At 58.8% G+C, this 45,955-nt stretch carries 37 protein-coding genes, 1 tRNA gene, 1 pseudogene and 1 riboswitch; of the genes and pseudogenes, 18 read left to right on the top strand and 21 right to left on the bottom strand.

Features of this window, described 5'->3' with window-relative positions; genetic code table 11:
• Positions 1 to 440: pseudogene (locus tag Q1A00_RS15800) on the top strand (hypothetical protein); the annotation flags it as partial.
• A 47-nt stretch (positions 441 to 487) separates the two neighbouring features.
• Here Q1A00_RS15800 and Q1A00_RS15795 read toward each other — a convergent pair.
• The 10 genes from Q1A00_RS15795 to Q1A00_RS15750 form a co-directional block, all read right to left on the bottom strand.
• Positions 488 to 1,351: a YitT family protein gene (locus tag Q1A00_RS15795; protein ID WP_298408132.1), complete on the bottom strand. Its 864-nt coding sequence runs from the start codon at positions 1,349 to 1,351 to the stop codon at positions 488 to 490.
• 176 nt (positions 1,352 to 1,527) lie between these two features.
• On the bottom strand, positions 1,528 to 2,739 hold the full coding sequence (gene metK / locus Q1A00_RS15790) for a methionine adenosyltransferase (RefSeq protein WP_298408135.1): 1,212 nt from the start codon (positions 2,737 to 2,739) through the stop codon (positions 1,528 to 1,530).
• A gap of 122 nt (positions 2,740 to 2,861) precedes the next feature.
• Positions 2,862 to 4,124, bottom strand: a complete 1,263-nt coding sequence (gene ahcY, locus Q1A00_RS15785; RefSeq protein WP_298408138.1) for an adenosylhomocysteinase — start codon at positions 4,122 to 4,124, stop codon at positions 2,862 to 2,864.
• Between the two features lie 20 nt (positions 4,125 to 4,144).
• Positions 4,145 to 5,185: a Gfo/Idh/MocA family oxidoreductase gene (locus Q1A00_RS15780; RefSeq protein WP_299757739.1), complete on the bottom strand. Its 1,041-nt coding sequence runs from the start codon at positions 5,183 to 5,185 to the stop codon at positions 4,145 to 4,147.
• Entirely contained in the window at positions 5,182 to 6,156 is a 975-nt protein-coding gene (locus tag Q1A00_RS15775; RefSeq protein WP_298408144.1) for a carbohydrate kinase family protein, read from the bottom strand. The genes Q1A00_RS15780 and Q1A00_RS15775 overlap by 4 nt, the downstream gene beginning before the upstream one ends.
• Positions 6,157 to 6,201: 45 nt before the next feature.
• Positions 6,202 to 7,263 (bottom strand): hypothetical protein, encoded by a 1,062-nt coding sequence (locus Q1A00_RS15770; RefSeq protein ID WP_298408147.1) that lies wholly within the window; start codon positions 7,261 to 7,263, stop codon positions 6,202 to 6,204.
• Complete coding sequence (gene mtnA / locus Q1A00_RS15765; protein ID WP_298408156.1) at positions 7,260 to 8,303, bottom strand: S-methyl-5-thioribose-1-phosphate isomerase; 1,044 nt, start codon at positions 8,301 to 8,303, stop codon at positions 7,260 to 7,262. The genes Q1A00_RS15770 and mtnA overlap by 4 nt, the downstream gene beginning before the upstream one ends.
• Before the next feature lie 60 nt (positions 8,304 to 8,363).
• A riboswitch (SAM riboswitch) is annotated at positions 8,364 to 8,470 on the bottom strand.
• Positions 8,471 to 8,638: 168 nt separating this feature from the next.
• Complete coding sequence (gene hemW / locus Q1A00_RS15760) at positions 8,639 to 9,820, bottom strand: radical SAM family heme chaperone HemW (protein WP_298408159.1); 1,182 nt, start codon at positions 9,818 to 9,820, stop codon at positions 8,639 to 8,641.
• A gap of 24 nt (positions 9,821 to 9,844) precedes the next feature.
• Complete coding sequence (locus Q1A00_RS15755) at positions 9,845 to 11,221, bottom strand: TrkH family potassium uptake protein (RefSeq protein WP_298408161.1); 1,377 nt, start codon at positions 11,219 to 11,221, stop codon at positions 9,845 to 9,847.
• Positions 11,218 to 11,892: a TrkA family potassium uptake protein gene (locus Q1A00_RS15750; protein ID WP_298408165.1), complete on the bottom strand. Its 675-nt coding sequence runs from the start codon at positions 11,890 to 11,892 to the stop codon at positions 11,218 to 11,220. Before Q1A00_RS15750 ends, Q1A00_RS15755 begins: the two co-directional genes overlap by 4 nt.
• Positions 11,893 to 12,329: 437 nt before the next feature.
• On the opposite strand from Q1A00_RS15750, the gene Q1A00_RS15745 reads away from it, so the two are divergent.
• From Q1A00_RS15745 to Q1A00_RS15730, 4 genes are all read left to right on the top strand, one after another.
• Positions 12,330 to 13,259 (top strand): zinc ABC transporter substrate-binding protein, encoded by a 930-nt coding sequence (locus Q1A00_RS15745; protein WP_299643889.1) that lies wholly within the window; start codon positions 12,330 to 12,332, stop codon positions 13,257 to 13,259.
• Between the two features lie 24 nt (positions 13,260 to 13,283).
• Positions 13,284 to 14,060: a metal ABC transporter ATP-binding protein gene (locus tag Q1A00_RS15740; RefSeq protein WP_298408170.1), complete on the top strand. Its 777-nt coding sequence runs from the start codon at positions 13,284 to 13,286 to the stop codon at positions 14,058 to 14,060.
• 86 nt (positions 14,061 to 14,146) lie between these two features.
• Positions 14,147 to 15,031, top strand: a complete 885-nt coding sequence (locus Q1A00_RS15735) for an iron chelate uptake ABC transporter family permease subunit (RefSeq protein ID WP_298408172.1) — start codon at positions 14,147 to 14,149, stop codon at positions 15,029 to 15,031.
• Positions 15,032 to 15,082: 51 nt separating this feature from the next.
• A complete protein-coding gene (locus Q1A00_RS15730; RefSeq protein ID WP_298408174.1) occupies positions 15,083 to 16,186 on the top strand; it encodes a metal ABC transporter permease in 1,104 nt (367 codons plus the stop codon).
• Between the two features lie 183 nt (positions 16,187 to 16,369).
• Here the strand turns inward: Q1A00_RS15730 and Q1A00_RS15725 are convergent, their stop codons facing one another.
• Positions 16,370 to 17,212 carry a GNAT family N-acetyltransferase gene (locus Q1A00_RS15725; RefSeq protein ID WP_298408176.1) on the bottom strand — a complete coding sequence of 281 codons (843 nt, stop codon included), beginning with the start codon at positions 17,210 to 17,212 and terminating at the stop codon, positions 16,370 to 16,372.
• Positions 17,213 to 17,480: 268 nt separating this feature from the next.
• Here Q1A00_RS15725 and Q1A00_RS15720 point away from each other — a divergent pair, with 268 nt between their 5' ends.
• Genes Q1A00_RS15720 through Q1A00_RS15710 form a run of 3 tightly spaced genes read left to right on the top strand, consistent with a single transcriptional unit; the run spans position 17,481 to position 22,123 of the window.
• Positions 17,481 to 21,482, top strand: a complete 4,002-nt coding sequence (locus tag Q1A00_RS15720) for a CHAT domain-containing protein (RefSeq protein WP_299757731.1) — start codon at positions 17,481 to 17,483, stop codon at positions 21,480 to 21,482.
• The gene (locus tag Q1A00_RS15715; RefSeq protein ID WP_298405010.1) at positions 21,479 to 21,685 is read left to right on the top strand and encodes a hypothetical protein; all 207 of its coding nucleotides are present in this window, start codon (positions 21,479 to 21,481) and stop codon (positions 21,683 to 21,685) included. The genes Q1A00_RS15720 and Q1A00_RS15715 overlap by 4 nt, the downstream gene beginning before the upstream one ends.
• Positions 21,686 to 21,694: 9 nt before the next feature.
• Positions 21,695 to 22,123 carry a hypothetical protein gene (locus tag Q1A00_RS15710; protein ID WP_299757728.1) on the top strand — a complete coding sequence of 143 codons (429 nt, stop codon included), beginning with the start codon at positions 21,695 to 21,697 and terminating at the stop codon, positions 22,121 to 22,123.
• Between the two features lie 48 nt (positions 22,124 to 22,171).
• Here the strand turns inward: Q1A00_RS15710 and uxaC are convergent, their stop codons facing one another.
• Entirely contained in the window at positions 22,172 to 23,599 is a 1,428-nt protein-coding gene (gene uxaC, locus Q1A00_RS15705; RefSeq protein ID WP_298405014.1) for a glucuronate isomerase, read from the bottom strand.
• Between the two features lie 345 nt (positions 23,600 to 23,944).
• Between uxaC and Q1A00_RS15700 the strand changes: the two genes are divergently transcribed.
• The 3 genes from Q1A00_RS15700 to Q1A00_RS15690 all read left to right on the top strand — a co-directional run bounded on the left by Q1A00_RS15700 (position 23,945) and on the right by Q1A00_RS15690 (position 26,243).
• A complete protein-coding gene (locus Q1A00_RS15700; RefSeq protein ID WP_298405016.1) occupies positions 23,945 to 24,466 on the top strand; it encodes an aminoacyl-tRNA deacylase in 522 nt (173 codons plus the stop codon).
• A gap of 178 nt (positions 24,467 to 24,644) precedes the next feature.
• Positions 24,645 to 25,130, top strand: coding sequence for an adenosine-specific kinase (locus Q1A00_RS15695; RefSeq protein ID WP_298405018.1), 486 nt, complete (start codon positions 24,645 to 24,647; stop codon positions 25,128 to 25,130).
• Positions 25,131 to 25,355: 225 nt separating this feature from the next.
• Complete coding sequence (locus Q1A00_RS15690) at positions 25,356 to 26,243, top strand: hypothetical protein (protein WP_299757723.1); 888 nt, start codon at positions 25,356 to 25,358, stop codon at positions 26,241 to 26,243.
• 536 nt (positions 26,244 to 26,779) lie between these two features.
• Here the strand turns inward: Q1A00_RS15690 and Q1A00_RS15685 are convergent.
• The 7 genes from Q1A00_RS15685 to Q1A00_RS15655 form a co-directional block, all read right to left on the bottom strand.
• A tRNA-Sec gene (locus Q1A00_RS15685) sits at positions 26,780 to 26,874 on the bottom strand.
• A gap of 248 nt (positions 26,875 to 27,122) precedes the next feature.
• On the bottom strand, positions 27,123 to 28,037 hold the full coding sequence (locus Q1A00_RS15680) for a diacylglycerol kinase family protein (RefSeq protein WP_298404673.1): 915 nt from the start codon (positions 28,035 to 28,037) through the stop codon (positions 27,123 to 27,125).
• Positions 28,038 to 28,249: 212 nt separating this feature from the next.
• Positions 28,250 to 29,440: a tryptophan synthase subunit beta gene (gene trpB / locus Q1A00_RS15675; protein WP_298404676.1), complete on the bottom strand. Its 1,191-nt coding sequence runs from the start codon at positions 29,438 to 29,440 to the stop codon at positions 28,250 to 28,252.
• Positions 29,441 to 29,796: 356 nt separating this feature from the next.
• Positions 29,797 to 31,725 (bottom strand): metallophosphoesterase, encoded by a 1,929-nt coding sequence (locus Q1A00_RS15670; RefSeq protein WP_299757719.1) that lies wholly within the window; start codon positions 31,723 to 31,725, stop codon positions 29,797 to 29,799.
• 261 nt (positions 31,726 to 31,986) lie between these two features.
• Positions 31,987 to 32,661 carry a phosphoribosylanthranilate isomerase gene (locus Q1A00_RS15665; RefSeq protein WP_298404682.1) on the bottom strand — a complete coding sequence of 225 codons (675 nt, stop codon included), beginning with the start codon at positions 32,659 to 32,661 and terminating at the stop codon, positions 31,987 to 31,989.
• Positions 32,654 to 34,570 carry an NYN domain-containing protein gene (locus tag Q1A00_RS15660; RefSeq protein ID WP_299757716.1) on the bottom strand — a complete coding sequence of 639 codons (1,917 nt, stop codon included), beginning with the start codon at positions 34,568 to 34,570 and terminating at the stop codon, positions 32,654 to 32,656. The genes Q1A00_RS15665 and Q1A00_RS15660 overlap by 8 nt, the downstream gene beginning before the upstream one ends.
• A gap of 312 nt (positions 34,571 to 34,882) precedes the next feature.
• A complete protein-coding gene (locus tag Q1A00_RS15655) occupies positions 34,883 to 35,860 on the bottom strand; it encodes a glycosyltransferase family 2 protein (protein ID WP_298405696.1) in 978 nt (325 codons plus the stop codon).
• Between the two features lie 224 nt (positions 35,861 to 36,084).
• On the opposite strand from Q1A00_RS15655, the gene Q1A00_RS15650 reads away from it, so the two are divergent.
• Both Q1A00_RS15650 and Q1A00_RS15645 read left to right on the top strand, forming a co-directional pair.
• Positions 36,085 to 36,873, top strand: coding sequence for an inositol monophosphatase family protein (locus tag Q1A00_RS15650; RefSeq protein ID WP_366917432.1), 789 nt, complete (start codon positions 36,085 to 36,087; stop codon positions 36,871 to 36,873).
• Between the two features lie 9 nt (positions 36,874 to 36,882).
• Positions 36,883 to 37,947 carry a radical SAM protein gene (locus tag Q1A00_RS15645; RefSeq protein WP_298405700.1) on the top strand — a complete coding sequence of 355 codons (1,065 nt, stop codon included), beginning with the start codon at positions 36,883 to 36,885 and terminating at the stop codon, positions 37,945 to 37,947.
• Here the strand turns inward: Q1A00_RS15645 and rimI are convergent.
• Together rimI and Q1A00_RS15635 are read right to left on the bottom strand one after the other, a co-directional pair.
• Positions 37,902 to 38,543, bottom strand: a complete 642-nt coding sequence (gene rimI, locus Q1A00_RS15640; RefSeq protein ID WP_298405749.1) for a ribosomal protein S18-alanine N-acetyltransferase — start codon at positions 38,541 to 38,543, stop codon at positions 37,902 to 37,904. The genes Q1A00_RS15645 and rimI overlap by 46 nt on opposite strands.
• 51 nt (positions 38,544 to 38,594) lie before the next feature.
• Positions 38,595 to 39,419 carry a hypothetical protein gene (locus Q1A00_RS15635; protein WP_298405703.1) on the bottom strand — a complete coding sequence of 275 codons (825 nt, stop codon included), beginning with the start codon at positions 39,417 to 39,419 and terminating at the stop codon, positions 38,595 to 38,597.
• 274 nt (positions 39,420 to 39,693) lie between these two features.
• Between Q1A00_RS15635 and rny the strand changes: the two genes are divergently transcribed.
• From rny to Q1A00_RS15610, 5 genes are all read left to right on the top strand, one after another.
• A complete protein-coding gene (gene rny / locus Q1A00_RS15630) occupies positions 39,694 to 41,226 on the top strand; it encodes a ribonuclease Y (RefSeq protein WP_066790078.1) in 1,533 nt (510 codons plus the stop codon).
• Between the two features lie 192 nt (positions 41,227 to 41,418).
• Positions 41,419 to 41,751 (top strand): stage V sporulation protein S, encoded by a 333-nt coding sequence (locus Q1A00_RS15625; RefSeq protein ID WP_366144854.1) that lies wholly within the window; start codon positions 41,419 to 41,421, stop codon positions 41,749 to 41,751.
• A gap of 81 nt (positions 41,752 to 41,832) precedes the next feature.
• A complete protein-coding gene (locus tag Q1A00_RS15620) occupies positions 41,833 to 43,674 on the top strand; it encodes a DUF294 nucleotidyltransferase-like domain-containing protein (RefSeq protein WP_298490364.1) in 1,842 nt (613 codons plus the stop codon).
• Positions 43,675 to 43,693: 19 nt separating this feature from the next.
• The gene (locus Q1A00_RS15615) at positions 43,694 to 44,395 is read left to right on the top strand and encodes a PolC-type DNA polymerase III (protein WP_298405708.1); all 702 of its coding nucleotides are present in this window, start codon (positions 43,694 to 43,696) and stop codon (positions 44,393 to 44,395) included.
• Positions 44,396 to 44,722: 327 nt separating this feature from the next.
• On the top strand, positions 44,723 to 45,754 hold the full coding sequence (locus Q1A00_RS15610; RefSeq protein ID WP_298405709.1) for a LacI family DNA-binding transcriptional regulator: 1,032 nt from the start codon (positions 44,723 to 44,725) through the stop codon (positions 45,752 to 45,754).
• Positions 45,755 to 45,955: the final 201 nt, after the last annotated feature.

The raw sequence follows: 45,955 nt of genomic DNA, 5'->3' as shown, positions 1-45,955 counted from the left end.
GGGCGATTAAGGATGAGTGGCCGCGCGCCGAGGCGCTGGAGGCGCTGGCGCCGCACCTGCCGGCGGGATTGCTGGGGGAGGCGTTGGCGGCGGCGCGGGCAATTGAGGTGGAGAGGTTGCGTGCCTTGGCGCTAAAGGCGCTGGCGCCGCACCTGCCGGAGGGATTGCTGGGGGAGGCGTTGGCGGCGGCGCGGGCGAGTGAGGATGCTGAAGAGCGCGCCGAGGCGCTGGGGGCGCTGGCGCCGCACCTCATCGAACTGCCCCGTGCCCGGCTCTATGAGATCTGGGCTGAGACGCTGCCAATCTTGGCGCAGCGTCGCCGCCACGATCTGCTCGTCGATCTGCGCGAACTGACGCCGGTCATCGCGGCGTTGGGCGGTGAGAAGGCAGTGGCAGATGTGGCCCGCGCCATTGCCGATGTGGGGCGGTGGTGGCCGTGAGCGCTGTCGAATATTAGGTTGGTGAGTGGGGTCGAAACAGGGTTTCGTTACGCCATCCCAAACCCTTCCCCAATCACCTCGTCAACCTCGCCGACAATCACGAACGCAGCCGGGTCAGCAGTGGCAATAATGTTCTTGAGCGTTCCAATTTCGGTGCGGGCGACAACACACAACAGTACGGCTCGGCTGGCACCGGTATAGCCGCCAATGCCTTCGAGTTGGGTGATACCCCGTCCTAAGCGGGTAAGGACTGCTTGTCGGATGGGGTCTGGGGTTGAGGTGATGATTAGCGCCTGTCGTGCGCCCTTGCCGGCCGCCAATACGGTGTCGATGGTGCGGCTAGCGGTAAATGCCACCAACAGTGCATAGAGTATCTTTTCAGGCCCGTAGCTAAATAAGGCAGCGGTAAAGACGAGTGTGTCGAACCCGAGCAGGCTGCGGCCCGGTTGAATGCTAAAACGCCGTTCGATTAAGCGCGCCAGAATATCGCTTCCACCGGTCGTACCGCGAGCGCGCAGGACTAACCCAATCCCTAGTCCGTCGATGAGACCGCCGTAGAGGCTATATAGCAAGGGATCGTTAGTGATGGAGCGAGCGAAGGGGGCAAGGCCGTCAATGGCGAGTGACATCACGACGACTGTGTAGAGTGTGCGCGCGCCGAACACGGCTCCGCCGAGGTAACGCCAGCCGGCAATGAGTAAGGGTACATTCAAGATGAGGACCACTATACCGACTGGTGTACCAAGAAATGTGTTGAGGAGCTGGGCAACGCCGGTGATGCCACCGGTCACAACTTGATTGGGCACAAGAAAGAAGCGGACAGCAGTCGCACTGAGCAGCGCACCGATGGTAAGGAGGGCGTAGTCGTACAACGTTCTGGCAATGCGTCGCCAGCGCAATGCAGCGGTCATTGAAACACTCCTTGTTAACGCAAAGACGCAAAGGCGCTGGGAACGTTAAACGCAAAGACGCGAAGGCGTAAGGAAGTGGAAGACAAGGGATAAGCGTGCAATCACTCCCTCTCACAATCCTTCGTGTCCTTCGCGTGCTTTGCGCCTTTGCGATAACCCCTTCGTGTCCTTCGCGTTTACAACCCCGCAGCGCGGCGTAGTTCCTCAACTCGGTTGGTACGCTCCCAAGGCAAGTCAATGTCGGTGCGGCCAAAATGACCGCCGGCGGCCGTTTTGCGATAGATCGGGCGGCGCAGGTCAAGGTCGCGGATAATCGCGCCGGGCCGCAAGTCGAACACTTCGTTGACTGCCTTGAGAATCACCTCGTCGGGCACTGCGCCGGTGCCAAACGTTTCGACGCTGAGCGAGAGCGGGCGCGCCACGCCAATGGCGTAGCTAACCTGCAATTCAACCCGGCGGGCAAGGCCGGCGGCGACGATATTCTTGGCGACCCAGCGGCAGGCGTAGGCGGCACTACGGTCAACTTTCGATGGGTCTTTGCCGCTGAACGCACCACCACCGTGGCGGGCAACACCGCCGTAAGTGTCAACGATGATTTTGCGACCGGTGAGGCCACTGTCGCCCATGGGGCCGCCGATTACGAAGCGACCGGTTGGGTTGATAAAGATTTTGGTCTGTGAGTCGAGCCACGCTTCTGGGACTTCGGTTTTGATCACGTGCTCGATCAGATCAGCTCGAATCTGCTCTTGGGTAATTTCAGGCGCGTGCTGGCTGCTGATCAGGACGGTATCGACGCGCACCGGTTTGCCGAAACTGTATTCAACCGTGACTTGCGATTTGGCGTCGGGGCGCAGGTAGGGCAGGGTGCCGTCTTTCCGCACGCGCTCGAGTCGGCGGATGAGCCGGTGCGCGAGGGCAATGCTCGCCGGCATCAGTTCAGGCGTTTCGTCGCAGGCAAAGCCGAACATCATGCCCTGATCGCCAGCGCCCACCGCTTCCACGTCGTCTTGCATGGCGCCAATCTTGGCTTCTAACGCCTTATCTACACCAAGAGCAATATCGGGCGATTGGCCATGGATAGCGACCATCACGCCGCAGGTGTCGGCATCGAAGCCGTATTCGGCATTGGTGTAACCAATCTCTTTCACCGTGCGGCGCACGATCTCTTCGATTGGGATGTAGCCGCGCTCGTAGGTCACTTCACCCAACACGACGATTAACCCAGTGGTGGTGGCCGTCTCGACCGCAACCCGTGCTTTTGGATCATGGCTGAGGAAAGCATCGAGGATGGCATCGCTGATCTGGTCGCACATCTTGTCGGGGTGCCCCTCGCTCACGCTTTCGCTGGTGAAGTAGAAGCGTGGCGAGTTCATGAAGGTGTTTGCCATAGTCAACCTCTGCTACTGTACAAATCCTCACGATTTGTGTTGGTCGGCACCGCACCGGCACGGGCCGACCGGTCGGATGCGGGCGCACGACCGTGGGTAGGGCGCACGGTCGTGTACTCCTACTAGGTTCCTTCTTGCCACGAATTCAGGTACGCCTCTTGTTCGGCGGTCAAGGTGTCAATCGTGATCCCCATTGCCGCCAATTTCAACGCTGCAATTTCGCGATCCAGCTCTTTGGGCAATGCATGTACGCCTACCGGTAGTTTGCCTTGGTTGCGCAGTAAGAACTCGCTGGCTAAGGCTTGATTGGCGAAGCTCATATCCATCACCGCACTTGGATGCCCCTCGGCGCTCGCTAGGTTGATCAAGCGGCCTTCGCCAAGCAGATTGATCGCTCGCCCGTCGCGCAAAATGTACTGATCAACAAAAGCGCGGGGCTGACGCTTCTCAACGCTCATCGCTTCGAGGGCCGGGATGTTGATTTCGACGTTAAAGTGGCCGCTGTTCGCGATCACGCAGCCGTCTTTCATCACGGCAAAGGCGTTGCTGTCGATCACGTGCTTGTTGCCGGTGGCAGTGACGATGAAATCAGCCACTGCTGCTGCCTGCTCCATTGGCATGACCCGGAAGCCGTCCATCACCGCTTCGAGCGCCTTCACCGGGTCGATTTCGGTGACGATCACGTTTGCGCCGAGGCCACGCGCACGTTCGGCAATACCACGCGAGCACCAGCCGTAGCCAGCGACCACGAACGTTTTGCCGGCAAGCAGGATGTTGGTAGCGCGGATGATGCCGTCAAGGGTGCTTTGCCCGGTGCCGTAGCGGTTGTCGAACATGTGCTTGGTATCACTGTCGTTGACCGCAATCACCGGGAAGGGCAACACGCCCTGCTTGGCCATTGCCTTGAGCCGGATGACGCCGGTAGTCGTCTCTTCGGTGCTGCCGACCATGTGCGGGATCAGGTCGGGCCGATCTTTCAGCACACCGGTCACCAAATCGGCGCCGTCGTCCATCGTCAGTTGCGGATTGTGGTCGAGCGCGGCGCGGATATGGCTGTAGTAGACCTCGTTGCTCTCACCTTTGATGGCAAAGACTGGAATCTCTTCATAGGCAACCAGCGCTGCGGCAACGTCATCTTGGGTGCTCAGCGGATTTGAAGCAACGAGCACAATATCGGCGCCGCCGGCGGCCAGTGTGCGCATCAGATTGGCGGTCTCGGTGGTGACGTGCAGACAGGCGCTAATGCGCAGGCCAGCCAATGGTCGCTCGCGGGCAAAGCGCTCGCGGATCAAGCGCAGCACCGGCATCTCTTTCTCGGCCCACTCGATGCGCTTGCGGCCCTGTTCAGCGAGGCTGAGGTCTTTTACGTCGTAACTGGCAGTCATACGGTGTAATCGCTCCTTTGCTAGGATGTCGTGAGCGTTCCTACCGGCCACTCCGGTACGAACGCTGATGCACGAATAACGGAATGGGTTGCTGTGTGGGCGCTGGTAAACAGCGCCTCCATCGCGGCGAGATTGTCGAGTGACTCGGTGAGCGGCATGGCGCCGATAGCGGGAATGGGTTCACCGGCGGCAGCGAGCCGCGCGAAGCCTTCCGCCTCCAACTGAAAGTGGTCGGCAGGCGGAATGGTGATTGTTTCGACAGTAACGTGGCGACCGCCACGGGCCACAGCGATGCTCGTCGCCTGTTCGGAGGTCGGGTTAAACGGACGTTCAAGATGGATCCAGCCAGCGTCGCCAATAATCTCAACCCGCTGGTTCCACGCGCTGCGGAAGCTGCACGTGATAGTGGCATGGCGATCACCATCAAAGCGCAGCAGACCGCTGAGACTGAAATCGATAGGCGCACCGTTGACAAAGGCGCTCGCTGTGCGTGGTTGTGAACCGAAGACCATACGGGCATAGCTCAGCGGGTAGCAGCCGATGTCGTAAAGCGCACCGCCGCCTAAGTCGGCATTGAGCCGAATATTTGTTGTATCGTCGAGCAGGAAGCCAAAACTGCCACGTACCTGCTGTACCTCGCCGATAACGCCATCAGCCAACAAGCGTTGCACGGTGATCGTCTGGGGATGGAAGCGGTACATAAACCCTTCCATCAACAGCCGTCGATTAGCCTGCGCCGCAGCCACCATCGCCAACCCATCGGCCAGCGTCGTCGCCATTGGCTTTTCGCAGAGCACGTGCTTACCGGCCTGCAACGCCGCAATTGACCATTCGGCGTGCAGGCTATTGGGCAACGCAAGATAGACTGCCTCAACTTCCGGATCGGCTAGCAGCGCGGTGTAATTGCTATACGCGCGCGGAATGCCGAAGTCGGCGGCGAACGCCGTGGCGCGCTCGCCATCGCGGGCCGCAATTGCCACCACCTGTTCAGTCGCTGAAGCAGTAAGCGCGCCGGCAAAGCGGCGGGCAATCCGGCCAGCGCTAAGAATGCCCCACTTCATGCCGCCTCCTGCAGCGAGAAGACGTCGAGCGGCAAATCGTGGCCAAACGCAGCGCGGTACCGGTTGGCAAACTGGCTCAGTGTAAAGCGATGCTCTTGGCAACCGCGCTCTTCAATCGCGTAGGCAGCGCAGAGCGCGGCAATCCGGCCGGTCATTTCCAGCGGCAAGCCGCGTGCCAACCCAAACGCAATCCCGGCCAAATACGCATCACCGGCGCCGGTCGGATCGCGTACCTCGGTAACGGGGGCGATTGGAATCTGGGCAGCGAGTTGACCATCAACATAGATCTGCGAACCATCAACTCCGCGTGTTACCACCGTAATCGGCGCTTGGCCGATCAATTCGGGTTCGCTAATCCCAAGGCACTTCGCCATCATGCCAAACTCATAGTCGTTACTAATCAACACTCGCGCCCCTTTCAAGCCAACTTCCAGCAAGTCAGGGTCAAGGCGGGGCGTCTGCTTGCCCGGATCGAAAATATAGGGCACCCCCATCTGCTGGCATTCGCGGGCGAACCGGCGCATCGCGTCGGGGTTGGTCGGTGAAATCAGCACCAAATCATCAGCCGTCAAGCCGCGGTCCAAGAGGGAATTGTGGTGATCGTGTCCCATAGCGCCAGCGTAGAACGCGACAATCTGATTATTGGCCTGATCGGTATTAATAAAGCAAGAGGAGGTAAACTCGTGCTCGATGATCGTAATCCCGCTCGTGTCTACGCCTCGATCTTCAAGCCACTCGCGATAGGCGCCGAAATCGTGGCCGGCGGCGCCGACGATGAGTGGTCGTTCGCCGAGCAGCGCCAAATTATAGGCAATATTCCCGGCGACGCCGCCGCGCAACTTGCGCATCGAGTCGACCAAAAAACTGACCGAGATAATATGCGCTTTGTCGCTCAGCATAAAATCCTTAAAGTAGCCGGGAAAATCCATAATGTAATCGAAGGCAAGCGAGCCGGTGACCACGATCTTCACGGTACGTACTCCTCTACATACCCCGCGATGAGCGGGAGACCAATGTTATATCTCGGTAAAACCAACCGCTTGTTGGACTAACTGCGCCGTCTCGGCGCAGAGCTGTAAGGCTTGTTCGGCTTGGGCCGGGTTAAGGTAGGCTAGGCTACCAGTGAACGAAATAAACGATTGGCGCTGCACCACTGCCGTATCAACGCCGGTGGTTGCGGCGATCTGCCGCATCGCCTGCAACGTCTGATCGCGCAGCTCGCTACTCTGCGCGTTGGCGAGCAGGCGCGCTTCCGCCGGCACCACGCCCCAAGCCATGCATCCGCCATCGGCAAGAAATTCGGCGAGCGGCGTCGCGGCAGCCAGCAGCGGTTGCAGGTGGTCAGCTAGATGACAGCCGATCACATCAACCGGCAGATGCAACACCTCTGCCCACTGCACCCCGCCGCTCAGAAAGAGACCGCGGCGGCTCGGCAGATCGGCCAGCAACCGGTTGAGCAGATCGAGTCCATCCTCCCACGTGAGCGGGCAGAGCGGCGTTGACAGCGCATCGAGGAACGGCTCTTCGATCATGGCCAGCCGACGCAGGGCATAACCCTGCACCTGTTCGTGCTGCCATGCGACGCGCAAGCTGCACAGATAGAGCAGTAGCTCGCGCCATTCCGGTTCGTAGGCCAGTGGCCGGTCGTGGTTATCAGTCAGCGCCAAGCTGAGACTCACCGGGCCGATCGTTTCGTATTTAAGCAACAGCGGTTGCCGTTCTTCGGTATTGAGCCGGCGCAAGACTTCTTCCAGCACTGTTACTGCCGGGCCGCTCAGTGCAGCAAACTGAGCATCGCCGCGAAGGTAGGCGAGGCCGACTTGCGCGGCATCACGTTCGAGGGTTTCGTGCTCAACCGCTAGCCGGTCGCGTTCAACATCGATCTGCACGCCGGGCAACCCCTGCGCCGCCAGCGCAAACGGTGTCTCGGCCAGCGTGCGCGGCGGCGGCAACGGCCATGCCGGCGTTTGCGGCAGATACTGGCAGATCAACTGGGCAACCATTGCCGGATTGTTATGCGGCAACCCGCCGCGCAGCAGGGGCCGGCAAGCCGGTTGAAATGCGCCAAAGCCACTCATGATCCGCTCGCAAGGTGTCGGAGAGCATCGATGAACGGTGGCTGCACCACGCCGCGTTCAGTAATAATGGCCGTTACTAGCTCGTGCGGTGTTACGTCGAACGCTGGATGGGCAGCCTGAACGCCGTGCGGTGCAATGGCGACGCCGGCAATATGGGTTACTTCGGCGGGATCGCGCTCCTCAATCGGTATCTCAGCGCCGCTGGCGGTAGCGAGGTCAATCGTGGAGGAGGGGGCGGCGACGTAAAAGGGGATGTTGTGATAACGAGCCAAGACGGCTAACCCGTAGGTGCCAATCTTGTTAGCAACATCGCCATTGGCGGCGATGCGGTCAGCGCCGACGATCACGCAATCAACGAGGCCGCGTTGCATCATGAAAGCAGCCATATTGTCGGTAATCAAGGTTTGCGAAATGCCGGCCTGCAACAGTTCCCACGCCGTCAGGCGCGCACCTTGCAAGAAGGGGCGGGTCTCATCAACAAAGACGTGGATCGGGCGGCCTTGGGCGAAGGCAGTGCGGATCGGCGCCAGCGCGGTGCCGTAGCCGGCAGTGGCGAGGCCACCGGCGTTGCAGTGGGTGAGCACGTGGCCACGAGGTGGGATCAGCGGCGCACCGTGATCACCGATGGCGTGGCACATCGCGAGGTCTTCGGCGTAAATAGCTTCAGCTTCAGCGAGTAGCGCCGCCTTGATCGCGTCTGCTCCTTCTGCCGCAACCGCCTCGGCCCGGCGCAGCATGCGCGTCGTTGCCCATGCCAAGTTCACTGCGGTCGGGCGTTGAGCGTCGAGGGTTGCCTTCGCTTGCTGCAGCTCGGTGAGCAGCGCCTCTGGAGTAGCAGCCCTGCTCTGGCGGGCAACCAATGCCATCCCGTAGGCAGCAGTGCAACCGATCGCCGGCGCGCCGCGCACTTGCATGCTGCGAATCGCATGGGCGACGTGGGCTAACTCGGTGCAATGCACCACTTCAAACGTGTGCGGCAGCTTGCGCTGGTCGATCAGGCGAACGGTATCATCTTCCCACCAGACAGTGCGGAGTTCCATAGGCGTTGCAATAAGATGGAGCCACTCGCGCGGCGAGAGGCTCCGATAATCACGTCGTTCCTCTCATCTTCCGGCCAATGTTGTCCATTGCCGCTGGATTTGGCACCTTCCCTGACGGGGGTTGCCGGGCGTCATCGGGCCAGTCCCTCAGCCCATCTCGATGAGCATCTGAAGTTCGCCGACGCACCATGGCGCAAGCGAACGTTGTGCGCGATTATAACACGATTGTGAGGCTGCGGCAAATAGCTGTGTCAAGCGAGAAATTGCTTGCCTATGACCCTCTTTTGCTGAGCAGTGGTTGGTATGCAGAGGCATTGTGCGCTAGCGCGATGCTATCACACAAAGTGAGCGAATACTTTATTCCCTACCATCCGCCCACGCTCGGTCAACCGTACCCGCTCGCTCTCGATTGTGATCAACCCCTGTGCGCTTAGGTCGGCCAGTGTCGTACCATAGATGTCGGTTAACGCTTGACCAACCCGGGCCGCGAAGTGGCTGAAGCTGACACCGATATCGAGCCGCAACCCCATGAACATCGTCTCAGCAGCGAGATCGGCCTTGGTGAGCGGGATGGTCTCGGCGATTGGGCGGCGTCCGGCCTGTACCGCAGCGAGGTAACCATCGATCGGGCGCAGATTGGCGTACCGTTGTGGGAAGACGTGACCGTGCGCGCCAGCGCCGGCGGCGAGGTAGTCGCTGTTGAGCCAGTAGGCGAGATTGTGCTGGCAGGCCAGTGTGGGTGGGGCATCAGGTCGGTCAGCGGGGTGGGAACGAACCCAATTTGAAATCTCGTAGTGACGGTAGCCCGCGTTGCCAAGCAGCTCCATCGCTAACTCGTACATCGCGCCGGTCAGATCGTCATCAGGTACGCGCAAGCGCCCCGCCGTTACTTGCGCATAGAGCGGCGTGCTCTCTTCCAGAATCAGCGAGTAGAGTGCGAAGTGATCGACATCCCACGTTATCACCTCTTGCAAGGTGGCCCGCCATTCAGCCAAGTCTTGTCCGGGCAGGCCAAAGATAAAGTCAAGGTTGATCGACTCAAATCCCACTCGCCGAGCATCTTCATAGCTAGCGCGTGCCTCAGCAGCGGTGTGGATGCGTCCGAGCATGCGCAAGGTTGGATCGTGCAGACTTTGCACGCCCATGCTCAGCCGGTTGATGCCCAGCACGCGCAGATCGCGCAGGTAATCGCGCCCCAACACCGTGCCGGGGTTGGCTTCGAGCGAGATTTCGGCCTGCTCTAAGGGCACAATTGCTGCTGCCGCCTGCAAGATGCGCTCGATCTGGGCCGGTGTGAGCATACTCGGTGTGCCGCCGCCGAAGAAGATGCTCGGTCGTAACGCCGCTGCTTCAGCAGAGATCGGCAATGGTGGGAGATACTCGCGCAGCATGGCTAGCTCGGCGCAGAGCGCATCAACATACGCCGCAATCCGATGCTCTAGGTTGGCGTAGGTGTTAAAATCGCAGTACGAGCAGCGACGATGGCAAAATGGAATATGAAGGTAAAGATGGCGCATGTGGTGATGTTCTCGGTGAGTATATTACCCGATCAGAATCTGCTCTTCTGGATAGATCACGTGTTGCGGCGACGTATTTGGTCGAGCGATGGCGCTGATGATCGTAAGAGCGCCTAATCTGCCCCAAAACATCACCGCAATGATCACCAACTGACCGATGGGATTAAGTTCGTCAGTCAATCCCAATGATAGCCCACACGTGGCAAAAGCTGACACAACTTCAAAGACGGCACGGTCGAGCGTGGTATCGTGGGTTGTCACAATGAGCCACGTGGCGAGCAGCACGACAAAGAGCGAAATCGTCAACACTGCAGCCGCACGCCGCACCATACCGGTCGCGAGACTACGTCCACTAAACTGCGCAGTGGGTAGGCCACGGGCATAGCTCCAGAGCGAAATAGAGAGCACAGCAAAGGTGCCGGTCGTAATGCCGCCGCCCATCGAGGCGGGCGCACAGCCAATGAACATCAGCGTGATCAACAGCAGTTGACTGCCCGGCGTCAGTTCCTCAAAATTGGCAATGCCAGAAAAGCCAGCCGTGCGAGCTGAAATTGATTGGAAGGTCGTGACAATGATTTGGCGAGCGAGGGGTTCGTTGTGCAGAGCACCATCGGTATCAAACCCTTCGCTGAGCCAGAGACCAACTGACCCACCAACGACGAGGATCGTGACTACGAGCAGGGTAATACGGGTATGCAATGAGAATTTGTGTCCTTGGAAATACGAAGTCAAATCGGCGACTACTGGAATACCGAGACCACCTAAAAAGATCAAAGCCCCCATCACAAAGAGGGTCACACTATCGCGGGGGAGGCCATCTGCAAAGCCGGGAGTGCCGATGAAGAGATCAAAGCCGGCGTTACAAAATGCCGAGACCGAATGAAACAGTGCATAAAACAGCGCCTGCCCTTCACTGAGGCGCGGATCGGTACGCCAGTGCAAATACAACATCGCCGCGCCAATGGCCTCGATCGTGATGACGGTAATCAGCACCCGTTTCGTAAGGCTTAAAATTGCTGCTGGCGAAAGAAGACCGAGCGAATCGCTCAGCGCCAGCCGGTCGGTAAAGCTGATCCGCCGGCCAAGGAGACGAAAAATAATCACGGCGACGACCATAAAGCCGACACCGCCGATTTGGATCAGCAGCATCAGCAGAATCTGCCCGATGAATGAAAGGTCTTGTACCGGTGTAATAATCGATAAGCCGGTGACGCTCAGCGCAGAGGTGGCCGTGAAGAGCGCCTCCATGAAGGATAATGGTCGGGTACTGCTGAGCGGTATTAAGAGCAACCCGGTGCCGATTGCTATCGACAGAGCTAAACCGCCGACGAGTCTGAGTGGCGGCGGGATGGGTCTGCGCCGTAAGCGGTTAAGGGAACGGCTAGTAGGAAGTGAGATCATGACGATAAATCGCAGAACGTACTGATATTCGCATCAGAGCCGATAATGAGCATCCGGTCGTCACGGCGAAAGACATAGTCTGGCGGTGGGGTGACGAGCATTTTGTTGTCGCTTTGCTTCACTGCCAAGACATTGATCCCGTAGCGCCGGCGCAACCCGCTTTGCATCAACGTTTGCCCCACCAGCGGCGCTGGCACTTTGACTTCTGCTACGCTGAAGCCGTGTCCAAGGTTTAGGTGTTCAAGCAGGTGCGGTTCCGAAAGTTGCCACGCCAGCCGGGCGCCGGCTTCGTGTTCAGGTAACACAACCATATCGGCACCGACTCTGGTCAAGATATACTGTTGGCGTTCATTAAGCGCCTTGCACACGACACGCTTAACCCCTAGTTGTTTCAGGGCGACGGTGGTCATCAAGTTGGCTTCAAATTGCGACCCGATCGCGACCACAACTGTGTCGAAGGACAAAATATCAACCGCCCGCAGTGCATCTTCGTTGGTCGAATCGAGCGCAACGACCTGTGTCATGCGGTCAGCTAATTGTTGGACGATGTTTGGATCGCGATCGATGCCTAACACGGTGTGGCCGCGTTCGATCAAGTTCAGGGCAACGCTGCGTCCGAATCGACCAAGACCAATCACGGCGAATTCGAGCTGGCTTGGCTTGCGCGCCATGCGACTCCCCTCCTTCGACGGCTGTTAGGTATGTTGTCTGCATTGTACCGCAGATTAAGGAGCGACTAGGTGTATGGCTCCTCTCCACCCTCCCTCTCCCTACGGGGGCGAGGGGCGGTGCGCTGCGGACTGGTACTCCCCGGTCGCGCGAAATGTATTCCGCCCACTTTCCCAGTCAAGCGACCCTGCCCCTCCCTCCCGCCCTCTCCCCACGGGGGCGAGGGGGCGGTTTGTCATTACGAGGAGTGTAACCCCTGAATCAATCTCCTCCTCAACACGCAGATGGCCCCTCACCTCAGTGGCAAGAGAGAAAGAGAACGCCCCATCCAAAGTCCCGCAGGGTCTGCTGTACCCCATATTCGGACTTGGTACTTGACAACCGCTCGCTTCTTTGTTAGTTTTAGGATAGACTAAAAATGTTTTTTGAACAGGTTCATATGCATCTTCGGCTTGGCTTAATCATAACGCTCACCATACTCTCACTCGCAAGTTGCGCCACGCCGGTCAGTGACGGGCGCATCCGAGTGGTTGCAACCACCGGCCCCATCAGCGATATCGTGCAGGCAATTGCCGGTGAGCGGGTTACGCTGCGCACGATGCTCGGCCCCGGCATCGATCCACACACCTACATTGCTACTGAGAGCGATCTATTTGCACTGCAAGAAGCTGCTCTCATTCTTTACAACGGTCTGCATCTCGAAGCCAACCTTGCCCGTGTGTTCGAGGGGATCAAACGCAGCGGGCGGATTCCCGTCATCGCCGTTGCAGAAGCGATACCGGAAGGATTGCTCTTGGCTTGGCAAGACGGTGACAAAGCCTATGACCCACACGTTTGGCACGATCCGCAACGGTGGCGCTACGCGGTGGAAGCAGTACGCGATGCACTAATTGCGGTTGATCCAGCCGGGAGTGCTCTATACTGGCAGCGCAGTGAGCAGTATCTGGCCGATCTTCAGGCGCTTGATACCGAGTTGCGCATCATGGCCGAGCGTATTCCACTCGAGCAACGCATCCTAGTAACGGCGCACGATGCGTTCCAATACTTCGGTCACGCCTACGGCTTCCGGGTCGAAGCGGTGCAAGGCATCAGTACCGCCGCTGAGGCTAGCGCCGCCGATATTCGTGCGCTTACCGAATTGGTGGTTACGCACCGAGTTCCAGCGATCTTCGTCGAAACCAGCGTCTCGTCGCGCACCATCGAGGCAGTGCAGAGTGCAGCGCGCGCTGTCGGCCACGAAGTGCGTATCGGCGGTGAACTCTATTCCGATTCACTTGGTGATCCCGATGGGCCGGCAGGCACGTACTTTGGAATGATGCTTCACAATATGCAGACGATCGTCACTGCGTTGGCTCCGGCCGACACATAGGAACTAGAGCGATGAGGTGATGCTATGCATCCAGCGGTTGAAATCGAGGACTTAACGGTCGCTTACGGTGATAAACCGGTGCTATGGGATGTCGATTTGCGCGTACCACGTGGTGTTTTGATGGGGATTATTGGCCCGAATGGAGCAGGTAAGACGACACTCCTAAAAGCAACCTTAGGACTTGTAAAGCCGGCTGCAGGTAGTGTGCGCATTCTGGGCCGGCCTTACGAACAGCAACGGCGTCTTGTGGCTTATGTGCCGCAACGGAGCAGTGTTGATTGGGATTTTCCTACTACGGTGCTTGATGTGGTGCTTATGGGTCGCTACGGCCATCTTGGCTGGATCCGCCGACCGGGACGGGCCGAGCGCGCTGTGGCACTCGCTGCCCTCGAACAGGTGCAAATGGCCGATTTTGCCCAACGCCAAATCGGTCAGCTCTCTGGCGGGCAGCAACAGCGTGTTTTTCTTGCTCGTGCTTTAGCCCAAAATGCCGAAGTCTATTTTATGGATGAGCCATTTCAGGGCGTAGACGCCGTTACCGAACGGGCGATTATTCAGATTCTGCGCGACCTGCGCGCTGCCGGTAAGACGGTGGTGGTCGTGCATCACGATCTGCAAACGGTGCCAGAGTATTTCGATCAGGTGGCGTTAATCAACGTGCGTCGTATCGCGGCTGGGCCGGTGCGCGAGGTGTTTACCGAAACCAACCTGCGCGCAACTTACGGTGGCCGGCTTGCTATCCTCGGCAGGAATGGCGCAGCCGATGCTGTTACGACGCCTACTCCGGCGCCGGGGGATTGAGCAATAAGACGCACGGCTTGCATTGTTCATCGTCGTGGAGCACAAAATCTGAGCATTGCAACGCTCGATCACAGCGAGACACGGATATGGAACTCTTCACTGACTACACGCTACGCACCGTCACCATCGGATCAATGCTGCTGGGCGCAATCAGTGGTCTGCTGGGCTGCTTTGCAGTGCTGCGCCGACAAGCACTGCTCGGCGACGCGATGTCACACGCAGCATTGCCCGGCATTGCATTGGCTTTTCTCATCACCGGTCAGCGCGATACGTTCACCCTGCTGATCGGCGCGGCGATTGCAGCATTGGCCGCCGCACTATGGCTGTTGGCAATCGTGCGTACCAGTCGGATTAAAGATGATACGGCATTGGCACTTGTTCTCGCGGTCTTTTTTGGCTTCGGCTTGGTGCTGCTCTCGTATGTGCAACGCCAACCTACTGCGGCGCAGGCTGGTCTCAAGAGTTTTCTGTTCGGGCAAGCAGCAGCGTTGGTTGAGCGTGATCTATGGGCAATGCTGGTAATCAGCGGGCCGGCGCTAGCGCTAGTGGCGCTCTTTTGGCCATCCATCAAGCTGATCAGTTTTGACCCCGATTTTGCCCGTAGCCTCGGCCTCCCTGTACGTCGCGTTGAAGTCCTGCTGACCGGTGTTATCGTCGCAGCGATTGTGATCGGGTTACAGACAGTCGGTGTCGTGTTGATGAGCGCAATGCTGATTGCGCCGGCCGTGGCTGCACGGCAGTGGACGAACCGGTTAGAGACGATGGTGCTGCTGGCTGCCGGTTTTGGCGCGTTGGCAGCATTTGCAGGGGCGTGGATCAGCGCACTGGGCGACAGGATTGCGACCGGGCCGGTGATTGTGTTGACGATGAGTGGGTTAACCGCTGTCTCGCTGTTGATCGCCCCTGAACGCGGGCTGCTCTGGCAACGATGGCGACTCACTCGTTGGCGACAGATAGGCAACAACCATTAACGAGATGATATTGCCTTCCACCATAGCGTTTCCCGATTCCGAAAACATACTATGACCCCACAACTCGAAGTTCAACTGATTGCCGTCATTATCGCTGCCGCCTGTGCTCTGCCGGGGGTATTCCTCGTATTGCGGCGCATGGCAATGCTCAGCGACGCGATCAGTCATACAGTCCTGCTCGGCATTGTACTTGCTTATTTCATTAGCGACAGTCTGTCTTCACCACTGCTGTTCGTAGGTGCAGTCGCGATGGGGGTTCTCACTGTCTGGCTTGTCGAATTGATCAGCGGCAGCCAACTAGTACGTGAAGACGCTGCCATTGGGCTTGTCTTTCCGGCACTTTTCAGCATTGCGGTACTCCTTATCTCGCGCTACGCCGGTAATATTCATCTCGATACTGATAGTGTCTTGCTCGGCGAACTGGCATTTGCGCCCTTCGACCGCATTGATCTCTTTGGCATCAGTCTGCCACGAGCGCTAATATTCGGCAGTGGTGTTCTACTGGTAAACGCCTCTTTGCTTATGCTCTTTTATAAAGAGCTGAAGTTAGTCACGTTTGATCCTGCTCTAGCAGCGACGCTCGGTTTTACTCCCACCATCATTCACTACGGCCTGATGACGAGCGTCTCGCTGACTGCTGTCACTGCCTTTGACGCAGTCGGCTCGATTTTAGTCATCGCCTTGATGATTGCGCCACCGGCGACGGCCTACCTCCTCACCGACCGGTTGCCGCGTATGGTCGGCCTGAGCGTCGCGATAGGCGTGCTCGCCGCAATCAGCGGCTACTGGCTAGCGCGTCTCTTCGATGTCTCCATTGCCGGGGCAATGGCAACGATGACTGGCATTGGCTTTGGCATTGCGTGGCTCTTCGCCCCGCAACGCGGTATCGTTGCACAGACGTGGCAGCATCGTCGTCGGCGCGAGCGATTCGCAGTGCAGATGCTTGTACTGCACCTGCTTAACCACGAGGGTACTGGCGAGGCCGGGGTCGAATGTCACTCACAACATTTGATTGAGGAACTACGCTGGCAACCGACGTTTGCCGGCGCCGTCGTTCGTCGCGCTATTCAGAGCGGGCTTGTGCAACAACTAGATGGTGTCCTGTATCTAACCGAGCAAGGGCGGGCATTGGCACGCGAGGCCAGTATTGGATGAAGTTACTGCTGATAGGGGCGGGTTTCAACCCTATCCCTACCGGCATGATGTGCCTGTACGTCGAAGAGAGGATTGCTTCGGGGGCTGCGCTTCCTCGTCACAACAAGCCTCCCCCGCTCCCTGCTTGGGGAGATGGGCCGCCACAGTGGGTACATGGCTGGAGGGTCGCATTGCTGTGTGTCCCTACGTGGGCGTCAGACCGTATACTCCATACCGCCGCTGCGGGGTAAATCCACAGGCGCAGTAGAGGTTATACGCAGGCTTGTTCGTCTCTTCCACTTCAATCCGAATATCGTGATAGCCGGCTGCCAACAGGCGGTAAAGGGTGGTGAGCAAAAACAGCCGGCCATACCCGCGACCTTGCTGATCGCGGCGCACGCCGAACGTTGTGATCGTGATGCCCTGCGCACTGCGCAGTAGCCGCATTGCCGCCACCGGAATCCCGGCGATTTCGCCGATTACAAAGCGATGCACCGGGTTGGCGATGCGGTCGGCGACAAATGCTGCGACTTGCTCGGCGGGGTCGCCGAAGGCATCGGCGATGATTGCGCTGATCGCTGCGGCATCATTGGTTTCGGCAAGGCGGGTTTGCCATGCCTCTGGCAGGGGTGGTAGTGGTGGTAACAGTGCCGCATCAAGCGCCAGTTGGATTTCGCCGTGCAAGCGCTGTAACCCTAACGCGGTGGCAAAGCCGGCCACGGCTGGCCCCGCTTCGTCGGCTAGTGCCACCCAGCTTCCCCCTCGCGCTCGTGCCCATTGCCCGATCTGCGTGATCAAACACCGCCCAATTCCGCGTCGCCGCCACGCCGGGTCTACCGCAATCACCGCTTCGATCTCGAAGTAGCCGTACATCGCTGCGCCGCCAACGACCGTCTCTCCGATCCGTGCAGCAACCAGCGTTGGCGATGGGTCGGCATCGAGTGTCACCGGTAAGACAATGCCGTCAGTGCGGTTGCAGCGGTCAAAGAGTTCGAGCACCGGCGGCCATTCGTCGGCAGAAATGATGGTGATGTCGGGTGTTGTCACAATTGATACACTCCAGAACGCGCAAAACGCGCATCAACATGATAAACCCAAAGGGTGTACAACGCAAAGACGGAAAGGGTGCAGAGGACGCGAAGGGCGTTGTGAGATGACCGCTCACCTGTGTCGCCCTCAACCATATCATCCCTGCCGCGGTCTTTGCGTGCGTTGCGTCTTTGCGTTTGCCCCGCTGCGCCTTTGCTTTCCTCGCGCCTTTTCGTTAGATCTGTGTGCTATACTGTATGGTGTGAATCGACTCGGAGGCTGCTCGATGCCCATCACCATCGCCTTCCATCGCCGTGACTCGCATCGTGTAGACGTATGCATTGCTGACCAGACAATTGCCACTGTCGAGCCGGCCGCGCTGCTGGTTGAGCAACCACTCTTCGCTCAGCGTCATGTGCCGAGCGATCCGCTCGCGTATGGTCAACGCCTCTTCGCCGCCTTGGGCGGCGACACGCTGCGCGCCGCACTGGCGGCCCTGCCGCGCGCGCCTCATCCTGACAGCCTTATCGCTATTCAGACCGATGATCCCGCATTGGCTGCTGTGCCGTGGGAGTTTCTCCACGATGGCGCTGAGTATCTGATCTTCAACTATCTCTTCGTGCGTGAAGTGCCGAATGCGCCCCTCCCTTCGCCGCCCGATCCCACCCTACCGTGGCGCCTCGTCGTGATGGGCAGCGACCCACTGTTGCAGGAAGTGCGCGATCCCCAGACCGGTTTGCTTGCCGACTATGCGCCGCTCCCGCGACTGAGGGTTGTGCAGGAGCTTGACCTGCTGCGCGACGATCTTGCCCGCCAAAATCCGCCGGTGCCGATCCGATGGCAGCGGATCGCACCGACTCGCCAAGCCCTCACTGATGATCTCGTTGCGGCGGAACCGATTCTGTTTCATTACACCGGCCATGGTGATGTGGTGAATGGCACGCCGGTTCTGTGCTTTGATGACGGTGCAGGTTGTATGGATGCGCAACCGGTGGCTGATTTGGCTGCTTTGCTGCGCGGCTCGGCCTATTTCGCTTTTTTGAATGCCTGTCGCACTGCTGATAGTCACGAGCCGGGGGCTAATCTGGCCCTTGCGTTGGTCAAGCAGGGTGTGCCGGTTGTGCTGGGTACCCAATATCACGTTCTTGATGAAGCTGCCGCCCATTTCGCCCGCACTTTCTACCGCGTGCTCGCTGCCGGCAACCATCCGGCGCAGGCCTTGTATCGAGCGCGCTTGAAACTCAAAGACCAATTGCGCAGCGAGCCGCGCGAATGGGCTGTGCCGGTGCTCTACTATGCCCAAGGCTATGTGTGGCCGACCCAAAAGCCTACGCTCCCAGCGGCGCTGTCACCGCTCGAACCACCGAGGCCGAATACCGAACAATTGCGTGCCCCTGATCCAACCGCCGGTTATTTTGTCGGTCGGCAACATGAATTGGTCGAATTGGCGCGACTGTTTATCCACGACCAGCGACGGATTGTGACGGTACGCGGCACGGGCGGTATTGGCAAAACCACCCTCGTGAATGCCCTCGCCCAACGACTGCGCTTTCACTTCCACGATGGGATTGTGGCTATCAGTCTCTTCTTGCCCGGCGACAATACACTGTTGCGTGCGGCGACGGTACGCAAGACGCTGGCCGAGTTGCTGGGTATACGAGATCAGGCGTTTGATGTTCCCGAAGCCATAGAGAAGCAGGAACGTGTACTGGTCGAAGCTGCCCGTTCCCGTCCACGCCTGTTGCTGATCTGGGATAATTATGAGACCGTGCTCTGGCGGTTGGGTCGCGAAGTGAGTGATACAGATAGCGTTCCCTTTACCGACGAACAACGTCAAGAGGCGGCGGCGGTACAGCGCTTGGTGCGGCGGCTGGCCGATGCAGGCGTTCATCTTCTCTTTACTACCCGCCAATCCCCGGTTGGGTTGGCCGGCGAAGCATTCTACCCGCCCGCCGAACAGGGTCATCAGCTCAAGGGACTGCGTTTAGCAGACAGCGTAACGTTGATGCGGCAGCACGTAGGTGAGCGCATTCCTTCGCAGGCTTTCTTAGAAGAGCTTGCCGCTGCTGTCGAGTACCATCCACTGGCGATGACGCTGGCCGCCGCCCGCTGGGCAAAGAGCCAAGACGACGAGACTACCTTTCTTGCCAACCTGCGCGACGAGTTGGCTAAAGCCCACGACCCGGCCGCGCCGATGTACCAGCAGTCATCGCTCGAAATCAACGTGCGCATCTCGCTCAACGCGCTCCCCGCTGACCTACAGGCCAACCTGCTGGCTTTGACCATTATCGCTAATCCGGTCATCACACCCTCGCACGGAGCTGTCATTTGGGGATTGGAAGACGAGGCAGCTCACCAGCGCTTAGAACTGCTGCATCAAGCCTCACTGCTGCAAGGCCACGGCTACGATGAGCAGCGCAACCGTGCGCTGACCTACAGTGTGCAGCCGGTCATTGCTAGCGTGCTAGGGCGCTTGGCGCAGGAGCACGATCTTGGCCCGGCACGCACGCGCTACGCGGCTTGGGTTGCTCAACTGGTCGAACTAGCCTACAGCGGGATTAACACTGATCCCGACGTCGCTGCTTTGACCCAATTCTTGCTTCCCGACATCGCTGCCGCACTACCGTACCTGCCAACTGACCAGCGCGGTTGGTGCGCGTGGCGGGCTGCGTCAATCTTCAGTCGGTTGGGTCAACCGGTGCAGGCCGAGCAGTGTATTGGCTTGGCCGAGGCGGTGGCCAAGGAAACAGCGGATCAGCCGTTGTTGAGCCGCGTATTCCATCAGCAAGCAACCTTGCTGGTGATTCGGGGCGACCTCGACGGGGCGCTGCGCCTGTACGAGGAGTCCCTCGCCATCAAGGAACGCTTGGGCGATGTGCAGGGCAAGAGCGCGACGCTGATAATGATGGCCCAAGTGCAGTTCATCCAAGGTGAGTATGCCAAGGCGCTAACCAATGCCCGCGCGGGCTGGCAGTTGCTGCAAGCAATTGGCGCAGCGCCTGACGCAGCCCAAGCTGCTCAGCTCGTCCAGCAGATGGAAGCGATGCTCGCAAGTGTGGGAACGCCGTCTCGTTTGGTCGGGGCGTTAATCGCGGCTGTGGTGCGTGCTAAACGCGGCCAGATGTCAGCCACTGAGGTACGGGCCGAACTTGAACGACTGTTGGCTGAAGAGGCGCTGGCACCAGTAGTCACTGCACTGGTGGCCGCCCTCGCCGATCAAGCCGATGCTGCCGCTCAGTTGTTGCTCGCCGCTGAGCCGTTGCTAACCAAAGGCACAGCCGCTGAACGCGCCGATGCACTGATGGGCATCGGTCATCTGGCCAATGTGCTCGGTGATCAGGTGACTGAGTTACGGGCACGAGAGGCAGCGGTAGCCGCGTTCCGTATGGCCGGTGATGACCGCCAAAGCCTTGTAAACCTGAGCATTGCGCTGTACAACCTTGCTATGTTCCACGTCGGCCAAGGTGACTTCGCTACCGCTGTCCCTCTACTTGAAGAGGTAGTGGAGCTTGATGAGCGTACCGGCCATCCTGATTTAGCTAGCTACCGAGCAACGCTGGAAGAGGTGCGCCGTCGCGCTGCTGGCGTGCCGGAGCCGACTATCCGCGAGGCGATCATTGCGTGGCGCGACGGAGGTCGTGATGATTGGCAATTTGTCGCGCTGCTCACAAAGATCTGTAATCATTACGTGCAAACAATGCGCACCGGTGATCGCACATCACGTTGGGAGTTAGCCCACGATTTGGCGGTGCTGCGAGCGATTCAGCCTTTGCCCATCGCTGGCACGAACGATTTTCTGCACGTGTTGCAGCTTCGCCTGCGCGACGAGCCGGGTATGGCCGAGCGAGCGGCTCAGATTCAAGCAGCCCTGCCGACTCAACTGGCGCTGTTACTGACCGTGATAGAGCAGCAGGTCCGGGGCGAAGCGGTCACATTGCCGGCAGCGACTGAAGTGCAGGCTCTCGCCGAACAAGTAGCGGTACTGCTGAGCCAATTGACGCCAGCGCAGCAGGCTGAGTTGTTGGTGTTGGCGCAGGTGGCGCCGCTCGTGCAATTGGGGGCGCAGTTGTTGCGACAGCCAGAGCTAACTGCTGCCGAACGGAGCCAGTTTGCCGAGCGGCTTGACCAAGCTGCTGACCAAGCCGAAGCCGGCGAAGTGGACGGATCGCCGTGGCTGGCGGCGGCGGCGGCGTTGCGCCTCGTCGCCGCATGGCTGCGCGGTTGTTCGCCTGATCTTGCCGCCCTCCCCGAACCTTACCGCAGTCTTGTAGCGGAGATGCTAAAGTGACGAATCCAGAACCGACTGGGAAGACAGCAGTGCAACATACTTGCCCAAAGTGCGGCTACGTCAATGTCTGGACCCGCGACGAAATCGTGCAGCGCGGGCGAATCGTTATTTACCGCGGTGAGCGCGAGGTGGTGTATAGTCTACGCTGTAAAAACCCGGTTGGCTGCGATCAACGGTTTCGGATAGTAGTTACCCGCCAGTGAAGGATGGCTATGCGTATCCTTGGCCCCGAAACAACTGACGATCGTGAACTGCGCGAATGGTTTGAGAGTCAGCAGCGCGGCAATATCGAGCGACTCGAAGCTGGTGCGCAAACGATCACCCAATTGGTCACGGGATTGTACGGCGTGCTCTTTGCCGTGCTGGCCCTGAGTGATCAACCTGCATACCTTCAGAACCCGGTTGTGCAATGGGCCGGTACTGCCGGTATTTGCGCATTCTTTGCCTCCCTCATCGCCGCTATGCTGGTTGCATTGCCGCGCCGCCTCAGCGTTCAGCAAGACAACCTCACCGAGATGCAACAAATGTACCGCCATCTCCAAGGGCGTAAAGCAAACCTGCTCCGCGCTGCGCAAGCTATGTTCCTCTCTGGAACGGCCTGCTTGATAACCGTAATCCTTGCTTTGCTGTGGGGTTGGTAACAGCCAAGGGGTCACAGGACACGGTATGCGATGGGGGCACGGCGGGTGTTATGTGCCATTGCCCATCTGCCACTGATACGCCCGCCGTGCCAACCCAATTGCCAACTCCACGGCCAATTCGCTCGCTTCATCTTCGGTAAGAAGACCTTCGACCACCTGCCTTGCCAGCCAATCGCAGCTCACCCGCCGCCAAACGTCGTGGCGAGCCGGGATCGAGCAAAAAGCGCGGGTGTCATCGTTGAAGCCGGCAGTGTTGTAAAAACCCGCCGTTTCAATCACGAGATCGAAGTAGCGCCGCATCCCCTGCACGCTGTCGAAAAACCACCACGGTGGGCCAAGCCGCACGGCCGAGTAGTAACCGGCCAGCGGTGCTAGCTCGCGGCTGTAGCTGCTCTCGTCGAGCGTAAAGAGGATCAGGCGGAAGCGCGGATCGCTGCCGTAAGCGTTGAGCAGCGGTCGCAAATTGCGCGTCCATTCCGTTGCCACCGGTATGTCAGCGCCTTTGTCGGGACCAAAGCGGGTGAGGAGTGCAGTGTGATGGTTGCGTAGACTGCCAGCGTGCAATTGCATCACCAATCCGTCTTCGCAACTCATGCGAGCAAACTCGATCAGCATGTGGGCAGTAAAGCGCGCAGTATCGCGCGTGGTAGCAGTGCCACGCATGGCGCGGGCAAAGATGGTCTCAGCCTCGCTGTTGCTTAACGGCGCCGTGTACGGCGTCTCAACGCCGTGATCAGTTGCTAGTGCTCCCAATGCCTTAAACGCCGCCCGTCGCTGCTCGATGGCTGTGATAAAGCTGTGGTAATCGTGAACTTCGACGCCTGACAAAGTGCTCAACCGGTCAATCTGCGTGCGCCAATCGGGTGCATCAAGTGCGAGCAAGGCGTCGGGGCGGAAGGTAGGGCGCACGTTGCCGAATCCCTCGACGTGCAGGTCGCGATGTGCAGCAAGCGAATCGGTGGCGGTGTCGGTAGTGGCTAGCAACTCAATCTGGAAACGGCGGAACAGGGCGCGCGGCGTGAAGTCTGGCTCAGTGAGGCGGTGTTGCAGATAATCGTATATACGTTGAGCGTTTTCCGCCGTAAGCCGCTCCTCAACGCCAAACAGCTCGATCAGCGTCGTTGCCAGCCAGAGACCAGTCGGCGTGGCGCGAAATAGGTGGAAGTGCTCAGCAAATCGTTGCCAAATTACACGATGGTCGGTCTCGTACCAACCACCATCGCGCGGCGCAATCCCCAACTGCTCAAGCGACACCCCTTGGCTGACCAGCATCCGCAAGACGTAATGATCGGGCAGAATAAACAGCTCGACCGGCGTCCCAAACCGCGCCGTTGGGTCAGCCAGCATCTGGGGCGGCACGTGGCCGTGCGGGCAAAAGAGCGGCAATCTTTTCACCCGCTCGTACAGCGTGCGCGCCAACCTGCGCTGGGCTGGGTCGCTACTAAAGCAACGGTCAGGTGAGAGTTTCCATTGCATATCGCTCCTCTCAAAGCAAAGACGCAGAGGATGTAAAACGCAAAGACGCGAAGGGGGCAAAATGCAAAGGTACAAAGACGCAAAGGGTGGTGTTGGGAGGGTGTCGCCTGCGCGCTTTGCCCCTCCCTCCCCCTTGCGCCCTTTTGCGGCCGTTGTGGCTTTGCGTTCCCCTCCCTTGCGCCCGTCGCGGTGTACACACATTGCGTCTTTGCACTGTAAACAGATCTTCGCTCTACGTGTGCAATCTCTTTCGCATCACCGCCGCTTGATACGCTACAGTATACGTATCCTTACGCTCCTACGTCGAAGAGATCACAAGCTGACAAATACACAGGAGGCAGCACAATGAGGTGCCGCGAACGAATCGAACAATACCTCAACGACAATGGCGTCGCCTACCACGTATACCATCACGCACCGGCCTACACGGCGCAGGCGGTCGCCGAACGTGAGCATATTCCGAACCAGATGGTCGCGAAGGTGATCGTCGTCGTAGCTGATGGCGAGCTGGTCATGTTGGTTGTCCCAGCTTCACATCGGATTGATCTGGTCAAAGTACGCAACATGCTTGCTGTCAGCGAGGTGCGACTGGCGACGGAAATTGAGCTTGCCGAAGCCTTTCCTGACTGTGAGATCGGTGCGATTCCACCGTTCGGCAATCTCTACCAGATACCGGTGTATGTGGATGAGACATTGCAATCCGATCCAATCATCTTTATCCAACCCGGCGAGCATACTACTGCTATGAGTTTGCCTTACAGCGACTTTGTCCGACTAGTTGCGCCAACAGTAGCTTCATTCATCGCTGAACACCGGCGTGAAGTGGCTGCTACCCGCAACGACATCAAAGAAATGGGTGCTTGGTAGGGTTGTTAGCGCAAAGGTGTAAAGGATGTTGTTGGTAGAGCATTCTCGCGCCTACGTCACCCTTAACCGTACAAGACCTTACGCCCCGTGGCGTCCTTCGTGCCTTTGCAGTACATACACTGCGCGCCTTTGCGTGGTGGCAATCGTCAGTTATGCGTCTTCTAATTGAGGGTGGACAATGCAACTACATCTCGTTTCGATTACCAAGCCGGCCGAATTGAATATCATTCTCGGCCAAAGCCATTTTATCAAGACGGTCGAAGACCTGCATGAAGCATTAGTCAACGCAGTGCCGGGTATCCGCTTTGGCCTCGCCTTTTGTGAAGCGTCAGGCGAGCGGCTCGTGCGCTGGAGCGGCACCGACGAAACATTGATCGGGCTAGCCCGTGAGAATGCGTTGGCTATTGGCGCCGGGCACAGCTTTATTATTGTGCTCGGCAATGGTTTCTACCCGATCAATGTGTTAAACGCCATAAAACAGGTACCGGAGGTATGCCGCATCTTTTGCGCTACTGCCAACCCTGTTGAGGTCATCATCGCTGAAAGTGATCAAGGCCGTGGCATCCTCGGTGTGATCGACGGCTCGTCACCGCTCGGCGTCGAAGACGATGCCGGTATTGCGTGGCGTAAAGACCTATTACGCCGGATCGGGTACAAACTATAGATGAATCCAACGCAAGGGCACGAAGGAGGCAAAACGCGAAGGATGTGAAGGAGGTAAAACGCGAAGGCGCGAAGGCGCAAAAGATGGTGGGGGGAGGGTGTCGCATGCGCGCTTTGCCCATAACCCTACTACCCTTGCGCCCTTGGCGGCTTTGCGGTATAACGTCTCTTGCACACTTCACCTCCTCCGCACCTTTAGGTGACCCACTACTACCCCGAGGAACCTATGCCAACCAAGGCTGACTGGTGTGCCATCATCGACCAACATCTACCGCCACGGGAACAGATCGTCGCTCGCAATCGCGCTATTACTGCTGCCTATGCCGACTGGTACCTTCGCCAGCCATGGCTTTTCCGTTGGGCCGGCCTCGCGGCATTTGCCTCGGCCCAAGTCGGCATCGGTATTGCTCTCGCCGACCGACTGCGCGCACCTCAGCAGATAATCGCAAATGGCGCATCGCAGCTACAGCCATCAACCGCCATTCTCGATCTCCTCGGCGATCTAGTAGGGCGTGGTGTAACCCTTGCCCTCTTTGCACCCACGCTGCTGCACACAGCCGCTACCGACCAATTGTTAGCCGATTTACTAGTCATCAAACAGGCCAACGATGCTATCTTCCAAGATACCGGCTGGGCACATTTAGCGTATATCCATGGCGGGTTGGCCGAGCTAGAGCGTTGCGCCACTGACGCCGATCACGCCATCCTGACCTCGTTCCGCCTGCTCGACGAAGGCGCCCGACTTCTGTGTGAACCGGCCACCTTCACGCAAGGCTGGGAACTCGTGAGCCAAGCTGCAATGACGCTGCTCGGCCACGAACAGATGACTATCTTACCGCCCTACATGGAACAGTTATCAGACCTTGGCCGTCTTATCGCCTCATTAGGAACATGGATGGACTTTACCGGCGGCGGGCCGGTTAGTGGGCCATCCTTTTCCACCTTCTTTGGTCTACCGACAGTACTAAGCGGTGCGCGCAGCATCGCCACCACAACCGACCGCTGGATGTGGATCGAGCGCGATCTCCTGCCAGCGTGGTCTGCGCACAGCGCAGCGTATCGCCCAAATGGCCCGCTTGATCGCCGACTGCGAATGCTGGCAGCGGGCGGATGACGAATGCCAACAGGTGAATAACAAATGCCCGTGTGCCCCGCTGTGGGGTACCCGCCGAGTGGGTTCCCCGTTCCCGTAAGGGCACCGCATGCGGTGCCCCCCACGGTGTGGGGTACCCCGTCCTAGCGTCCCGCACCGTGGGATGGGCGTCGTATCCCCGGCGTGGGCGGTATCGTGGGTCCTTGACGTGGGCGGTGCCCCGTGGTGCCCTATCCCAACACCCTGTGGTACTGTGGTACGCCCCCACGTTGGTTGCCACCTGTCAACATGGTTGTTATACCTATAACATAATGTTATAAAATGTGCAGTGTGCAGCTTTCTGCTCGTTACCCCCACTATCGATATGAACTGCCCTCAGATGCAAAGAAATGGTTGTTCATCCTTGCATACCTAATTGCACTCACCCTCACAATCCTCAACCCACTTGCCTGCCTCATCCACTGTGCAACAATTGATATGCGCTTACATCAGGTTCCCACGCATACTGCACGTGATGACGGCATATCATGTTATCTTTGTGAGATGTTGTAGCCCCAGCGAGAGCGCGTGGGAGTCGAACCCACCGGCGCAGTTCGTCACTCCGCCCAACGGTTTTGAAGACCGCGGCAGCCACCGGGCTACATGCGCTCTCGCCGGCGATTGTAGTGCGATGGTAGCCGCTTGTCAATAAGATGGAGACGCAAGGTGGGCAAAGGTGCAGAGGGGATAACGCAAGCAGAACGCCACGGGGCACAGAGGGAATGACGCAAAGACGCAAAGGTTTTTTAGTGATTGGGTACAAGCGCGCTGGTAGCCCCCACCATTAAATTCCTTCTCGTTCTTTGCGATCTTAGCGTCTTTGCGTTTAGACTCTGCGCGCCTCTGCCCTCTCTGCGCCTTTCACACCACCAATCGCACTGCTCGCGGCAACACCTCCACCTCGACCCGCTGCGCCGCCGTCGCAATCACTTCGCCATCGGTCGCCACCGGGATCGGCGTCGGGCACGTCACCTCAATCCGCCGCGCGCGGGCCATCGTCACCTCCGGCTCGTTGGTATGCACCCCGCGGATCAGCAACGGAATCTTGCGCAGCGCGCGCGAGATCGGCATTGTATCTACGATACACAAATCGAGCAGACCATCATCCAGCTTCGCCTCCGGTGTCATCCAGAAACCGCCGCCTTGGCAACGCCCATTGCCGACGCTAGCAAAAAAAAGCTGGCGGCTGACCCGTTGCCCATCGAAACGCACCGTCATCGGGCCGGGCCGGTACGTGGCCAGCGCCTTGAATACTGAGATCAAGTACACCGCGAAGCCGCGCAACCGCTTAATCTTAAGGCTCTCGACTGCCACCGCTGCATCGAGACCCATGCCCAAGCCGTTGATAAAACAGCGGGTAAGCTGCAACCGGCCCGCTTCCACCCGAATCCGGCCCACATCAATCGCCTGCGTGCGGTTATTGGCCAGCCGTTGCACCGCGCCGGCAATATCGCCGAGACGCAGGCCGGGCAGTGATTTCACGAAGTCGCTGCCGGTGCCAAGCGGGATAATGCCTAGAGCAACCTGCCCGCCTTTGCGGCTATCCATAATCCCGTTGACCACCTCATTGATCGTACCGTCGCCACCTACTGCTACCAACCGGTTTGCACCCCGATTCATAGCTTGTATCGCCAGCTCAGTCGCACCGCCGCGAGCGTGGGTGGTGACGATTTCATACTCAATCTCGTGCTTACGCAATTCGGCTTCAATTGCGCCCCGTCGCCGGCCCGCCAACCCGCGCCCCGCCGCCGGATTCAAGATGACCGTCGTTGTCATACGTACACCCTGTAGAGACGACCGTCCGTCTCTACCAACACAAAGACGCAAAAGATGCCGGTAACGCAAAGGATTTTTTAACGTAAAGGACGCGAAGGTCGCAAAGATTTGTGATGGTTTGGCTACTTAAGCGCACTGATAGCCTTCGCCTTCACATCTTCAGCGTCCTGTGCGAACTCTGCGCCTTTGCGTTTTTTGCTCCCTCTGCGCCTCTAGATATCGACCCCCAACAGATCGGCGACGGTGAAGATATCTTTGTCGCCGCGTCCCGATAGGTTGATCAAAATAATCTGGTCGGGCCGCATTGTGGGTGCAAGCCGGATCGCCTCCGCTACCGCATGGGCGCTCTCCAAGGCAGGAATGATCCCTTCTAGCTTCGCTAACAACTGGAACGCAGCTAGCGCTTCCTCATCACTAGCAGCGGTGTACGTTGCTCGTCCGCTATCGTGCAGCCATGCATGCTCGGGGCCAATGCTGGCATAATCCAACCCGGCGCTTACCGAGTGGGTCAGCGCAATCTGGCCGGCTTCATCCTGCAACACATACGAATAGGTGCCCTGCAACACACCGGGGGTCGCAGCGCGAAAGCGGGCCGCATGCTCGCCAAGCCCCTTACCTCTGCCGCCAGCCTCAACGCCGCGCAGTGCTACTTCGTGATCGTCAAGGAAAGGGTGAAAGATACCGATCGCGTTCGAGCCACCGCCGACGCAGGCCACCACCACATCCGGCAACCGGCCCGTTGCAGCGAGGATTTGTTCGCGGGCTTCTACACCGATCACGCGCTGGAAGTCGCGTACCATCGTTGGGTAGGGGTGCGGCCCCAACGCCGATCCCAGCAGATAATAGCTATCGGGATTGGTCACCCAATCGCGCATCGCTTCGTTAATCGCATCTTTCAGCGTGCGCGAACCGCTGGTTACGCCGCGCACCTCGGCCCCCAGCAAACGCATGCGGAAGACATTGGGCCGCTGGCGGGCCATGTCATCCACCCCCATATACACCACGCACTCAAGCCCAAGCAGCGCACAGACCGTCGCTGTCGCCACGCCGTGCTGGCCAGCGCCGGTCTCGGCGATCACCCGCCGCTTACCCATGCGCTTCGCCAGCAACCCCTGTCCCAGCGCATTGTTGATCTTATGCGCGCCAGTGTGAGCCAAATCCTCGCGCTTGAGGTAGATCTGCGCCCCGCCGCAGTGGGCGGTCAGCCGCGCCGCAAACGTCAATGGCGTCGGTCTGCCGGTGTAGGTGCGGTGCAGCAGCGCTAACTCCTCCCAAAACGACGGGTCGGCCTTCGCCACCTCGTATGCCTCTTCCAGCGCTGTGACCGCCGGCATCAGCGTTTCGGGCACGTATCGCCCACCATACGGGCCGAATCTCCCCGGTCGCGAAACCACGTCCTGCATAGCCACACTTTCTAGTCGAAGCCAAGCCGCAAAGGGCGCAATCAAACCTGACGCAAGGACGCAAAGAGTGCAAAGGTCACTGAGGATTTGAAAAGGGGTGCTACTCGCGCGCTGCGCAACTATAACAAATCTTCGTGCTTTTAGCGTTCTATCCCCCTGCTCCAGCGGAGGAGGGGGAAGGAATGTTAGCCAAGCCAACCACGCGCCGAACCCTGCAAGGCAGCCTACAGCCTGTGTACGCCCCCACAACAAAACTTTGCATTCTGAGTGTTCTTCGCACCTTGGCGTGAAACCCTCTGCGTGCTTCGCGTTCTTCGCACCTTGGCGTGAAACCCTCCCGGCGCCTTTGCCTGCCCTTACTTCTGGATCAGGCTCTCGTCTTTGTTTTTCTCACCCTCTTCGAGCAGCATGATCGGAATGCCGTCTTCAATCGGGTAGCGGTAGCCGTTGCGCCGGTTCACTAGCCACTCCTTGCCGTTCGCATCCACCATCAGCTCAACCGGCCCCTTGTCGCCGGGATCGGCCAACATACTGAGCAGTTCAGGGCTAATGCTCCCACGCTGCCCACTATTGTTCGCCGTATTGGTATTCGTCGCCGGAGTCAGGTCAAACACACTGTCCTCCTGATATTGGCGCACGGCGCGGAAGATGGCAATTGCCAGCCCTACCACTGCTGCAATGCCGAGAATGCGTAACACATGTTTCATGGTTCCCTCCTGCTTAACGTAGTACCCTCGTTGTGAATGGTCTTCGCGACTTCGTGCTTGCGCTGTTACACCGTTTCCTTTGCGCCTATATTGTACACGACTTTGCCGTCGCTGCCGCGGCGGTTCCTCGTCGTACCACGGTTGTGGCGGCTGATCTGGCCCATACCAGACCAACAGCCGTCCGTGCGGCGCGCCGTCACTGCCGTTGCTGATTTCGAGAAATGGGTAGCGTTGGCGCGGTCGCCGCATCGTCTCCACATCAAATACTACATCAGTCCACGTACCGACATTGATGTAGCGACGGCCATTGCCGAGATCGATCACCCGCGCCACGTGAGTATGCCCGCACACAAACAGTCGGTCGTCGCGGTAGGCTGGCTGGCAGGCCAGCCGTGCAATGTCGCGCGCAATCTCGTCGTTGAAGGTGGCCACTTCGCGGCTGGCTTGCCGGCGCGCTTCATCACGCACCTGATCAACCATCTCTGGCAGATCACCCACCGCTTCGGCAGCCGCCCCAAACTGGCGCGCAATCGCTTGATGGCGTGCCACCCGTCGCCGGCGCAAAGCCGCAATCGGTGGCCACAGCACGATCAACGGCGACCGTTGCAACCATTCGTCCGGTTCGCTTGACAGATGGTGCGGCGGCGCCCACGCCGTGACTTGCAAAAAGCCGATCACGCCGCGGGTGACAAACCGCCGCGCCGCCGGATCGCGCAACCGTTGCAAGCTGATCAAGTACCAAAAAAACGCCGATGATGGTTTGATGTTGTCAACCAGTGGCGCGAGCGGGAAGGGGTCTTCTTCGAGTTCGTTGATGACCTCTTTGACCAACTGGGTGCCGCGTACGACCTCAAACGGTTCGCTGATGCTGGCAAAATTGACGAAGCGGTTCCAGCGGTCAAATTGGTTTCCATGCACGATATAGACGCCGCCGCCGTGATAGCTGATCCCAAACCGCAGCCGCGGATCATCCGGCGGTAGGCCCAGCGTTTGTCGCAAGACCTCTTTGGCCGCTGGGTAGTGTAGTTCAAAGTCGTGGTTGCCGATTAAGATTGTCAGTTGGTTGCCAGCTTGCTGCGCAAACCGGCGTAGAGCAGCAAATACGCCGGCATGCGCGGCAATGATCGCTTGCAAGCGCCGGACAGCAGCCCGTTGCGACCATTCATCATCGGCCACGTCGGGCAAACTGATCTGCAAAAACTCAAACGTGTCGCCGGCGAGAATGAGTTCGGTTGGTTCGTGCGCGACGTAATGTTCGAGAAAGGCAATCAATACTTCATCATCGCAAAAATCATCGCGTCGGTCGCCGCCGCCCAAATGCAAATCACTGAGCACAATTCGCCGGCGTTTGGTGTCAATCGCCTCTGGCCCGATCGGCGGTGTGGCGTAAGGGGTGGGCCGGATGCGCACCCGCCGGAAGCGCAGCACGATCCAGCGTAAGGTCAACAGGAGCACAACCGCAATAGTGAACCGAATCAGCAGCGTAAGCAGCCAGATGACGATCCGGCGCGCATATCTCGTGGTAAAGGCGCGCGGTCTTGTAGGACGGGGGGATGGGTTGTGTGGTTGTATCCGCATGCTCTATACCTATGCCGTTGCTGCGCGCGCCGCTTACCATCATTCCAGCTTGTGCAATGCATGGGTGCAGATAATCCTGCCGCGCATTGGGTCGAGTGATTCAGATTGCAGTGCCAGACCCACCCTGTACCGGGATAGCGGAGCGGTTACGGGGCGCTGATGGCGTGCTGCGCGCTGAAACCGTACCGGCTATAGGAGCGTAGGTAGCACTTCCCGCTCCGACTCCCTCGCTCCCCGTATCTGCAACCCACTCTCTACGCCCTACTCCCCACTCTTTACTCCCCACCCTCGCGCGGCGCGCACAAACGCCGCCATTAATCCGACGTCCTTCTGCCCATCCCGCTCCACGCCGCTGCTGACATCCACCCCCAACGGATCGACTGCCGCAATCGCCTGCGCCACATTATCCGGCGTCAACCCCCCTGCTAAGAACGTTGGCACGCGCCGGGCCAATTGTGCTGCCCGCTCCCAATTGGCTCGCTGGCCGGTGCCGCCATAAGCCCCGGCAACGTGCGCGTCTATCAGTGCTGTTAACGTTGGCAAACCGGGGGCAGTCACCGGCCCCGCCGCTGCGATCCGCGCCAGCCATGCCGTTTCGTTCGCGTCGCCAGTCATGCGGATGGCCTTCAGCAGCGGTAGCCCGGTTTGGTTGGGAAAATCAGCCGGCTCATCGCCGCTCAATTGAATCGCTTCTAACCCCGCCGCAAGAGCGATCTGGCCGATCACATCAGCCGTTTCGTTTACGAACAATCCCACAATCAACGGACGCGGCGGCGGCAAGGCTCGCACCGCCGCCGCAATCGCTTGCGCTTCCGCCACTGTCACCTGCCGGCGGCTCGGCGCCAACACTAGCCCGATCAGATCGGCGCCGGCAGTGGCGGCTGCCAGCGCCAGATCGATCGTGCGCAGACCACAAATTTTGATCAGCCTACTCACTCGTCTTTAGGGTGTAATAGACGCGGCGATTCCGGGTGGTGCGCTCAAGTATGCCGTGATGAATGGCTTGCTTGAGCATCGTGCGGTTCTCTTCGGTTGTGCGCGGCATGCTATGCTGCTTGCGCGCCGCTTGCAATGCGCTCAACAATTGCTGGAAGGTGGCCGGTTTGCCAAGCGCTTGCACCGTGTTGCGGAATAGTTCCCACTCTTCGGCGCTGAATTCGAGCGTCAGGTCAACGTGGCCGGCGCTGCCATCGGCGATTGGCTCGGCGGCGACTGGCTCGGCGGCGATTGGCTCGGCGGCGATTGGCTCGGCGGCGACTGGCTCGGCGGCGATTGGCTCGGCGGCGATTGGCTCGGCGGCGATTGGCTCGGCGGCGACTAGCTCGGCGGCGATTGGCTCGGCGGCGACCGGCTCGGCGGTAACTACTTCCTCAGTCGGGATCGTCTCGCTCTCAGCCGTAGCTTTGCGTGACCGCCGGCGGCGGCTCCGGCTTGGCTTGGCCGGCGATTCGCTGCTGACCGCCGATTCTGCTGGGGTAACCGGCACTGGCAGTTCCTTAACCGCCGGCAACTCAACCGGTGCGAGCAGCTCCTCGATCGCTGGCAGCGCATCTGGTACTGGCAGCTCCTCTATTATCGGCAGTTCGGCTAGCGCCGGCAGTGCTTCGATAGCTGGCAGAGGTTCGTCAAGCTGCGGCGGGTTATACTCTGGCTCATCCGCTGCTTCTTCATCTTCGTCACTAGCGTCAATCACACTATTGACAGTCAGCGCCTCATCGCGGTTGCGATTGTTGCGCCGCGATCGGCGGCGACGGCGGCGGTTGCCATTCGGCGCAGCAGTTACCAGAGGCTCCGCTACCGCGACTTTCGCCTCTTCAATCACTACTGGGCTGATTTCAGCCAGTTGCACCTCGCCGTTGCTCCCTACCGGCGGATCAAGCACCACCGGCTCCGGCGGCAATTCCTCGGTCAGCAACGGCGCAAACCGCGACAGCTTGAGTGGATCTTCACCCGGCAAGAAGACCTCGTTCACCGAACCTTTGGTGAAAATCTGCACCTTCCCGCGCTGTTCCGCGTCCATTACCAGATCTTTGAATTTGGTGTAGGGACGTCCATTCAGATCGCGGTACCGGCTCTCTTTGAAATCGCCTCCCATCAGCTCTTTCATCAGCATCTTGAGCGAGCCGAGTGTGGTGACATACCCGCGTTTACGGGCCAGATGGATCGCCTGCACCAGCACCTCGTAGATGTCCGGCTCGGCAGGTGGCGGCGTTACTGGCACTACCGGTGCAATCGGCGCGGCGGGCGCAATCGGCGCGGCTGCTATCTCAGCCGCTTCAATCGCCCGGTTCAATTCAGTGGCCCGGCCGGCAATCGCCGTGGCGGCGACGCTCGCGTTCGGCTGGCGGCCAATCAACTGCTCGTAGAACACAAACTCGTCGGCGCTTTGGGCGAGATGGGTGCTGGCTGCGCCGCCGATGCCGATAATGTAGACCTCTTTGCCTTGTTGGCGAATGCTATGCACCAGTGGAATGAAGTCACGGTCGCCAGTGACGAGCACAAATCGGCCGACGTTTGGATGGAGAAAGAGCGTTTTCATCGCGTCGATGCATAGATTCATATCGACGCTGTTCTTGATCGCGCGCCCGGTGCGTCCGGCATCTTTGTCGTAATAGTAGGTAGCTACGTAGATCGGTTCGATGGCGTTGGCGTAAAGTGCGCTGGTGATGCGAGGGTACCGGTACCAGTCGGCGTAGGCGCGTGAAATCACGACGCGGCCGAGATCGTTGCAGCGGTCCATGATCGCTTCGAAGTTGGGGGTAGCGTTGAGCTTGTCGCGCACGCTCACATAAATGTTCTCGAAGTCGATGAAGACCGCGACATCAGGTCGCTTTTGGTCGTACATCGTTGTCTGATCTGCTCCTGTTGCGTGTAGGAGAGGGCGGAGCGCGGAGCATGCATCGGCGCCAGCTCACGCAAGACACAAGGTGATAATCCTACCGCAAAGACCAGCAGCCAATGGCTTGTTCACCCTGAGCAGCATCGGCATACGTTGCGTTGCGGCGATGATCATTGCGAGTTGTGGAGCAATGCGCCGGTATGTTCACGCGAACCAACCTCACAAGGTTTGGCTTGAATCGCGAAAGAATTTCACGCTATGGCTTTCGAGAAGGGGCTATCCCGCCAGACAGCGCCTGCTCTTACTGCTACTATAGCATCAGCGCGTCACCTGCGCAACCGGTATCGGCGCGAATCTGCCGGCTTCACCGAGAATCAGGCTGTAGGCCAGCATATGGCTGCGCAGCGTATCACGATCACACTGGCCGCTGAGGTGGGCCAACCATGCCTTGCCTATCAGCCGGATCATGCCTACCATGACAAGCAGGTGGTATGCGCGCTGCATTGCCGGCGATGCGAACTTGACCATATAGCGCGCCCGCGCCCGCCAAAGCGCCACCTGCATCCGCCAGTGGAATTGGCCGGTCGCTGCCCCGCCCACGTGGATCACCTGAGCCGCCGGTACCTGCCAAATCGCCCATCCCGCCTGCTTGATCCGCCGGCACCAATCGATCTCTTCACAGTACATGAAGTAGCCTTCGTCCATACCGCCCACTTCAGCGATCGTACTACTGCGCACCAGCATGCACGCTCCTAACGGATAATCGATTGGGAAGGGTTCAGTGCCAAGTTCAGCCGGGTAGCGCCCATGCCACCACGAGTCGTACAACCGTCCGGGCAACACTTCGCCCGGCGGAAAGAGATCGAGCGCTGTCGTGATCAGATCGGGGAAGCGAAACGCCGCCCGTTGCAACGTGCGATCAGGGTTGAGCAGTCGCGGCCCCACGACCCCAACCCGCGGGTGAGCGGCCAAGAACGCGACCAGCGCCTCAATCGCCCCCGGCAATACCTCGGTGTCAGGGTTGAGCACCAACATCGCCTCGCAGCTATCTGCCAGCAAGTTTATTCCTTCATTGCACGCGGCTGCATAACCGGGATTGTCGAGCCGTTCCCGCACCGTCACCGCCGGAAACTCACGCCGCACAAGAGCAACGCTCTCATCCCGCGAGCCGTTATCCACCACGACAATCCGCAGCGGCAACGTGCATGCCTGCAACGACGCTAAACAGCGCTGCAATAAGGGAGCGGTATTATACGAAACGACGACAACGCCAATCGGCGACAAGGTGTGTTCCATAGCGGGCCGATTGTAGCCTCGCCCCGCCAAATTTGCAAGTCTCGCTTTACCCCTTTCTCCCAACGGGGTAGGTGCAGTGGGTCGGAATACCGTTCCCAAACCTCATATTCCTTTACGCCCTCTGTGGAGCCGGCCAGCCGTCCGGCTCTACGGTGCCTTTGCATTTTGGTATTACAATGAAGACGGTGTTTGCTACTGTACCATCAATAGGGCTGCCATCTATGATGCTCGATTTCGCTATCGAACTCGCCTATCGCGCCGGCGCGCTGATCCGCGCCGGGGCTGAACGTGATATCAGCTACGAACCAAAACAACACGCCGATGTCGTCACCGAAGTCGATCGGGCCAGCGAAGCCCTGATCGTCGGCGCCATCCGTTCCCGTTACCCCGACCATGCCATCATCGCCGAAGAGGGCAGCGGCGTCAGTATGTCCTCGCCCTACACGTGGCTCATTGACCCGCTCGACGGCACCCTCAACTTTCTCCATGGCCTGCCTATCTTTGCCGTCTCGATTGCCCTGCTCGCCTACAACGAACCGCTGCTCGGCGTTGTCTACGATCCGATGCGCAACGAACTCTTCTACGCCGAGCGTGGTCACGGTGCCTTCCTCAATGGCCGCCGCTTGCGCGTCTCGCAGACCTCGGCGCTGGCCCGCAGTCTGCTCAGCAGTGGCTTGCCTTATGATCGCTTTGAACAACCCGACAACAATCTAGCCGAAATGACCTATCTGGCGATGCTGGTGCAAGACATTCGCCGGCCCGGTTCGGCGGCGCTCGATCTCTGCGCCGTCGCGGCTGGCCGCACCGATGGCCACTGGGAACTGGGTCTTAAGCCGTGGGATGTCGCCGCTGGCGGTTTGATCGCGCTCGAAGCCGGCGCGACGGTCACCGGCTGGCAAGGCGAGGCTTGGCGCCCGCTCAGCAACGATCGGATCGTCGCTACTAACGGCCTTATTCATGCCGAACTGCTCGCCGCGCTGGCCGCCGCTCGCCGCAACCGTACCAATGGGTAAGATCTGCCTATGGCATACTATCAACGTGAACTTGCTCCTAACCTGCCGCCGCTCAGCGCGCGCCGCTCACTCATCAACGAGTACTTCCTCTCGGCCTATACGATGAGCATCTATACCGGCTGCGAGCTGGGGTGCCCCTACTGCGATAGCTGGGTGTATAGCGAACGTCCGCTCAACGAGACAATTGCTATTCCGATTGATCTACCGCAGCGGCTTGCAGCGGCGCTGCCGGCGATTGATCGCGGTGATCTGATTGCGATAAGTGCGCTGAGTGATCCGTATCAGCCTGCCGAACAGACCTACCGTATCACCCGGCAAGTATTGCAACTGTTTGCCGAACACGGTCAGCCGTGTTTGGTGATGACCAAAAGCCCGCTGGTGTTGGAAGATCGCGCTCTGTTGCAGAAAATCAACGAGCAGAGTTTGGCAATCGTGGTCACAACTCTGCTCACGCTCGATCAGCACCTCGCCGTCCGCCTTGAGGGGCGCGCGCCGTCGCCGCAGTTACGGCTTGAGATGATTGCCGAGCTGAAACGGGCAGGTATTCCGGTCGGTGTGGCGCTTTTGCCAATTATGCCCTATATCAACGACAGCAACCTCAATCTCCGCCGGGTGTTGCAAGCCTGCGCCGAAGCCGGCGTTGATTTCGTCGTCTGGGATTACCTGCATATTCCGAACGAACGCCACCGTCACCGGATCAATGTCTTGCTCAGCCAGCTCGGCTCGTACCCGCCGCGCTATTATCGCGACATGTACCGCGATCAAGCGACGGTCAACCCGTTCTACCGGCAAGATCGCGACCGCGAACTCTTAGCCCGTTGTGATGAGGTGGGGTTGGCGTCACGCGCGCCGCACCGCATCTTTGCCGGCAAACTCTCACCGCGCAACGAAGCGGCATTACTCTTGCGCCATGCTGCGTTTCGCGATCGCGTGCAGGGCCGCGACCGGCTGTCCCAGCTTCATCGCGAATTGGCCGATGCTGTTTATCGTGGTCGGTTCCGCGCCGCCGACCTTCGCCAAAGCCCGCTTTACCCAACGCTGGAGCCGCTGCTGGGATTATCGGCAACGACCTGATCGGCCTGCTGGCGTAGGCGTTCGTATAACCGGCGGCGCAACTCCCGCAAACGCTCTTTGTAGCTGCTAGTTGTGATTGGATCTGTCCACATTACCAGCGCGTCTTCCTGATTGTCGATATAGTAATGGGCGCGCTGGCCGACTGGTCGAAAGCCGTATTTGAGGTAGAGGCGCTGGGCAGTCAGATTGCTCACCCGCACTTCCAGCGAGAGGTATTGCGCATTTAATTCATATGCGCCATCGATAAGGGCGTTGAGGATCAGCTCGCCGACGCCGCGCTGGCGGTGTGGTGGGGCGACGGCGATGGTGGTAATGTGGCCGCTCGTCTCATTCAGCCAGATGCCGCCGTAACCCACGATCGGGGCGCGTTGTTCCGGCGATGGCCCAATCAGGCCAAGTCGTTGCAACATGCGTGTCAATAACGGATAATCGGGTTGCGGCGGTGCGCCGTTTGGCGGGCGCGTATCGGCGCGGGCGACCACATAGCGGCATACTTGCCGGTTCTGGATCTCGCGCCGGTACGTCTGTGCCGACCACGGCGTCATCTGGCTCTGCCGTTCGATCACTTGCACAGCCGGGATGTCATCTTCGCGCATCGGCTCGATGAAGTAATACACCCCCCTCGCCTCGCTGTGTGATAAATGTTCTCACGGTTGCACGGGCCGGGCCGATTCGACGAAAAAGATGCTCTGGTAGGCGCCGTCCTTTCCAAAGCCGCCGCCGGTCTGGAAGGTGCCGGTCACTTCCACCAGCCCCCATACGAAACTGTTATTCGGCCCAACTGTTAGCAGCGCCGACTGATCAGGTGGAAACTGCTCGACCCAGATCGCACCGCCGACCGGCTGCGGGCTGGAACCGTCTTCTTCGGTTGAGATGCCCTCGGCCAGCACATAGATGATCGAATTCCAGAAATAGTACGCTTGCGTCGTGATCCGTTGCCCCTGATATTGCTGCGGATTGCGCAGTAGTTCAAAAAACGACACTTTATCGGCGCCGAGCGGACGGTCGGTTAATCGTTGCTCGACGCGGCGAATGCGCTCGATCGGTTCGGCGCTGCTGACGGTTAACAAGAAGCGGTACGCGCCGCCGGGGCCATAGTTGCCATTCGCCTCGAAACGACCACGCACACGCACAAAACCGTATACTGCATCACCCGGCCGGTGCAGATGTTCAGTCACGTCCGCCGGAAAGCCTTCCAGCCAAATCGCTTCGCCGATCGGCTGCGCATCGAGACCATTGTCAAGCGTGCTGACCCCCACTGCCAGCACCGACAGCGACGGATCGCCCGGTCGCCACACGTATGCCCCGTCAACCGTCACCTCACGCCCGGTATAATTGCTCGGTTGCGCAGTCAATTGCTGTACGAACAATGGCGTTCCCAGCGTTGGTTGATTAGCGCAGGTCGCCAGCGCCAACAAACTTAGGCCAAGGATAAGCAAGAGCAACGTGGCTCGCCATAATGAACGAAGCATGCAGTTTCATCCTCCTCAGGATGGTGCGTACAATACAGCGGACGCGCAACAACAAGGGTGCGCGCTTTAGTACCTTGGTCGATTATAGCAGATGCAATACCGCTCTTCAACTCATTGACTCGCGGCAAAAGTCTTGACAGCAAGGGTATCGATCAGTATGATGATGATTATCTAATGGATTGATGATCCATAGTTACAATATTCTATTCGCATATCGCCGGTGAGCATATATTCTTCGGCGCCATGCACATTAACAACTGCATAGGAGGATACCGTGACAGAGCTACTCTGGGCCGTCGTCGCCCTGCTTGCAGGGTTGGCCGGCGGCGCCGGCATAGGCATTTGGTGGGCGAACAATGGGGTCAGCTCACTAGTGCAACGCAAAGCTGCTGAGGCGCGGCTCTTGATCGAAGAGGCGCGATCCCAGCAAAAAGAAATTCTCTTGCAAGCCAAAGATGAGGCGTTGCGGTTGCGTAACGAGGCCGAGGCTGAGTTGCGCGAGTCGCGCCAAAGTCTGCAAAAGCAAGAAGAGCGGCTGCAACGGAAAGAGGAAAATATCGATCGCAAACTCGAAGGGATCGAGCGACGCGAGCGATTGATCCAGCAACGCGAGCGCCAAATCGAACAACTGGCGCAAGAAGCGGAACGGCTCAAGCGTCAGCAGGCGCAAGAGCTCGAGCGCATTTCGCAGTTGTCGCGCGATGAAGCGCGGTCGATTATTTTGGCCGAGGTTGAACGCGAAACGCGCGAAGATGCCGCTCGCCGCATCCGCGAACTCGAACAGCAAACAAAAGAAGAGGCCGATAAGATTGCCCGCAAGATTATCGGCTTAGCGATTCAGCGCTGCGCGAGCGATTACGTTGCGGAAATGACCGTCTCAACGGTGAATCTGCCCAGCGAAGAGCTGAAGGGACGCATTATTGGCCGCGAAGGGCGAAATATCCGCGCGTTTGAGCAGATCACCGGGGTTGATATTATTGTTGATGATACCCCTGAAGCGGTAACGCTCTCGTGCCACGATCCGGTGCGCCGTGAGGTGGCACGGGTGGCGTTGCTGAAGTTATTAAAGGATGGTCGCATCCATCCGTCACGTATCGAGGAGGTGGTTCACAAAACGCAGCTTGAGATCGAGCAGATTATGCGTGAAGAGGGTGAGCGCGTAGCCTACGAAGCGAATGTGCAAGGGTTGCACCCTGATCTGATCAAGCTGCTAGGTCGGTTGAAGTATCGCACCAGCTATGGCCAAAATGTCTTGCAGCATTCATTGGAATGCGCACTGTTGGCCGCGCATATGGCGGCTGAATTAGGGGCTAATGTGAATATTGCCAAAACGGCGGCGCTCTTGCACGATATTGGTAAGGCGGTCGATCACGAAGTGCAAGGCCCTCACGCTCTGATCGGTGCTGAAATTGCCCGCCGGTTGGGCCGTTCGCCGGCGATTGTCCACGCGATTGCTGCGCATCACTACGATGAAGAACCGCAAACCGTCGAAGCGTTTTTGGTGATCGCGGCTGATGCCATTTCGGGCGCGCGCCCCGGCGCCCGACGCGAGACGCTTGATCTGTATATTAAGCGCCTCGAAGCGCTAGAGACGGTTGCAACTTCGTTTCCCGGTGTGCAACGCGCGTTTGCGGTGCAGGCCGGCCGTGAGGTGCGCGTGATGGTCCAACCCGATCAGATTGATGATCTGGCTAGTATCCATTTGGCGCGGAATGTGGCTAAGAAAATTGAGGAGAGTTTACAGTATCCGGGCCAAATCAAAGTCACGATTATTCGCGAAACCCGCGCAGTGGATTATGCGCGGTAGTCTACAGGCCAAATGGCGAAAAATTCTTGCCATTTGGTCTGCTAATCACGATGCCGTGTGGTACAATTGTCTCACGCATCGGTTGTCGGCTATCAGGGTTCTTTTACACGAGGAGGCTGCGCCGGTATGAGCCTGGCAACTCCGCCCGATGATGCGAGCCGTCTATCTACCCTTCACCAACAGGAGGAAGCTATGAGCAACGCCCAGCCGCTAGAGCGGGCTGTCGGTGATAGCAACGCCGTTCCCGCTCGTCAGCAGCGCAGTGCCGAGGTCCTTAAGGTCTCGACCCGCTCGCGGCCGAGTGCCGTTGCCGGCGCGATTGCCGGTGTTATGCGCGAGAATGGTTCGGCTGAAGTGCAGTCGATTGGCGCTGGCGCGACCAATCAGGCAATTAAGGCCGTCGCTATTGCCCGCGCCTATCTGAGCGAGGAGGGGATCGATATTGTTTGCATTCCGTCGTTTATCGATGTCGCGATCGATGACGAGGAACGCACAGCTATTCGTCTCTTGATCGAACGCCGGTAGCCTCCTGTGTAGTTCCGTCGTCGCTGGCGAGGCATCTCCTCCTCCGGAGATGCCTCGCATTGTATCAATGAGCATATCGGTATGGACGAGATCGCCCGCTTTTTGCGCTCTTACCCCCCGTTTGATCGCCTGCCCGATCACGTCGTTCACCAGATTGCCGGTGAGTTGCAGATTGAGTTCGTCCGCGCTGGCCAGACTATCCTCACCCGTGGCGGCGAGCCGGCCCAGTTTCTGTATATTGTGTGTAAGGGTTCGGTCGATCTGCTGCGCAGCGGCGATCAGGTGGTCGATACGCTCGGTCCCGGTGAAGCCTTCGGCCATCCATCCCTCATCCGCGGCCAGCCGCCGTTGGTGACGGTGCGTGCCCATACCGATACGCTGCTCTACTTGTTGCCGGGGGCGATTTTTCATCGCTTGCGCGCCGAACAGCCACAGTTCGCCGCCTTTTTTGCCGCCTCGGTGATCGAACGGCTGGGGCATGCGATCCAGTCCCGCCAAGCTGAATCGAACCCGGCTCTGTTTCAAACCCGCCTGCGCGATTTGATCGCTCGCCCGCCGGTGTTTATCAGCGCCGATGCCACGGTGGGGGATGCCGCGCGCTTGATGCGCGCCGAACGGATTTCGTCATTGATTGTTGATCAGTCTCCGCCCGGCATTATTACCGACCGCGATCTGCGCAATCGCGTGCTGGCCGAAGGCTTGCCTGATACGACGTTGGTGCGGCAGGTGATGAGCGCGCCGGCGACGACTATCTCGGCTGATGCGCTGGCCTTCGAGGGCTTATTGCTTATGCTCGAGCGCGGTATTCACCATTTGCCGTTGGTTGATCACGATCGCGTGATCGGCTTGGTGACGCATACCGATATCTTGCGTCGCCAGAGCAATAGTCCGCTCTTTTTGCCGCGTCTGTTGCAACGAGCGACCTCGCTGGCCGATCTGCGCCGTTATACCGATCAGGTGGCTGATGCGGTTAATACGTTGATGGCTGCCGGCGCTCGTGTCAGCGATATTGGCCGCGTGGTGGCCGTTGCCCACGATGCCTTGTTGCAACGGTTGCTGCACGATGCTGAGGCCGAATTGGGGCCGCCCCCCGCACCTTACGCATGGCTGGTGCTCGGTTCGGAAGGTCGCTATGAGCAGACCCTGCGCACCGATCAAGATAATGCGCTGGTGTATGATGATGAAGCCTCGCCTGAAGTGATGCACTATTTTGAACGGTTGGCCGAATTGGTGGTAGGTTGGCTGGTTGAGTGCGGTTTCCCCCGTTGCCCCGGCGATGTGATGGCTACCAATCCCGAATGGCGCCAGCCGCTGTCGGTCTGGCAACGCTACTTCCGGCGCTGGATCGAAGTGCCCGATGAGGAGTCGTTGCTGCGCACGGCGATCTTTTTCGATTACCGCCAAGTCTATGGCGCCTTGCCGGCTGAGCCGATCCTGCGCACGATTACCCAACACGCCGCCGAACATCGCATCTTTATGGCCCGCCTTGCCCGCGCCGCCCTTCGCCAACCTGCGCCGCTCACCTTCTTCCGCCAAGTGGCGCTCGAACGGCGCGGTGAGCAGCGCGATCTGCTCGATCTGAAGCTGCGCGGCACGGCAATGGTGGTTGATATTGCCCGTCTGTTTGGGCTGGAAGCGCGCAGTAACGAGACCAATACGATCGCGCGCTTGCGCGCGGCGATGGCCGCTGGTGTGTTGAGCCGCGAAGACGGTGATAATCTGATTAGCGCGTTTGAACTGCTCTCGATGTTGCGTTTGCAGCATCAGCAGCAGCAGATTGCCAATGGCTTAACCCCAGATAATCTCGTCAATTTCCACCAGCTTGGCCCGCGCGAACGGCGCGAGATCAAAGAGTCATTGCAGGCGATTGCCTCGGTGCAGCGCGGGGTGGCGCTCGTGTTCCAGACCGATCGGTTGGCGTGACGCTTGCACGGGAGAGACTATGCTTTCGCTTTGGTCACGCCTCTTTCAGCGCACGCCTCCCGCCGATTTTGTGCGGGCCTACGAAGCCTTCCCCGAACCTGACCGGCGCTTGCCGTGGCGGGAAGTGCCCTATACGGTGATCGATGTCGAAACCACCGGCCTCGATCCGCGTCACGATGCGCTGATTGCGATTGGCGCCGTCAATGTTGAGAATGGGCGCGTCTTGCTGAAACAGACGTGGTATTCGCTCATTCGCCCGCCATCTGATCGCGAGCCGAGCGTTGAGAGCATTCGCGTTCATCACCTCACCCCGGAAGAGTTGCGCGATGCACCGCCACCCGAAGCGGTGCTCGCCGAGTTGTTGCAGCGGATTGCCGGGCGGGTGTTGGTGGTGCATGTGGCCGAAATTGATGTGCGCTTTATCAACGCGGCGCTCAAACCGTTTGGTGGCCGTTTGCGCCGGCCCATCCTTGATACGGCCCGTTTGGCGATGACCCTGCACCTGAATGCGCAGTGGCTCGGTGAACAGTCGCGTGATATGCCGGCGCCAGCGGTTGAGTTGCGCGGGTTGGTAAGCGCGCTGGGGTTGCCGATCTATGCCCAGCACAATGCCCTCAACGACGCAGTGACTACTGCGCAGTTGTTTATTGCCCAAGCAACTTTGCTGGCCGATCAGGGACGTAATAATTTGGCCGGGTTGATCCGGGCCGGGGGGGTGTGAGGAGTGGCTGTCTGAGGGGAACAAAGCGAGTATAGCGGTGCATAGCTGTGCGTCGCCACTGCTCGCTACCGATAGCGACTTTATTTGCGCAAAGCTGGGAATCAGAACGTCAACAGTGCATGTCACATCAAACCTTGTCACCTTATGAGGCTTCTGTTTCCTAGTTGTAACGGTGTCATGTATCCCTGCAATCTCATGATCCTTCCCGAACTATTGACAAGTCTGATATCATACCGATAAGCCATGTATTCTCTTGACGGGCACGGTACGACTGTCTTCGTTGATAAATCGAATTAGTAATTCATGTTACTAGACTAGAAACACGTAATGGACGAGATCACTCGCACAAAACGCAACCGACTACCGTCAATGTACGATGTTGCCCGGTTGGCCGGTGTCTCACAGACAACGGTATCGTTTGTGGTCAACAACGTCGCGAGTGCTGCCATCAGTCAAGAGACGCGCGATCGCGTCTGGGCTGCGGTTCATGCTCTTGGCTGGCGGCCCAATGCAATGGCGCGTAGCTTACGGACACGCCATTCACAAACATTGGGGTTAATCTCTGACGAAGTTGTTACCTCGCCGTATGCGGTACGCATAATCCTTGGAGCGCAAGAAGCCGCATGGGTAGGGCAACAGATGTTATTAGTGGTGAATACAAGTGGCCAATGTGATATTGAGCAAACGGCATTGCGTTTCATGTTGGAACGGCGAGTGGAGGGGTTGATGTATGCGACTATGTACCATCACGAAGTTGTCCCTCCACCTGAGCTGCAATCGGTACCGGTAATACTTGTCAATTGTTTTGTTGCCGACCGTTCATTGCCAGCGATCATTCCTGATGAGGTGCAGGGGGGCTATACCGCTACCGAAGCGCTCATTCAACGTGGCCACTATCGGATCGCTTTTATCAACGAGGTGATCCCGATGCCGGCACTGTTTGGGCGCTTGGAAGGTTATCGGCAGGCACTTGCCAATTATGGCTTGCCGTTTGATCCAACGTTAGTGCGGAGTTGCCATTCCAACGCTCACGATGCCTTTGCCGTCGCATTCGCTTTGCTCGAGCGTGAAGATCGGCCGACGGCGATCTTCTGCTTTAACGACAAGATGGCGATGGGTGTTTACGATGCCATCAAACGACTGGGCTTGCGGATACCGCAGGATGTGGCAGTGATCGGTTTCGATAACCTTGAATTGATCGCTGCGCAACTTTATCCACCGCTGACAACGATTGCATTACCCCACTACGAGATGGGTCGGCGTGCGGTTGAGTTGTTGCAAGCCTCGCCTGCTGGCGAGAATGTACCACCAACACAGCATTACCTTCCCTGCCCGCTGGTTGAACGGGCGTCAATTTAGTTGCTGCCAGTTGTTTGGCGCAGCATAGCAACGCGTTAGAAAGGAGGCGTATATATCCCATTTGCCGTTCTTCATAACATTGTCAATGGTGACTAGTATCCAGTGGAAGGAGCCGAAACAATGCATCGTTCGCGATTGACCTTGTTTGTTTCATTGATGGTCGTGGTCAGCTTTGTGTTGGCCGCGTGTGGTGGTTCGGCA

The organism is uncultured Chloroflexus sp. (assembly GCF_938091255.1).
GTDB lineage: Bacteria > Chloroflexota > Chloroflexia > Chloroflexales > Chloroflexaceae > Chloroflexus.
The sequence above is the reverse complement of the archived record's forward strand: the minus strand, read 5'-3'. Positions and strand labels throughout refer to the sequence as shown.

What these genes read in the sequence shown, in the direction of transcription:
- Q1A00_RS15795 (WP_298408132.1), bottom strand. Translation starts at nt 1,351, where the DNA reads ATGACCGCTGCATTGCGCTGGCGACGCATTGCCAGAACGTTGTACGAC.
- metK (WP_298408135.1), bottom strand. Translation starts at nt 2,739, where the DNA reads ATGGCAAACACCTTCATGAACTCGCCACGCTTCTACTTCACCAGCGAA.
- ahcY (WP_298408138.1), bottom strand. Translation starts at nt 4,124, where the DNA reads ATGACTGCCAGTTACGACGTAAAAGACCTCAGCCTCGCTGAACAGGGC.
- Q1A00_RS15780 (WP_299757739.1), bottom strand. Translation starts at nt 5,185, where the DNA reads ATGAAGTGGGGCATTCTTAGCGCTGGCCGGATTGCCCGCCGCTTTGCC.
- Q1A00_RS15770 (WP_298408147.1), bottom strand. Translation starts at nt 7,263, where the DNA reads ATGAGTGGCTTTGGCGCATTTCAACCGGCTTGCCGGCCCCTGCTGCGC.
- mtnA (WP_298408156.1), bottom strand. Translation starts at nt 8,303, where the DNA reads ATGGAACTCCGCACTGTCTGGTGGGAAGATGATACCGTTCGCCTGATC.
- hemW (WP_298408159.1), bottom strand. Translation starts at nt 9,820, where the DNA reads ATGCGCCATCTTTACCTTCATATTCCATTTTGCCATCGTCGCTGCTCG.
- Q1A00_RS15755 (WP_298408161.1), bottom strand. Translation starts at nt 11,221, where the DNA reads ATGATCTCACTTCCTACTAGCCGTTCCCTTAACCGCTTACGGCGCAGA.
- Q1A00_RS15750 (WP_298408165.1), bottom strand. Translation starts at nt 11,892, where the DNA reads ATGGCGCGCAAGCCAAGCCAGCTCGAATTCGCCGTGATTGGTCTTGGT.
- Q1A00_RS15745 (WP_299643889.1), top strand. Translation starts at nt 12,330, where the DNA reads ATGCATCTTCGGCTTGGCTTAATCATAACGCTCACCATACTCTCACTC.
- Q1A00_RS15740 (WP_298408170.1), top strand. Translation starts at nt 13,284, where the DNA reads ATGCATCCAGCGGTTGAAATCGAGGACTTAACGGTCGCTTACGGTGAT.
- Q1A00_RS15735 (WP_298408172.1), top strand. Translation starts at nt 14,147, where the DNA reads ATGGAACTCTTCACTGACTACACGCTACGCACCGTCACCATCGGATCA.
- Q1A00_RS15730 (WP_298408174.1), top strand. Translation starts at nt 15,083, where the DNA reads ATGACCCCACAACTCGAAGTTCAACTGATTGCCGTCATTATCGCTGCC.
- Q1A00_RS15720 (WP_299757731.1), top strand. Translation starts at nt 17,481, where the DNA reads ATGCCCATCACCATCGCCTTCCATCGCCGTGACTCGCATCGTGTAGAC.
- Q1A00_RS15710 (WP_299757728.1), top strand. Translation starts at nt 21,695, where the DNA reads ATGCGTATCCTTGGCCCCGAAACAACTGACGATCGTGAACTGCGCGAA.
- uxaC (WP_298405014.1), bottom strand. Translation starts at nt 23,599, where the DNA reads ATGCAATGGAAACTCTCACCTGACCGTTGCTTTAGTAGCGACCCAGCC.
- Q1A00_RS15700 (WP_298405016.1), top strand. Translation starts at nt 23,945, where the DNA reads ATGAGGTGCCGCGAACGAATCGAACAATACCTCAACGACAATGGCGTC.
- Q1A00_RS15695 (WP_298405018.1), top strand. Translation starts at nt 24,645, where the DNA reads ATGCAACTACATCTCGTTTCGATTACCAAGCCGGCCGAATTGAATATC.
- Q1A00_RS15690 (WP_299757723.1), top strand. Translation starts at nt 25,356, where the DNA reads ATGCCAACCAAGGCTGACTGGTGTGCCATCATCGACCAACATCTACCG.
- Q1A00_RS15680 (WP_298404673.1), bottom strand. Translation starts at nt 28,037, where the DNA reads ATGACAACGACGGTCATCTTGAATCCGGCGGCGGGGCGCGGGTTGGCG.
- trpB (WP_298404676.1), bottom strand. Translation starts at nt 29,440, where the DNA reads ATGCAGGACGTGGTTTCGCGACCGGGGAGATTCGGCCCGTATGGTGGG.
- Q1A00_RS15670 (WP_299757719.1), bottom strand. Translation starts at nt 31,725, where the DNA reads ATGCGGATACAACCACACAACCCATCCCCCCGTCCTACAAGACCGCGC.
- Q1A00_RS15660 (WP_299757716.1), bottom strand. Translation starts at nt 34,570, where the DNA reads ATGTACGACCAAAAGCGACCTGATGTCGCGGTCTTCATCGACTTCGAG.
- Q1A00_RS15655 (WP_298405696.1), bottom strand. Translation starts at nt 35,860, where the DNA reads ATGGAACACACCTTGTCGCCGATTGGCGTTGTCGTCGTTTCGTATAAT.
- Q1A00_RS15650 (WP_366917432.1), top strand. Translation starts at nt 36,085, where the DNA reads ATGCTCGATTTCGCTATCGAACTCGCCTATCGCGCCGGCGCGCTGATC.
- Q1A00_RS15645 (WP_298405700.1), top strand. Translation starts at nt 36,883, where the DNA reads ATGGCATACTATCAACGTGAACTTGCTCCTAACCTGCCGCCGCTCAGC.
- rimI (WP_298405749.1), bottom strand. Translation starts at nt 38,543, where the DNA reads ATGCGCGAAGATGACATCCCGGCTGTGCAAGTGATCGAACGGCAGAGC.
- Q1A00_RS15635 (WP_298405703.1), bottom strand. Translation starts at nt 39,419, where the DNA reads ATGCTTCGTTCATTATGGCGAGCCACGTTGCTCTTGCTTATCCTTGGC.
- Q1A00_RS15625 (WP_366144854.1), top strand. Translation starts at nt 41,419, where the DNA reads ATGAGCAACGCCCAGCCGCTAGAGCGGGCTGTCGGTGATAGCAACGCC.
- Q1A00_RS15620 (WP_298490364.1), top strand. Translation starts at nt 41,833, where the DNA reads ATGGACGAGATCGCCCGCTTTTTGCGCTCTTACCCCCCGTTTGATCGC.
- Q1A00_RS15615 (WP_298405708.1), top strand. Translation starts at nt 43,694, where the DNA reads ATGCTTTCGCTTTGGTCACGCCTCTTTCAGCGCACGCCTCCCGCCGAT.
- Q1A00_RS15610 (WP_298405709.1), top strand. Translation starts at nt 44,723, where the DNA reads ATGGACGAGATCACTCGCACAAAACGCAACCGACTACCGTCAATGTAC.